Origin of the sequence: Croceicoccus pelagius, from assembly GCF_001661915.1 — a bacterium.
GTDB lineage: Bacteria > Pseudomonadota > Alphaproteobacteria > Sphingomonadales > Sphingomonadaceae > Croceicoccus > Croceicoccus pelagius.
On sequence record NZ_LYWY01000009.1, the window covers coordinates 1 to 54,644 of the forward strand.

64 protein-coding genes, 1 tRNA gene and 1 pseudogene (1 of these 66 running past the window's edge) are annotated in these 54,644 nt (G+C 62.2%); 37 read left to right on the forward strand and 29 right to left on the reverse strand.

Annotated features, from left to right (window positions below; genetic code table 11):
* The 4 genes and pseudogenes from A9D15_RS16085 to A9D15_RS01980 all read right to left on the reverse strand — a co-directional run.
* A protein-coding gene (locus A9D15_RS16085; RefSeq protein WP_425304720.1) for an IS5 family transposase occupies positions 1–766 on the reverse strand; the annotation gives its coding sequence in 2 pieces (ribosomal slippage) (positions 1–445 and positions 445–766; 767 coding nt annotated over the 2 pieces). This gene is flagged as partial in the annotation.
* A 74-nt stretch (positions 767–840) separates the two neighbouring features.
* Positions 841–2,484, reverse strand: coding sequence for a hypothetical protein (locus A9D15_RS16365; protein ID WP_172807439.1), 1,644 nt, complete (start codon positions 2,482–2,484; stop codon positions 841–843).
* Between the two features lie 17 nt (positions 2,485–2,501).
* Entirely contained in the window at positions 2,502–3,908 is a 1,407-nt protein-coding gene (locus tag A9D15_RS01975) for a site-specific integrase (protein WP_066761302.1), read from the reverse strand.
* Between the two features lie 145 nt (positions 3,909–4,053).
* Positions 4,054–4,938, reverse strand: a pseudogene (locus tag A9D15_RS01980) (ATP-binding protein); the annotation flags it as partial.
* A gap of 212 nt (positions 4,939–5,150) precedes the next feature.
* On the opposite strand from A9D15_RS01980, the gene rpmH reads away from it, so the two are divergent.
* The 6 genes from rpmH to A9D15_RS02010 all read left to right on the forward strand — a co-directional run bounded on the left by rpmH (position 5,151) and on the right by A9D15_RS02010 (position 9,916).
* Positions 5,151–5,285 (forward strand): 50S ribosomal protein L34, encoded by a 135-nt coding sequence (gene rpmH, locus A9D15_RS01985; RefSeq protein WP_066557510.1) that lies wholly within the window; start codon positions 5,151–5,153, stop codon positions 5,283–5,285.
* 237 nt (positions 5,286–5,522) lie between these two features.
* Positions 5,523–5,945 carry a ribonuclease P protein component gene (rnpA, locus tag A9D15_RS01990; RefSeq protein WP_066761303.1) on the forward strand — a complete coding sequence of 141 codons (423 nt, stop codon included), beginning with the start codon at positions 5,523–5,525 and terminating at the stop codon, positions 5,943–5,945.
* The gene (gene yidD / locus A9D15_RS01995) at positions 5,942–6,151 is read left to right on the forward strand and encodes a membrane protein insertion efficiency factor YidD (RefSeq protein ID WP_144097828.1); all 210 of its coding nucleotides are present in this window, start codon (positions 5,942–5,944) and stop codon (positions 6,149–6,151) included. Before rnpA ends, yidD begins: the two co-directional genes overlap by 4 nt.
* Before the next feature lie 69 nt (positions 6,152–6,220).
* Positions 6,221–7,999 carry a membrane protein insertase YidC gene (yidC, locus tag A9D15_RS02000; RefSeq protein WP_066761434.1) on the forward strand — a complete coding sequence of 593 codons (1,779 nt, stop codon included), beginning with the start codon at positions 6,221–6,223 and terminating at the stop codon, positions 7,997–7,999.
* A 1-nt stretch (position 8,000) separates the two neighbouring features.
* Positions 8,001–8,681: a ribosome biogenesis GTP-binding protein YihA/YsxC gene (gene yihA / locus A9D15_RS02005; RefSeq protein ID WP_066761305.1), complete on the forward strand. Its 681-nt coding sequence runs from the start codon at positions 8,001–8,003 to the stop codon at positions 8,679–8,681.
* 257 nt (positions 8,682–8,938) lie between these two features.
* Complete coding sequence (locus tag A9D15_RS02010; protein ID WP_172807440.1) at positions 8,939–9,916, forward strand: DUF4349 domain-containing protein; 978 nt, start codon at positions 8,939–8,941, stop codon at positions 9,914–9,916.
* On the opposite strand, the gene A9D15_RS02015 is transcribed toward A9D15_RS02010, so the two are convergent.
* Positions 9,913–10,893: a sulfite exporter TauE/SafE family protein gene (locus A9D15_RS02015; RefSeq protein WP_066761309.1), complete on the reverse strand. Its 981-nt coding sequence runs from the start codon at positions 10,891–10,893 to the stop codon at positions 9,913–9,915. The two genes, A9D15_RS02010 and A9D15_RS02015, sit on opposite strands and share 4 nt — an antisense overlap.
* A 210-nt stretch (positions 10,894–11,103) precedes the next feature.
* Between A9D15_RS02015 and A9D15_RS02020 the strand changes: the two genes are divergently transcribed.
* From A9D15_RS02020 to A9D15_RS02035, 4 genes are all read left to right on the forward strand, one after another.
* Positions 11,104–11,778, forward strand: coding sequence for a glutathione S-transferase family protein (locus A9D15_RS02020; RefSeq protein WP_066761311.1), 675 nt, complete (start codon positions 11,104–11,106; stop codon positions 11,776–11,778).
* A gap of 138 nt (positions 11,779–11,916) precedes the next feature.
* Entirely contained in the window at positions 11,917–12,132 is a 216-nt protein-coding gene (locus A9D15_RS02025; protein ID WP_066761313.1) for a hypothetical protein, read from the forward strand.
* Between the two features lie 185 nt (positions 12,133–12,317).
* The gene (locus tag A9D15_RS02030) at positions 12,318–12,959 is read left to right on the forward strand and encodes a ParA family protein (RefSeq protein ID WP_066761318.1); all 642 of its coding nucleotides are present in this window, start codon (positions 12,318–12,320) and stop codon (positions 12,957–12,959) included.
* Between the two features lie 99 nt (positions 12,960–13,058).
* Positions 13,059–14,927, forward strand: coding sequence for a S8 family serine peptidase (locus A9D15_RS02035; protein ID WP_066761320.1), 1,869 nt, complete (start codon positions 13,059–13,061; stop codon positions 14,925–14,927).
* Between the two features lie 68 nt (positions 14,928–14,995).
* Here the strand turns inward: A9D15_RS02035 and A9D15_RS02040 are convergent, their stop codons facing one another.
* From A9D15_RS02040 to A9D15_RS02060, 5 genes are all read right to left on the reverse strand, one after another.
* Positions 14,996–15,757 (reverse strand): helix-turn-helix domain-containing protein, encoded by a 762-nt coding sequence (locus tag A9D15_RS02040; protein WP_066761323.1) that lies wholly within the window; start codon positions 15,755–15,757, stop codon positions 14,996–14,998.
* Positions 15,758–15,776: 19 nt separating this feature from the next.
* On the reverse strand, positions 15,777–17,774 hold the full coding sequence (gene thrS / locus A9D15_RS02045) for a threonine--tRNA ligase (protein ID WP_066761436.1): 1,998 nt from the start codon (positions 17,772–17,774) through the stop codon (positions 15,777–15,779).
* A gap of 284 nt (positions 17,775–18,058) precedes the next feature.
* Positions 18,059–18,475, reverse strand: a complete 417-nt coding sequence (locus A9D15_RS02050) for a hypothetical protein (protein WP_156521613.1) — start codon at positions 18,473–18,475, stop codon at positions 18,059–18,061.
* A 723-nt stretch (positions 18,476–19,198) separates the two neighbouring features.
* Positions 19,199–20,275, reverse strand: coding sequence for an OmpA family protein (locus tag A9D15_RS02055; protein WP_066761327.1), 1,077 nt, complete (start codon positions 20,273–20,275; stop codon positions 19,199–19,201).
* Between the two features lie 533 nt (positions 20,276–20,808).
* Positions 20,809–20,898 (reverse strand) — tRNA-Ser (locus A9D15_RS02060).
* Positions 20,899–21,068: 170 nt separating this feature from the next.
* On the opposite strand from A9D15_RS02060, the gene hspQ reads away from it, so the two are divergent.
* Positions 21,069–21,503, forward strand: coding sequence for a heat shock protein HspQ (hspQ, locus tag A9D15_RS02065; protein ID WP_066761438.1), 435 nt, complete (start codon positions 21,069–21,071; stop codon positions 21,501–21,503).
* Between the two features lie 152 nt (positions 21,504–21,655).
* Complete coding sequence (locus tag A9D15_RS02070) at positions 21,656–21,886, forward strand: hypothetical protein (protein WP_066761329.1); 231 nt, start codon at positions 21,656–21,658, stop codon at positions 21,884–21,886.
* 106 nt (positions 21,887–21,992) lie between these two features.
* Here the strand turns inward: A9D15_RS02070 and A9D15_RS02075 are convergent, their stop codons facing one another.
* Positions 21,993–22,847 (reverse strand): ABC transporter permease, encoded by an 855-nt coding sequence (locus A9D15_RS02075; protein WP_066761330.1) that lies wholly within the window; start codon positions 22,845–22,847, stop codon positions 21,993–21,995.
* 103 nt (positions 22,848–22,950) lie between these two features.
* Here A9D15_RS02075 and A9D15_RS02080 point away from each other — a divergent pair, with 103 nt between their 5' ends.
* From A9D15_RS02080 to A9D15_RS02090, 3 genes are all read left to right on the forward strand, one after another.
* Positions 22,951–23,619, forward strand: a complete 669-nt coding sequence (locus A9D15_RS02080) for a GcrA family cell cycle regulator (protein WP_066761334.1) — start codon at positions 22,951–22,953, stop codon at positions 23,617–23,619.
* 89 nt (positions 23,620–23,708) lie between these two features.
* Positions 23,709–23,978 carry a hypothetical protein gene (locus A9D15_RS02085; RefSeq protein ID WP_066761335.1) on the forward strand — a complete coding sequence of 90 codons (270 nt, stop codon included), beginning with the start codon at positions 23,709–23,711 and terminating at the stop codon, positions 23,976–23,978.
* Positions 23,975–24,229 (forward strand): hypothetical protein, encoded by a 255-nt coding sequence (locus tag A9D15_RS02090; RefSeq protein ID WP_066761337.1) that lies wholly within the window; start codon positions 23,975–23,977, stop codon positions 24,227–24,229. The genes A9D15_RS02085 and A9D15_RS02090 overlap by 4 nt, the downstream gene beginning before the upstream one ends.
* Here A9D15_RS02090 and A9D15_RS02095 read toward each other — a convergent pair whose 3' ends face one another.
* The 6 genes from A9D15_RS02095 to A9D15_RS02120 all read right to left on the reverse strand — a co-directional run bounded on the left by A9D15_RS02095 (position 24,230) and on the right by A9D15_RS02120 (position 29,679).
* Positions 24,230–24,478, reverse strand: a complete 249-nt coding sequence (locus A9D15_RS02095) for a hypothetical protein (protein ID WP_066761339.1) — start codon at positions 24,476–24,478, stop codon at positions 24,230–24,232.
* Positions 24,479–24,560: 82 nt separating this feature from the next.
* On the reverse strand, positions 24,561–25,232 hold the full coding sequence (locus A9D15_RS02100; RefSeq protein WP_066761341.1) for a spermidine synthase: 672 nt from the start codon (positions 25,230–25,232) through the stop codon (positions 24,561–24,563).
* 71 nt (positions 25,233–25,303) lie between these two features.
* Entirely contained in the window at positions 25,304–27,613 is a 2,310-nt protein-coding gene (gene pnp, locus A9D15_RS02105; protein ID WP_066761343.1) for a polyribonucleotide nucleotidyltransferase, read from the reverse strand.
* Positions 27,614–27,818: 205 nt separating this feature from the next.
* A complete protein-coding gene (gene rpsO / locus A9D15_RS02110; RefSeq protein ID WP_066761345.1) occupies positions 27,819–28,088 on the reverse strand; it encodes a 30S ribosomal protein S15 in 270 nt (89 codons plus the stop codon).
* Between the two features lie 23 nt (positions 28,089–28,111).
* Positions 28,112–28,996 (reverse strand): tRNA pseudouridine(55) synthase TruB, encoded by an 885-nt coding sequence (gene truB, locus A9D15_RS02115; RefSeq protein ID WP_066761351.1) that lies wholly within the window; start codon positions 28,994–28,996, stop codon positions 28,112–28,114.
* Positions 28,996–29,679: a site-2 protease family protein gene (locus tag A9D15_RS02120; RefSeq protein ID WP_066761353.1), complete on the reverse strand. Its 684-nt coding sequence runs from the start codon at positions 29,677–29,679 to the stop codon at positions 28,996–28,998. Before A9D15_RS02120 ends, truB begins: the two co-directional genes overlap by 1 nt.
* Before the next feature lie 100 nt (positions 29,680–29,779).
* Here A9D15_RS02120 and A9D15_RS02125 point away from each other — a divergent pair, with 100 nt between their 5' ends.
* Positions 29,780–31,354: an AbgT family transporter gene (locus tag A9D15_RS02125; RefSeq protein ID WP_229660427.1), complete on the forward strand. Its 1,575-nt coding sequence runs from the start codon at positions 29,780–29,782 to the stop codon at positions 31,352–31,354.
* Here A9D15_RS02125 and A9D15_RS02130 read toward each other — a convergent pair.
* Both A9D15_RS02130 and rbfA read right to left on the reverse strand, forming a co-directional pair.
* Positions 31,332–31,910 carry a thymidine kinase gene (locus A9D15_RS02130; RefSeq protein WP_066761362.1) on the reverse strand — a complete coding sequence of 193 codons (579 nt, stop codon included), beginning with the start codon at positions 31,908–31,910 and terminating at the stop codon, positions 31,332–31,334. The genes A9D15_RS02125 and A9D15_RS02130 overlap by 23 nt on opposite strands.
* Positions 31,911–31,940: 30 nt before the next feature.
* Positions 31,941–32,336: a 30S ribosome-binding factor RbfA gene (rbfA, locus tag A9D15_RS02135; protein ID WP_066761364.1), complete on the reverse strand. Its 396-nt coding sequence runs from the start codon at positions 32,334–32,336 to the stop codon at positions 31,941–31,943.
* A 270-nt stretch (positions 32,337–32,606) separates the two neighbouring features.
* Between rbfA and A9D15_RS02140 the strand changes: the two genes are divergently transcribed.
* A complete protein-coding gene (locus tag A9D15_RS02140) occupies positions 32,607–33,080 on the forward strand; it encodes an RcnB family protein (protein ID WP_066761366.1) in 474 nt (157 codons plus the stop codon).
* Positions 33,081–33,145: 65 nt separating this feature from the next.
* Here the strand turns inward: A9D15_RS02140 and A9D15_RS02145 are convergent, their stop codons facing one another.
* The 6 genes from A9D15_RS02145 to pspF all read right to left on the reverse strand — a co-directional run bounded on the left by A9D15_RS02145 (position 33,146) and on the right by pspF (position 40,615).
* A complete protein-coding gene (locus tag A9D15_RS02145; RefSeq protein WP_066761369.1) occupies positions 33,146–33,682 on the reverse strand; it encodes a DUF1697 domain-containing protein in 537 nt (178 codons plus the stop codon).
* Between the two features lie 98 nt (positions 33,683–33,780).
* Positions 33,781–36,378 (reverse strand): translation initiation factor IF-2, encoded by a 2,598-nt coding sequence (gene infB, locus A9D15_RS02150; protein ID WP_066761370.1) that lies wholly within the window; start codon positions 36,376–36,378, stop codon positions 33,781–33,783.
* An 87-nt stretch (positions 36,379–36,465) separates the two neighbouring features.
* Positions 36,466–37,212, reverse strand: coding sequence for a DUF448 domain-containing protein (locus A9D15_RS02155; RefSeq protein WP_066761374.1), 747 nt, complete (start codon positions 37,210–37,212; stop codon positions 36,466–36,468).
* Entirely contained in the window at positions 37,193–38,845 is a 1,653-nt protein-coding gene (gene nusA / locus A9D15_RS02160; RefSeq protein ID WP_066761376.1) for a transcription termination factor NusA, read from the reverse strand. The genes A9D15_RS02155 and nusA overlap by 20 nt, the downstream gene beginning before the upstream one ends.
* Before the next feature lie 2 nt (positions 38,846–38,847).
* On the reverse strand, positions 38,848–39,423 hold the full coding sequence (gene rimP, locus A9D15_RS02165; RefSeq protein ID WP_066761378.1) for a ribosome maturation protein RimP: 576 nt from the start codon (positions 39,421–39,423) through the stop codon (positions 38,848–38,850).
* A gap of 163 nt (positions 39,424–39,586) precedes the next feature.
* Positions 39,587–40,615, reverse strand: a complete 1,029-nt coding sequence (pspF, locus tag A9D15_RS02170; protein ID WP_066761380.1) for a phage shock protein operon transcriptional activator — start codon at positions 40,613–40,615, stop codon at positions 39,587–39,589.
* 154 nt (positions 40,616–40,769) lie between these two features.
* Here pspF and A9D15_RS16370 point away from each other — a divergent pair, with 154 nt between their 5' ends.
* The 10 genes from A9D15_RS16370 to A9D15_RS02215 all read left to right on the forward strand — a co-directional run bounded on the left by A9D15_RS16370 (position 40,770) and on the right by A9D15_RS02215 (position 44,582).
* The gene (locus A9D15_RS16370; RefSeq protein ID WP_156521614.1) at positions 40,770–40,928 is read left to right on the forward strand and encodes a hypothetical protein; all 159 of its coding nucleotides are present in this window, start codon (positions 40,770–40,772) and stop codon (positions 40,926–40,928) included.
* The gene (gene pspA, locus A9D15_RS02175; protein WP_082924203.1) at positions 40,925–41,824 is read left to right on the forward strand and encodes a phage shock protein PspA; all 900 of its coding nucleotides are present in this window, start codon (positions 40,925–40,927) and stop codon (positions 41,822–41,824) included. The genes A9D15_RS16370 and pspA overlap by 4 nt, the downstream gene beginning before the upstream one ends.
* Positions 41,825–41,827: 3 nt before the next feature.
* Positions 41,828–42,121 (forward strand): envelope stress response membrane protein PspB, encoded by a 294-nt coding sequence (gene pspB / locus A9D15_RS02180; protein ID WP_066761382.1) that lies wholly within the window; start codon positions 41,828–41,830, stop codon positions 42,119–42,121.
* A complete protein-coding gene (gene pspC / locus A9D15_RS02185; protein ID WP_066761385.1) occupies positions 42,118–42,492 on the forward strand; it encodes an envelope stress response membrane protein PspC in 375 nt (124 codons plus the stop codon). Before pspB ends, pspC begins: the two co-directional genes overlap by 4 nt.
* A 31-nt stretch (positions 42,493–42,523) precedes the next feature.
* On the forward strand, positions 42,524–42,817 hold the full coding sequence (locus tag A9D15_RS02190; RefSeq protein WP_066761386.1) for a hypothetical protein: 294 nt from the start codon (positions 42,524–42,526) through the stop codon (positions 42,815–42,817).
* 6 nt (positions 42,818–42,823) lie between these two features.
* A complete protein-coding gene (locus A9D15_RS02195) occupies positions 42,824–43,147 on the forward strand; it encodes a hypothetical protein (protein WP_066761387.1) in 324 nt (107 codons plus the stop codon).
* Complete coding sequence (locus A9D15_RS02200; RefSeq protein ID WP_066761388.1) at positions 43,144–43,404, forward strand: hypothetical protein; 261 nt, start codon at positions 43,144–43,146, stop codon at positions 43,402–43,404. Before A9D15_RS02195 ends, A9D15_RS02200 begins: the two co-directional genes overlap by 4 nt.
* A 28-nt stretch (positions 43,405–43,432) precedes the next feature.
* On the forward strand, positions 43,433–43,660 hold the full coding sequence (locus A9D15_RS02205) for a hypothetical protein (protein WP_066761389.1): 228 nt from the start codon (positions 43,433–43,435) through the stop codon (positions 43,658–43,660).
* A 40-nt stretch (positions 43,661–43,700) separates the two neighbouring features.
* Positions 43,701–44,123 carry a SufE family protein gene (locus tag A9D15_RS02210; protein WP_066761391.1) on the forward strand — a complete coding sequence of 141 codons (423 nt, stop codon included), beginning with the start codon at positions 43,701–43,703 and terminating at the stop codon, positions 44,121–44,123.
* Between the two features lie 243 nt (positions 44,124–44,366).
* Positions 44,367–44,582, forward strand: coding sequence for a hypothetical protein (locus A9D15_RS02215; protein WP_066761393.1), 216 nt, complete (start codon positions 44,367–44,369; stop codon positions 44,580–44,582).
* 70 nt (positions 44,583–44,652) lie between these two features.
* Here A9D15_RS02215 and A9D15_RS02220 read toward each other — a convergent pair whose 3' ends face one another.
* Entirely contained in the window at positions 44,653–45,189 is a 537-nt protein-coding gene (locus A9D15_RS02220) for a sterol desaturase family protein (RefSeq protein WP_066761395.1), read from the reverse strand.
* A gap of 68 nt (positions 45,190–45,257) precedes the next feature.
* Here A9D15_RS02220 and leuC point away from each other — a divergent pair, with 68 nt between their 5' ends.
* The 9 genes from leuC (at position 45,258) to A9D15_RS02265 (ending at position 50,459) form a co-directional block, all read left to right on the forward strand.
* Positions 45,258–46,685 carry a 3-isopropylmalate dehydratase large subunit gene (leuC, locus tag A9D15_RS02225; protein ID WP_066761397.1) on the forward strand — a complete coding sequence of 476 codons (1,428 nt, stop codon included), beginning with the start codon at positions 45,258–45,260 and terminating at the stop codon, positions 46,683–46,685.
* 1 nt (position 46,686) lies between these two features.
* Positions 46,687–47,091: a GFA family protein gene (locus A9D15_RS02230; RefSeq protein ID WP_444542332.1), complete on the forward strand. Its 405-nt coding sequence runs from the start codon at positions 46,687–46,689 to the stop codon at positions 47,089–47,091.
* The gene (locus A9D15_RS02235; protein WP_066761401.1) at positions 47,088–47,615 is read left to right on the forward strand and encodes a DNA-deoxyinosine glycosylase; all 528 of its coding nucleotides are present in this window, start codon (positions 47,088–47,090) and stop codon (positions 47,613–47,615) included. Before A9D15_RS02230 ends, A9D15_RS02235 begins: the two co-directional genes overlap by 4 nt.
* A gap of 41 nt (positions 47,616–47,656) precedes the next feature.
* On the forward strand, positions 47,657–47,815 hold the full coding sequence (locus A9D15_RS16375; RefSeq protein ID WP_229660426.1) for a hypothetical protein: 159 nt from the start codon (positions 47,657–47,659) through the stop codon (positions 47,813–47,815).
* 71 nt (positions 47,816–47,886) lie between these two features.
* Positions 47,887–48,483, forward strand: coding sequence for a 3-isopropylmalate dehydratase small subunit (leuD, locus tag A9D15_RS02245; RefSeq protein ID WP_066761405.1), 597 nt, complete (start codon positions 47,887–47,889; stop codon positions 48,481–48,483).
* Between the two features lie 21 nt (positions 48,484–48,504).
* A complete protein-coding gene (locus A9D15_RS02250) occupies positions 48,505–48,828 on the forward strand; it encodes a DUF1476 domain-containing protein (protein WP_066761406.1) in 324 nt (107 codons plus the stop codon).
* Between the two features lie 72 nt (positions 48,829–48,900).
* Positions 48,901–49,134 carry a BolA family protein gene (locus A9D15_RS02255; protein WP_066761407.1) on the forward strand — a complete coding sequence of 78 codons (234 nt, stop codon included), beginning with the start codon at positions 48,901–48,903 and terminating at the stop codon, positions 49,132–49,134.
* Between the two features lie 34 nt (positions 49,135–49,168).
* Complete coding sequence (gene grxD / locus A9D15_RS02260) at positions 49,169–49,498, forward strand: Grx4 family monothiol glutaredoxin (protein WP_066761408.1); 330 nt, start codon at positions 49,169–49,171, stop codon at positions 49,496–49,498.
* Positions 49,499–49,694: 196 nt separating this feature from the next.
* Complete coding sequence (locus A9D15_RS02265; protein ID WP_066761409.1) at positions 49,695–50,459, forward strand: NUDIX hydrolase; 765 nt, start codon at positions 49,695–49,697, stop codon at positions 50,457–50,459.
* Positions 50,460–50,554: 95 nt separating this feature from the next.
* Here A9D15_RS02265 and A9D15_RS16695 read toward each other — a convergent pair whose 3' ends face one another.
* A complete protein-coding gene (locus tag A9D15_RS16695; protein ID WP_172807441.1) occupies positions 50,555–50,725 on the reverse strand; it encodes a hypothetical protein in 171 nt (56 codons plus the stop codon).
* 80 nt (positions 50,726–50,805) lie between these two features.
* Positions 50,806–52,404 carry an isocitrate lyase gene (locus A9D15_RS02270; protein ID WP_066761410.1) on the reverse strand — a complete coding sequence of 533 codons (1,599 nt, stop codon included), beginning with the start codon at positions 52,402–52,404 and terminating at the stop codon, positions 50,806–50,808.
* Between the two features lie 166 nt (positions 52,405–52,570).
* Here A9D15_RS02270 and A9D15_RS02275 point away from each other — a divergent pair, with 166 nt between their 5' ends.
* Positions 52,571–54,001 carry a helix-turn-helix domain-containing protein gene (locus A9D15_RS02275; protein WP_066761412.1) on the forward strand — a complete coding sequence of 477 codons (1,431 nt, stop codon included), beginning with the start codon at positions 52,571–52,573 and terminating at the stop codon, positions 53,999–54,001.
* On the opposite strand, the gene A9D15_RS02280 is transcribed toward A9D15_RS02275, so the two are convergent.
* Positions 53,998–54,644 carry the 3' portion of a Bcr/CflA family efflux MFS transporter gene (locus A9D15_RS02280; RefSeq protein ID WP_066761416.1) on the reverse strand. 622 nt of this gene lie beyond the right edge of the window, so the window shows 647 of its 1,269 coding nt (coding positions 623–1,269); its start codon lies off the right edge, out of view — the gene reads right to left on this strand; its stop codon occupies positions 53,998–54,000. The two genes, A9D15_RS02275 and A9D15_RS02280, sit on opposite strands and share 4 nt — an antisense overlap.

Consider the following 54,644-nt stretch of genomic DNA (forward strand, 5'->3'; position numbering starts at 1 on the left):
TAGGCCCTGTTGACAAACTGATTGGTCCAGAGGCGGGCGGCGGCGATATGTATGAAGCCGAGATAGCTTGCTGAGGTTTTGTCGTATCGGGTTGCGAGGCGGCGCGAGCATTTGAGCTTGGCGAAGCACCGCTCAATACGGTTCCGCAAGGCGTAGGTGACGGTGTCGTGCGGGATCGGCTCTTTGCGATTGGCCTTGGCCGGGATCACTGGTGTTCCGCCACGCTCGGTGATCGTTGCCCGGATATGATCGCTGTCATAACCCCGGTCAGCCAGGAACACGCGAGCCGTCGGCAGGTCATCGTCGACCAGAGCATCGAAGCCTTTGAAGTCAGATACTTCACCTCCCGTTACTTCCGCCCGGACAGGGAGGCCGTGAGCGTTGGTAATGAGATGGATCTTGGACGTGAAGCCACCTTTTGAACGGCCAAAACCCTGTCTTTGAGTCCCCCTTTTGCGCCCGCTGCCAAGTGGTGCGCGCGGATCACGGTGCTGTCGATCATCTGGACGCTGTCTGGCGCTGCGCCGCTATCGTTGAGGGCATCGAGCACCAGTTCCCAAAGTCCGGCCAGGGTCCAGCGCCGGAACTGGCGATACACGCTCGACCACTTGCCGAACTCTTCAGGCAGATCACGCCAGGCAGCACCGGTTCGAGCAATCCAGAAAATACCATCGAGAACAAGGCGGTGGTTGGAGGCCGGGCGACCGCCTTGCCCCCGGATCGCTATCAAAAAGGGTTCAAAGAATGCCCACTCGGCATCCTCCATCAGCAACCGCGCCAAGATAACCTCCGCAAAAGCTATCTTGAATCACATCTCGCAGCGATTGTGAATCCAGTTTGTCAACAGGGCCTAGTTAACTCGTCTTGCGACGGACCGACGCTGCTCGCAATATCCGTCGCAGATTTGTAGCCTCGCCTAGGCCTAGCGGCTGGCCAACTCACGAGGCCACGGGTCTGGAATTGGACCTTGAGAGCTCGGAGAAGCTGAAAGCCCCACTGCACGTAAGGGCCGTAGCGCGGGTGCGTCCTAACAGCTCTATGCCGGTTAAGCGAAGCAAGACCTAAATCTCCATCAACCCAATCAACTAAGAAACGAAGATCAAATGAGCAGCTTGCGTAAGACGAAGGAGCTCCCGATACAATCCATTCCTCAAGAACCTGTATTTTTGCGATTAGATTAGTAAAATGAGCTGATTTCGGCCTTTTCAGATGTTTAATGGAAAGCGAATCTAATAAACTTTTAATATTATCAATTAGTTCACTGTGACGATTATATATTGAATTTCGTTTCCCGGTCAGAATTGGAATAACAACAATCCCGTAATCAGGATCCTCCCAAGATGAAACCCCCTTCATATCGAAATTGATCCATACTTTTTTATGAATCGGAATGCCGTGTTGCAACCAAGCTTTGAGGACGTAAAAACGTCTCTCTAGCTGAATTTCAATTATATCATAATTTTCTGAATTAATAATATTCTTGCAGGGCGGCGTAGATATCTCTGTCAGCTTTTTGTCATTGTCTCGCCGCGCATGCACTTCTCTTCTTGTTTTCTCGAGAAATATTTTCCCTTCAGCGATCATAATATCGGAAAACTCAGGGGAAAACTTTTTAATCCTATGAAGTTCATGCAGATTAATAGAGTGATTATTTGGTATAATCTCTCCATTTATAACTATATCTCGCGCAACATTTCGGATTATTTCTAGATCATATTCCGACAAATCTATTGGATTGATTGGGGCAGTAAGGTCAAATCCTTCCTCTTTTAGCTGAATAATATATTTAGAATTTACTTCTTCAAACGCCTTTCCGTCAGTGATGTCCAACAGTACAGCCTCGCAAGCATTTGGCGGACGCTCAAAAGCACACAATTTAACTTGCTGTAAATGTGCGATACCAGTGCGAACTCGTGTGATCGCTGCCTGAATCTCTGCTCGTGCCGCTCCTAAAATCTGATTAGCGACATATGGACTATAGGCGTCCTTTGGATTGGATCGCGGCTTCGGTGCGCTACTGACGTAGCTTAGCCGGTCGCCGTGATGAGGATGATCAAGATCCTCGGAGACTGTGTCCACATCGGACTCGCGCGACGCTCTCAGAACCACGATAAGAGCTTGCAACCGTTTGTAGTTCGCCTGGCTCGAGCCTACGTCGATACAATCAAGGAACCGTCGATCTATATCACGTAGACAGAGTATTCGCTTGTCCGGATCAAGCTCGTCGATATTTGAGAGAATACCCCCAATCGCAAGGCGATAACTGATAAACGTATTGAAGTTGCTGAAGTGCTTCTGGACAACTACCATTCTATGGAATACGGAAAGGAAATCGAGTGCCAGTTCTCGCCTCGAATATCGTTCGAAGTTCCATTCTGTGTTCTGACCGGCGATCCAGACAACAAGATGCAAACCATCAATTTTGGCATCACTACTGAGTAAAGGCTTGCGCACTAATGCCGGCGCGGCGCAGTCAAAGTTCACGCTCCTGCGACGATGTGTCATTTCCGCCAACCTAGAGTTGCGTCCCAACCTTCAGTTGCTCGGGCAACGAGTTCTTGATTATCCTCGACATAGGTAAGGTACTTATACGTGGTCTGAATGCTCCGGTGCCCCAGAAGCGTCTGTAATTGGCGAAGAGGGTCGCCCACGACCCGATCGTATACCTCTCCTCGACGGTCGAGCCGCCCACGTTCTGCGCGAACATCAAGAAGGCCCTTCAACATAAAACTAAGGTGATGGACCGCGAAAGTATGGCGCAGCATATGCGGAGTTACTTTAAGCTCTGGATCGTCTTCGGGGCCCACAGTTACGCAGGCGGCGTCAAACGTCGATAACCAAGTGGAATTTGTGACGCATGATCCGACTTCGGACACCCACAAAAATCCAAAATCGATGATTTTGAAGGATTGGCGATTATTATTTGCAGCAACCTCAATAAGCTTCTTGCGCTCGCGCTGAGTCAGTTTAGCCATTGGTACAACGAGCTTTTCAGCATCGCCCGCAATAATGCGGATTTTTTTACCTTCGACACGTTCGAAGAATATAAAATTCGACAGCCTCTCTAGGCCGTCGATTGAATAGGACTTACGAGGAAAAAGCCTAGCGATGGTCTGCGCAACCACATGCGCCCGCTCCTCTTCCACGTAGGGATCAAGGAAGTGGCGAACGAAACGCTTTGAAAATGGAACATCGCGTCGCTTCTCCCACTTTGTGATGGTCGCCGGCAACTCGACCATTATGGTGTTGTGTGCTTCAAATCGCGATCGGTCCGGCACCTCGTGCCGGAGTAGGAGCGCGCCCTCAGTGCACCGTGCACCCGACGTAACCAGCAGGTCGGCGAAAGCGGCATTCCTAAGTCGGTTGCGATTGCCAGCCATCCCGACGTTTCGAAAGCGTAGATAGTCGGGCAAGCTGATCATTCGTACGCGATCATCTACCTCAACACTGGCTCTGAAGTCTCGCCACCTTATACCATCGAATTTGAGCTTCAGATGTCCAAGCAAGCGCAAAAGTGCCGCCGCAACTTTATTCCAGCTAGTCGGCTTTAGCCGAACCTCGAGCGATCCATTGAGGCGCGCGTTTCGGTAGTCCCAGAGGTCGTCTTCGACCACTTCTGTGAGTTGCCGCCCCCGATGTGCGAGGTAACGAGAAAAAACTTCAGCTTCCCGCGTGTAAGTAAGCGCGGTTAATTCGGACCGCTCAGTTCGAGAAACCATGGTCGCGAATTGCGTTAATTGCTCATCAATATCCCATTGGTCGTCGACGACGATCGGCTGACCTTGCCTGATCGCATAATGATCAACGCTCGTTCGTGCCGCCTCCAGAATGCCCATGTCCACGACATCTCCATCTAGAAATGGAATCGGCCGAAACAATTCTTCGGAACTGAAACGGAAAACGGTCATGGCTGCTCCATCTGGAGATTAGACAAACACCTTCAAGTTTTCTCGTCAAGGAGTGAAACTGCACCCGAACTTCGCAAGAGAACATTGATATGGCTGAAACCAAATTTTGAAGCACTCATGAGACTTTGCTAGATCTTCGTGGAGAACCGAGATGCGCGAGACTGACCTCGCCCGGCTTTACCTTCAGCCCCCCGCCCGTCAGCGCCGCCATCGACGCCGAATGGTGCGGCGCGCGGAACGGACGGGCGCGGCTGATCCGCCCGTCCTCGAGCAGGCCCGCAACCGACTGGACCATGCTGGTTTCCAGCGCCTCGCCGCTCGTCAGCGGAGGCAGGATGCCCGGCAGGCAGGAAGCGAGCAGCGACTTGCCAGCACCCGGCGGGCCGATCATGAGGAGGTTATGACCGCCCGCAGCCGCGATCTCCAGCGCGCGCTTGGCAGTCTCCTGCCCCTTCACCTGCTTGAGGTCAGCCTTCGGCACAGCCATCTCGATCGCGCCGGCATCAGGGGCGGGAAGCTGCTGCGTGCCCTTAAGATGGTTCAGCAAGCTGATCAGGTCGGGCGCGGCGATCACCGCCTCGCCATCGGCCCACGCCGCTTCGGCCCTTTGCGAGGCCGGGCAGATCAGTCGCTTGTCGTCCGCGGCCGCGTGCATCGCGGCCAGAAGGACACCGGGGGATGCGACGATTCGCCCATCAAGCGCGAGTTCGCCGACGACGACGTGATCGACCAGCTGTTCGGCATCGGTGACCCCCATCGCGGCAAGCAGCGCCAAGGCGACGGCAAGATCGTAGTGCGAGCCTTCCTTGGGCAGGTCGGCGGGCGAAAGGTTGATCGTGATCCGCTTGGGCGGCAGGGCAAGGCCCATGGCGGCAAGCGCTGCGCGAACACGTTCGCGACTCTCTCCCACCGCCTTGTCGGGCAGGCCGACGATGTTGAACGCAGGCAGTCCCGGTGCCAACTGGCACTGAACTTCCACGCTGCGCGCCTCCAGCCCAAGATAGGCCACGGTGCGGACCAGTGCGACCATGTCTTTGATGCGACCCCGAAATTTCCTTTAATCGTTGTCATGGACCGGGAGATATTCGCCTGTCGAGAGGCAGAGGCCCGCTAACCACATGCTTGACTCTGTTCCGTCATGGCCGTAACGGCGCACCCACACAGGCGGTCGCCTTCACCGGCGGCCCTTTTTGTTCGTGTCGCAGATGCGGCCATCAGTCGAAGATTTTTGAGGAATTCGCCATGAAGCGCACTTTCCAGCCGAGCAACCTCGTGCGCAAGCGTCGCCACGGTTTCCGCGCCCGCCTCGCCACTCCCGGTGGCCGCAAGGTTCTGCGCGCCCGTCGTGCACGCGGCCGCAAGAAGCTGAGCGCCTGAGCCTAAGCGCGTGTCTGCGTCCGGCATGATCCGGACGCACCGCCTTGCTCGACGGCCCGCGCCCATCTGGGTTTGCGGGCCGTTGCTGTTTGGTTTGCTACGCCGCAACCCAGACCACGGGGCGCAAAGCGACACCCGCAAGCGCGAACGCGTGCCCGAGCTTATACGAGGAAGCCATGGGGCGCGGACGCGCCCCGCCCGGCGTCTGAGAGCGAAGGCGCAAGCCTTCCAGCAAACATGACAAAACCCACGGTCATCCGAAAGCGATCCGATTTCCTGGCCGCCAATCGCGGCATCAGGGTCGCTCGCCCCGGTTTCGTCCTGCTGGCGCGCCCCAACGGGCTAGAGCCGCAGGCTATGCGATACGGCATCACGGTGACCAAACGAATCGGCAATGCCGTCGTCCGCAACCGGATGAAACGCAGGTTTCGAGAACTGCTTTGGGCGAACCTTCCCGAACACGGCCTTCCCGGGCATGATCACATCCTGATCGGCCGCGACGGCGGGGTGGAGCGGGACTTCGAAAAACTGGACGAAGAGCTGCGCATGGCCCTGTCCCGCGCCCGCGAAGGCAAGGGCGACCCGCCGCGCAGCCGCAAGCCCGGCCCCCGCCGCAACGGCCCGAAACAGGGCGGTAAGCAGGAGAAGCGCACATCATGAAGTGGATCCTGATCGGCATCGCCCGTCTGTGGCAGATCGGCCCTTCGGCCATCCTGCCGCCATCCTGCCGCTTCAGCCCCTCGTGTTCGCAGTACGCGATCGAGGCGCTTCGCAAGTACGGCGCGATTAAGGGTGGCTGGCTGGCGACCAAGCGGCTATTGCGCTGCCACCCGTGGGGCGGGTGCGGCCATGATCCGGTTCCCTGACCGGCATCGGCCTTATTTATTTAGACGGAAATTACCGAAGGTTTCGAGGTGGAAAACAACCAGCGCAACATGATCACGGCAGTGGTGCTTATCGCACTGCTGATGCTCGGCTGGGAGCTGGGTCTCAACTATTTCTACCCGCAGCCGGAAGAACCGGTCGCGGCGGAATCGACCGAGATCGCGGCAACCGACGATGAAGAGCCCGCGGTCAAGCGGACCCGCGAAGGCGGCCTGACCGACCCTGACCAGATCGCCGAGGAAGAAGCAGATCTCGACCAGTCGCTGGGCAGCGCGGACCGCATCGCCATCGACGCGCCCGAAGTTGCCGGCTCGATCAACCCGGTCGGCGCGAAAATCGACGATATCGTGCTCAAGACCCACCGCCAGACGGTCGAGAAGGATTCGGGCCCGGTCCGTCTCTACAGCCCCGAAGGCACGCCCGCGCAGCAGTTCGCGCAGTTCGGCTTCATCGGCGACAACGTCCGCCTGCCCTCGTCCGACACCGTGTGGCAGGCCGAAGGCGACAAGCTAACGCCCGACAGCCCCGTGACGTTGACGTGGAACAACGGCGAAGGGCTCAATTTCTCGATCCGTTACGAGATCGACGATTACTACATGATCAAGGCGACGCAGACCGTCGCGAACACCAGCGGCAGCGATGTCGCTGTCCGCCCCTTCGGCCTTATCAACCGCACCAGCAATACCGCCAGCGTCGACACCTGGACCGTCCATTCCGGCCCGATCGGCGCGTTCGACGGGTCGGTCGAGTTCGGCAACGACTATGACGATGTCGCCGAGGAAGGCACCATCGCGGGCAAGGGCGCGGCGAACTGGATCGGGTTTACCGACATCTACTGGCTCTCCGCCCTCGTCCCGCAGGACGGCGCGACGACCAGCACCGACTTCCGCTCGCTCGGCGATACGAAGTTCCGTGCCGACGTGATCTACGACGCGATGACCGTGCCGGCGGGCAAGCAGGTCTCACGCACGACGCAGCTTTTTGCAGGCGCCAAGGAAAGCGATGTCCTCGACAGGTACGAGGAAACCGGCATCGCCAACTTCGGCCTCGCGATCGATTGGGGCTGGTTCCGCTGGTTCGAGAAACCGATCTTCTGGCTTCTGAAGTGGTTGTTCGAACTGGTCGGCAACTTCGGCGTCGCGATCATCCTGCTGACCGTGATCGTTCGCGGCCTCATGTTCCCCATCGCCCAGCGCCAGTTCGCCTCGATGGCGGCGATGAAGGCCGTGCAGCCCAAGATGAAGGCCCTGCAGGAACGGTACAAGGACGACAAGCAGGTGCTCCAGTCCAAGATGATGGAGCTCTACCGCGAGGAAAAGGTGAACCCGCTGGCCGGCTGTCTGCCGATGTTCCTGCAGATCCCGGTCTTCTTCGCCCTCTACAAGGTGCTGATGCTGGCGATCGAGATGCGTCACCAGCCCTTCATCCTGTGGATCAGGGACCTTTCGGCGCCCGATCCGCTGCACATCCTGAACCTGTTCGGCCTGCTCGATTTCAACCCGCCGGGCTTCCTTGCCATCGGCGTGCTGGCTTTGCTGCTCGGTTTGACGATGTGGCTGCAGTTCAAGTTGAACCCGGCGCAGATGGATCCGGCCCAGCAGCAGATCTTCATGCTGATGCCGTGGTTCATGATGTTCATCATGGCACCCTTCGCGGCCGGCCTGCTGATCTACTGGATCACCTCGAACCTCCTGACGATCGGCCAGCAAAAGTGGCTCTATTCCCGTCACCCGCAGCTCAAGGCCGCGGCGATGGAAGAGCAGAAGGAAAAGCTGAAGGCCGACCTCGCCAAGGAAAAGGCGGAAAAGACCGGAAAGGCCAAGGGCTAAGGTGGACGAAAGCCTTCCCGAAGATCCCGGTCAGGCCCTCTACGAGGAGCGTGCACGCAAGCTCTTTTCGGGGCCCGTGACGTTCCTGCTGTCGGCCCCTGCGATCAAGTTTCTGCCCGAACCGACGGTGCCGGAAATCGCGTTCGCGGGCCGGTCGAACGTGGGCAAGTCTTCGCTCTTGAACGCGCTGACAGGGCGCAAGGCGATCGCGCGCACCTCGGTCACGCCCGGGCGCACGCAGGAGCTGAACTACTTTAATGTCGGCGGGGCCGAAGACGGGAGCGAAGAGCCCGAATTCCGGCTGGTCGACATGCCCGGCTACGGCTTTGCCAAGGCGCCGCCCGCGATCGTGAAGAAGTGGCGTTTCCTTGTGAACGACTACCTGCGCGGGCGACAGGTGCTGCGGCGCTGCCTGCTGCTGATCGATTCGCGCCACGGCATCAAGCCGGTCGACCTCGAAATCATGGAGATGATGGACATCGCCGGCGTCTCTTATCGTGTCGTCATGACCAAGGCCGACAAGGTGAAGGCGAGCGAACTTGCCAAGACCATAGAAAAGGTCATGGCCGAAGCGCGCAAGCACGCCGGGGCCTATCCCGAGATCTCGGTGACGAGTTCGGAAAAAGGCATGGGCATCGAAGAACTGCGCGGCTTCGTCCTGCAAAGCGCCGAGGGCGGCTGAGCGATAGACTGGCGCGGGTGACAAAGGTTACACCCTGTCACCCACCTCCAACATGCCAGAACCCAAAGATCTGTGCGGCCCCGGCCTTGCGCGGCGCAGGGTGACACATTGCGGGTAAAGCGGATCCGACGATGGCAAAGAACGGGCGCTATAGTGGCGGGACATCGTCCTGTAGGAAAACGGTTTTCCAGACGCCGCGCCTTTCCATGCCTCGCCAGACATGCAATGACTCCCTCGTGAAAGTCATCGGGGGGTGGATGAAAAAGCTGTATTTGCCATTAGTCTGCCTTGGCCTGCTTGCCGGTTGCAGTGACGCCGGGACAGAACTGACGGCCCAGGACCTCATCGCGGACACCGAAGCTTCGAGCTCGGATGCGCCGCGTAACAAGTTCGGCTTTGCGGAAGCGCTCCATCAGGGGCCAAGCCTCTTGCCCGATGCGCCCGTTCCGGCTCGCGATTCGGGCGTCAGGGTCATTCCCAAACAGTCCGGTTCAGCCGAAGCGACGGCCCGGGCCAGCGAGACCGAAGGCGGCCAACAGATCGCCTATTCCTATGGCTTCGGGTTCAGGATCGCCGGTGACCATATTGCCGAACTTCAGGAAGCGCATATCGCCACATGCGAGGCCATGGGCGAAAAGTGCCGGGTCCTACGCACGTCGCAGGCCCGAACTGATCTGGACGCATTCGGCGAGATCAACCTGCAGGTCGCGTCGGATCAGGCGGGGTTATTGGAAAATGCCCTGTCCGATCCTGCCGAAAAGCTCGGCGGGGAACTGATGTCCTCCGTTCGGGACGGCGAGGACTTGTCAGAGAACATCGTCGACACGCAAGCCAGGCTCAACTCGCGCCTCGTCCTTCGGAAAAAGCTGACTGCAGTCCTGCAGAACAGCAAGGGATCGACGGCCGAACTGATCAAGGCCGAAGAGGCGGTCGCCGACGTAAACGAGCAGATCGATGCCACGCGCGCAAAATTGCAGCAGTATCGCAACCGCATCCGGTTCAGCGATGTCCGGATAACGTACGAACCCGAATACGGTCAGTCCCGGATCGGCTTCGCGCAACCGGTCATGGAGGCGGCAGGATCGATCGGCACCACGCTCGGCATCACGATCGGCTTTCTCATCTACGCGATCACCGCACTCGTACCGATCGCGCTGCTGGTCCTTGCGATAAGGTGGGTCCTGCACCGGTTCGGGTATCGCATCCGGTTCTGGATGGAAGGCAGCAAGGGCTAGACCTTCTCGGCTGCCACGACACGCTCTCGTGACAGGCGCGCCAGCGATAGCCAGAACACGCCGAACAGGATCACGCTGAGCCCGATCGACCAAGCGATCTTTTCGACGCTCGGGTTCTTCAGGTTGAAGTAGGCCATCTGGAAGAGATTGAGCGCGACGACCGCGCGCAGCATCCATTCGACGTGCAGCTTGTGCAGAATGTAGCTGCCGAGCGGCGCCATCAGCAGCACGACGGGATAAGCGCAAAGCCAAGTCTGGACCTGGTAATCGGTGATGCCCCCGTCCCAGAACACCCTGTAGCCGAATCCGAGGATGCTGAGGGCGGCCATCAACATGATACTCATGTGCGTGGCGACCTTCTCGTCCATGCGAAAGCGCGTCACCAGCAAGGTATAGAGCACGATGTCCGCACCGGTGCCGAACAGGCTGGCGCACATCCCTCCGGCGATCAGGACCGCGCCCAGTAGAGCGAGATCGGCGGGCGTTTTCGTATCGAGCAGCCGGCGTTCGCCGCGATGCTCGCTCGATACATAGGCGAGCGCGAATGTCAGGATGAGGCTGAGGAACAGGGCCTGAATGACATGGACGGGGATCGCCTGCAGCAGTGTCATGCCCAGTACGAAGCCGGCAAGGCTGACCGGTACGAACAGCAGAACTGGCGCATAGGTCGAAAGCCGGTTTCCCTTGCGCGTCAGTATCCAGATGCTTGCGCTGGTCATGCCGACCGACTGGATCATCAGGCTGAAGTCGCGGGCCATCTCGCGCTTGATCTCGAAAAAGACGCTGAGCACCGGAAAAGCAACCGCGCCGCCGCCCTCTGGCGTCAGGCCCGCGATGAACGCGCCCAGTATCATCGTTGCCGGATAATGCCAGTGATCGAGCAGGAAAGGGACCGAGCACAGGAACGCGAACAATGCCGCCCAGAGCAGCATCATGACGATGTACCAGCCCCTGAAAATGCGGCTCTCGAAGAACATCCGTCGCTCCCGAATTTGCAAGCCGGAAGCTTGAAAGCCCGCTGGCATTGTTCGCGATGCCACATGTCCGCAGCCGGGTCGACTGGTTCGGATCAGCGTGGGCTGCAAGGTAACGCCGCGAAGCTCCGCGACACTGGCAAAGCATCACCTCCCACTCGACACCCCAGCCCGCCCCCGCTAACCCATCTGTTCAGCTAACAGGGCGTTTTCATGAAACTCATCATCGGCAACCGTAATTATTCCAGTTGGTCGCTGCGCGGCTGGCTCGCCTGCAAGCAGTCGGGACTCTCGTTCGAGGAAATCACCGTCAACATCAGCGGTGAGGACTGGGAGAATGCCAAGCGCGACTGGGACGACGTGCAGCCCTCGTCCGGCAAGGTGCCGATCCTGTGGGACGATGACGTCGTTATCTGGGACAGCCTCGCCATACTGGAACACCTTGCCGACAAGATCGGCGGAGAGAATGGGCGCAACCGCTTCTGGCCGAAGGACCCGGTGGCGCGCGGACTGTGCCGCTCGATGGTCGCGGAAATGCATTCGAGCTACCTGCCGCTGCGCCGTGCGACGCCGATGAACGTTCGCCGCCGGGTCGAGGGGCACGAGATCTCCGACGAAGCGAAGGGCAACATAATCCGCATCCTATCGCTCTGGGCAGAGGCGCGCAGCCGCTTCGGTCATGGCGGGCCGTTCCTGTTCGGCACCTACAGCGCCGCCGACATCTTCTATGCTCCCGTCGTCAGCCGCTTCATCACTTACAGCATCGGCGTCCCCGGTTTTGCGCAGGCCTATATGGAGGCGATGTGGGATCACGACTGGATGCAGCAGTGGGTCGAAGGTGCGGACCAGGAAGACTGGCGCATCGAGGCTTTCGAGGTTGCAGACTGAGGGAGAAATCTACTTAAAATCAGTGGCTAAATGAAATTCGTCCAAAATGTGGCAAGAATATGGACATTGCGCCGCAGCATGCAGTATATTGCACCCGCGCGCTCGCTTTCGAGTCTGGCGCAAAGGGAATGTATCACCATGAAGAAGACTACACTCACCATTCTCGCAACTGCAACCGCTTTCGCCCTCGTCGGCTGCAGCCAGGAAGCTGCTGAACCCGAAGTCGAAGCGACCGAAGAAGCAGTGGTTGAAGCACCTGTCGTCGAAGAACCGATGGTCGAAGCCACCGAGACCCCGGCCGTCGAAGCGACCGAAGCCGTCGTCGTCGAAGAAACCGAAGCCGCCGCTGAGTAATCTCGCGAAGCTTCGTGAAGGGCCTCGCTCCGAAGGGAGCGGGGCCTTTTTCTTTACCTTATTTGCGCGAAATCCATCCTCTTTTCGCAAGTGCAGCATTTTTCTTCCCATTGGAGGGTTTGAGACGTATCATGCGCCGTGAACACGGGGCCTTGGATCGGCCCGCATGAGGGGAAATCGAGCCAATGCCCACCGTTGCCATCGTCAGCCAGAAGGGCGGATCGGGCAAGACGACGCTCGCCCTGCACCTTGCCACCGCAGGCGCCTATTCGGGCAAGAAGACGATCGTCGTCGACACCGACCCGCAGGCGACCGCCGCCGCATGGGCGGACTGGCGCGGTGATTTTCTTCCCGAAGTCGTGACCAGCCCCCCTGCCCGCCTCGCCCGAACGGTCGAGAAGCAATTGGCCAGCGGAGTCGAGCTTGTCGTCATCGACACACCGCCCCACGCCGATGCCTCTGCGCGCGAGGCGATCAAGACCGCCGATCTCGTCCTTGTGCCCAGCCGCCCGCGGGCATTCGATCTCCATGCGCTGGAAGCGACAGCCGAAATGCTGCAGTTCGTCGGCAAGGACGGCAATGTCCTGATGAATGGTGTTCCGGCGCGCGCAACCAGGATGCTCGCCGATGCCAAGGCCAAGGTCGAGGCACTGGGCCTGTCGGTCTGCCCCGTCATGTTCGGCGAGCGCGCCGCATTCCACCGCGCATCGGGCGATGGCGAGTCCGCGACCGAGTTCGACCCTGAAAGCAAGGCAGCGGACGAAGTACGCGAGCTGTGGAAGTGGGTCTGCAAGGCCACCGGCATGAAAGTTGGCAAGAAGTTCTGACGTCGAGCGACAACGTTTCACTTGCGATCAGGCAGAGATTGAAGCAGCCTTGACCCATCCAAGGCCGAAGTCACCGGTCAATTTGGATGGGGGAGATCCATGTTAAAGAGCCGTATTCTGGCGGCAACTCTGCTTGCTTGCCTGTCGCTTGTCGCCTTGCCTGCGGTCGCGCAGGACAAGGCCGCCGACGGGCGCATCATCGTCAAGACGCAGGACGATCTGCCACGTTTCACGTACCAGATCGACATGAAGCCGAGCGAGCTTCTTGCCACCGACGACGCGACTTTCAACGCCTTCGCATCACGCGTAGAGGCCGACATTGACGATATGCTGGCCAAGTACCTGATCGAGGACAAGGCGACGATGCGCAGCGTGCTTGACCTCAAGGGCAAGATCGCGCTGCTGAAAGGCAACGATTCCACCGCGATGAAGACGATCGGGCAGGAGCGCGCGCTGGAGGAAAAGCCCGACGCGAAGCTAACCAACGGCCTTCGCGACGAAGCGATGATCCATGCGACCGAGCAGGCCCATGCGTCCAGCGGCGAGGTCTATGAACTGGCCTATGCCAGTTACCTCGAAAGCGCGGTGTCGCAGCTTCCCTGGGATGTCGTCGGCACCAATCTGAAGTCGCTGAAACGCAGCGCACTGATTGCGGGCACCGGCAGGCTGATCGGTACGGCACAGGCCGATTTCGACCCGACCTACGAGGCCAACGAGGGCAGCATTTCGCAGAATATCGGCGCTTCGCTGATCTACATGCGCTATTCGATCGACCGCTGGGTGCCGGTCGCGGACGAAACCGCGCAAGTGCTGTCCAAGCATATCGCCGCCAACGATGTGCGCAAACCCGACATCTGGGAAGCGCGTGAAGTCACCTTGGCCGAGAGCGACGACCTGCCCCCTGTAGTCGTCGCCATCTGGGATTCGGGCGTCGATCTCGATCTCTTCCCGGGGCGGGTCCATACCGGCGCGACACCGACCGATACGACGGGCGAGAGCGGCATCGCCTTCGACCTGCAGTCCATGCCCGAACTGGGCGACCTGCAGCCGCTGACCGATGCGCAGCAAGCGCGATATCCCGCAATGCAGGACGACATGAAGGGGTTGAGCGACCTTCAGAACTCCATCGACAGTCCCGAGGCCGATGCCGTCGCTGCGCGTATCGCGAACCTGAAGCCCGAAGAAACCGAGGACTATCTCGAAACGCTTCGCCTGTTCGGCAACTATTCTCACGGAACCCACGTGGCCGGCATTGCGGCGCGCGGTAATCCTGCGATCCGGCTGGTCTATGGCCGCATGACGTTCAGCTGGGAAACGATGCCACCCAAGCCGACCGTCGAACTGGCAGAGCGTTCGGCCGCGGCGATGCAGGCCTATGTCGACTGGTTCAAGAAGAACAATGTGCGTGTCGTGAACATGAGTTGGGGCGGATCGCCCGCAGGCTATGAACCGGCGCTGGAAAAGCACGGCATGGGCAAGGACGCGCAGGAGCGCAAGGCCATGGCCCGCCGCCTGTTCGAGATCGGGCGTGACGCACTGTTCGCCGCGATCAAGGGCGCGCCCGATATCCTGTTCGTGACCGCAGCGGGCAATTCGGACAGTTCGAACAGCTTCGACGAATCCATGCCGTCTAGCTTCGTTCTGCCCAACATGCTGACCGTCGGCGCGGTCGACCAGGCGGGCGATGAAACCGGCTTCACCAGCTATGGCGAAAATGTTGTCGTCCACGCCAACGGGTTCGAAGTGCCCAGCTATGTGCCGGGCGGTCGCACGCTCGCGAAATCGGGCACGTCGATGGCATCGCCGAATGTCGCGAACCTCGCGGCCAAGCTGATCGCTCTCGACCCGTCGCTGACGCCGGTGGAAGTGAAGAAGATCATCGTCGAAACCGCAACGCCGACTGATGACGGACGCCGTAACAATATCAACCCGAAGGCCGCGGTCGCCATGCTGGAAAGCGAAAGCTGACCGCCAGCATTACGAGTGCCAACAAAAATGGCGCGGGCTGCATCACGCGGCCTGCGCCCTTTTTTGTATCAGCGGATGAAGTAGCCCACGACTTTCCAGTCCGCGCCTTCCTTGCGCATGACGACCGTTTCGATCGCGGACGGCGCATTGGCGAAGGCAGAGGCAAATTCCAGCATTTCGTATTCGCCGTCCGGCGCATTGGGCAGCTTTTCGCGCGCAGTCGCCTTTACCAGCGTGCGAGACTGGATGTCGCCCAGCGGCGCGCGGACAGGCTTTGCCATTTCGGCCCAGCGTTCGGCCGTGACGCCTGCGTGAAACAGCTCTCCGGCTTCGTACCAGCTTTGCTCGTACTCGGCCGCGTCGGTGAGTTTCAGCCAGCTTCGCGCGGCGGCCTCGCCTTGCGATGCGACCTGCGGGACCGCCTCGGTCTTTTCGGGTTGCGCGCTACCTCCGGCGCCAACGCCGCCCAGAACGGCAAGTGCGATGATGAGCGACATGATGAGCATTCCTCCAGCTAGCCACACGAGGGGCAAGCCCCGGCGGCGGCGTTCGACATGCCCTTGTTCTAGAATGCCGGCAGTAAGCGTCGCGCCCCTGATTTCTTCGGGTGCAAGATTTTTGAGTTCCTGCGCCTCCGCCTCACCCAAGATTCTTGCGGCCTCGCGGCTGCTCGTCACCCCGAGTTTCTGACGGGCATTGCGCAGCCTGTCGTTCACCGTGTGAACAGACAGGCCAAGTTCGGACGCAATGGACTTCGCCTCGTGACCGGCGAGAAGCATTCGCAGGGTTTCCTTTTCCCGCGAAGTCAGGCTCTCGGTCGGATCGGTCATCGCGCCCCCCTTTCGCGCGTTACCGAAGATCGGGCGCGCTGGCCTCGGTTTTCAGCATGGAGATCGCTTCATCGAGGGTCATCACCCTCTGGTGCTGCTGGCCCAGCGTGCGGACGGCAACGGTGCCTTCCTCGGCTTCGCGCATGCCGACGACCAGCAGGTGCGGGACCTTGGCGTGGGAATGTTCGCGCACCTTGTAGTTGATCTTCTCGTTGCGAAGATCGCTTGTCACGCGGATTCCCACGGCCTTCAGCTTCGCGACCACTTCGTTCGCATAGCCGTCGGCGTCTGACACGATGGTCGCGACCACAGCCTGAACCGGAGCCAGCCAAACCGGCAGGCGGCCTGCGAAGTGTTCGATCAGGATGCCGATGAAACGCTCGTAAGATCCGAAGATCGCGCGGTGCAGCATGACCGGACGGTGCTTGCTGCCATCCTCTCCCACGTAAGTCGCGTCGAGGCGATCGGGCAGCACGCGGTCCGACTGGATCGTGCCGACCTGCCAGGTGCGGCCAATGGCATCGGTAAGGTGCCATTCGAGCTTGGGCGCATAGAACGCGCCTTCGCCGGGCAGTTCTTCCCAGCCGTATTCCTCGGTGGCCAAACCCGCCTCGCGAACCGCGTTGCGCAGTTCTTCCTCGGCCTTGTCCCAGTCGGCATCGCTGCCGAAACGCTTTTCGGGGCGCAACGCAAGCTTGATCGAGTAGGTGAAGCCGAAGTCCTTATAGACCCGGTCCGCCAGTTCGCAGAAGGCGCGGACTTCGGCGACGATCTGGTCCTCGCGGCAGAAGATGTGCGCGTCGTCCTGCGTAAACTGGCGTACGCGCATCAATCCGTGCAACGCGCCGTGCGGTTCGTTGCGGTGGCAGCAGCCGTTCTCATAGATGCGCAAAGGGAGGTCGCGGTACGACTTGATACCCTGGCGGAAGATCAGGACGTGCGCAGGGCAGTTCATCGGCTTCAGCGCCATCCAGTCGGCGTCATCCGACACGATGGGACCTTCGTCTTCCACGTTCGGCACTTCGTCGGGGATGACGAACATGTTCTCACGGTATTTGCCCCAGTGACCCGACTGCTCCCACTGGCGCGCGTCCATGACTTGCGGGGTCTTCACTTCGTGATAGCCGGCATTGTCGATGGCGCGGCGCATGTACGCTTCCAGCTCGCGCCAGATGACATAGCCGTGCGGGTGCCAAAATACGCTGCCGTGCGCCTCTTCCTGAAGGTGGAACAGGTCCATCTCGCGGCCCAGCTTGCGGTGGTCGCGCTTGGCGGCCTCTTCCAGCCGCGTCAGGTAGGCGTTGAGCTGTTTCTTGTTGAGCCATCCGGTGCCGTAAATGCGCGTCAACTGCGCGTTCTTCTGGTCGCCGCGCCAATAGGCCCCTGCAACGCGCATCAGTTTGAAGGCCTGCGGGTCCAGCTTGCCGGTCGATGGCAGGTGCGGACCGCGGCACATGTCGAGCCAGTCGTCGCCCGACCAATACACGGTCAGTTCCTCGCCCTCCGGCAGTTCGGCGGCCCACTCGGCCTTGAACGTTTCGCCTTCGGACAACCATTTGTCGATCAGCTGCTGGCGGGTCCAGACCTCGCGGCGCAGAGGCTTGTCGGCCTGAATGATCTCGCGCATCTTTTCCTCGATGGCGGGAAGATCGTCCATCGAGAACGGCTCGCGCGAAGACGGCGCCATCACGTCGTAATAGAAACCGTCGTCGGTCGCCGGGCCGAAGGTGATCTGCGTGCCGGGCCACAGGGCCTGCACCGCCTCTGCCAGGACGTGGGCATAGTCGTGGCGGGCGAGTTCAAGCGCCTCTTCCTCGTCGCGCGAAGTGACAAGAGCGAGCTGGGCATCACCCTTCAAGGGGCGCGAGAGGTCCACCAGTTCGCCGTCCACCCTGGCGGCGATGGCGGCCTTGGCAAGGCCGGGGCCGATCGCGGCGGCAACGTCCGCCGGGGTGGAGCCTGGCTCCATTTCGCGCACCGAACCGTCGGGCAGGCTGATCTTCAAGAGCTGGGTCATCGTCTCTTCGTCTCGAATTCGCATTACGCGCGGCCATGGCACAAGGAGGCGCGCACGCAAAGAGGCGTCTGGGATAGGTTCGCCCGTCCGGGAAAAGGAGACGCCGCCCTTGCCCGAACCATGCGGGCGGCGGTGGCTTGCTGGCTAGCGCGCGACCGTCCGCCCGGAGGTAGTCCGGGTGGTGGTAGTCGTCGTGGTTGTCAGCTTCGTGGCCATGGCTGCGCGCCTAGCACGCGCGGACGCGCCTGTCATGCCTTTCGGATTACCCGGCGTGCCTTTTTGGCCTATTCCGGTGGGGCGGGCGGAGCCTTGCAGTTCGCGACGCAGCGCGAGCCCTGCCCGGGGCGAAAACCGCCGCTGACACGGATCGCACTGCCATTGGCGAGATCATAGGTTTCCGCGTCCGTCCCTTCGAGCGCATCGACACCCGCGGGCACGGCATAGCCGCCGCTACTGCCACCACGGCGCGAAGGTGCGCGCGGGCGGACGGCGCGGGCCTGCCGTGTCGTGCTGATCGCACTGCTGGCGCGGTTGATGGAGCCGGTGATCGAGCGTCCGAGATTGCGCTGCGCAGAACCGGTCGCCTGCCCCGTGCCGCCAAGGATGAGCGCGCTTTCCGCCGCGTCCTGCGCCACCGCAGCACCGGGCACAAGCGCCAGAGCGCCGACAGCACCTGCCAAAAGAACCGTTTTCCTGATCATCCGACCCCCCTTTTCGCGCCGGAAGCGCGTTACCACGCAAGTATGATACGCCTCTTTTTCCAATCCGCAAAAATGGCGTCGGAAGAGTTTATCGATCGCACTATCTCAGGGGCTTTCCTGTTCGGCATGCCCCAAGGCGATCGTGCTGCCCGGTGCGGCAACGGCGGTCACCGCTCGCGGCCATCCGCATCGTCGACAGCTGCCTACACTGCGACCGGTGTGGCTACTGTGCCAAGCACCTCTTCTCTGATGAGGAATTCTTCCTGAAGATGCCCGCCTGAAGAGGCCCGAAGGTCTCTACATCATAGAGGCCGCGCCGCTGCTTTGCGCCGGCATCGCGACGTTCTCGCCGCTGCGCAAGTTCGGCGTCACCGAGGGGAGTCGCATCGCGATGGTCGGCCATTGCGGGCTCTTGGCCACATGGCGGCCAATATCGCCTCGGCCATGGGCCGCACGTTTCGACAATCATCCTTACGCCCGACAAAGCGAAGGACCCGGACGAGCTGTCCGGAGATGTTTTCCTGCTCTCTTCCGACGAGGACGCGACGGACAAGGCCTCGAACGGTTTAGACGTCATCATCGAGACCTTGCCGGTCGATTACGACATTAACTCTTACTTGGCGCTGCAAATCCTGACTCGCGAAAAAAGAGGCAGGCAACGAAAAAGGGGCCGGAGTGATCCGGCCCCTTTCTCTTGTTTCGTTTCCGAGTGATCGGAAAGAATTACATGCCCGAACCCGGACCGTACGTGATCTCCACGCGGCGGTTCTGGAGTTCGCGAACACCGTCGGCAGTCGGCACGCGCGGGTTGCTTTCACCGAAAGCTTCGCTCGTGATGGCCGATGCCGGGATGCTGCGGGCCGTGAGGTAGGACTGAACCGAGTCGTTACGACGCTCGGACAGGCCCATGTTGTACTGCACCGAACCCGAACGGTCGGTATAGCCTGCGAGCATGATCGGAACGCTGTCGCAATCGGCGTAAGCCGCAACGGCGCTGTCGAGGATGCTTGCCGCCTCAGGGGTGATTTCAGCCGAATCCCAGTCGAAGAACACGATGTACGGACCCGTGTTGCAGACCGCTGCCGGCGGCGGCGGCGGGGGCGGCGGGGGAGGCGGCGGCGGCGGCGGCGGGGGCGGCGGCGGGGGCGGCGGCGGCGGAGCCATGCCGAAGTTGTACGCCAGCGTCGCCATCAGCGAGTGCGAAGCGAAGTCGTAGTCAACGTCCTGGCCGCCAGCATCGATGACCGAGTTGTTGTCGGCGCGGAAGTAGCGATACTTCAGGCCGAGATCCCAGTTGTCCGAAAGCGGGGTGCGGACGCCGGCGATTGCCTGCCATGCGAAGCCCGTGTCGGTATCGTCGATGTTGTAGCCGGTGGGTGCAGCAACCTGCAGCTTGGTACGGGCAACGCCGACACCGCCGCCGACGAAGCCCTGGAGGCCGTCGTCGTCACCGAAGTCGAGCATGCCGTTGAGCATGAAGCTCAGCGCGCTGGTGCCGCCGTCGATGTCGTCTTCATACTGCATGCCGGCGCGAGTGATCTTGTCCTCGTTCGCACGACGATAGCTGCTTTCGGCTTCGAGACGGAACATGCCGAAGTCGTAACCGACCGCGCCACCGACGTCGTAACCGTAATCCGTGTTCAGTTCACCCGAGTTCTCGACGCCAGCGACATCAAGATCGATGTTCTCGACCTTGGTGACACCGCCATCAAGTTCGATGTACCAGGCATCATCGCGAGCCATCGCAGGTGCCGAGAGCACCGTCGAGGCAAGAGCGATGCCAACAATGGCTTTCCTCATACTTTCCTCCTGAAAAATTCGAACATTCGAGCTCAGTTCAGCCCTTAACTCACTTCAAGCTAATTCGATCCCCCTTTTCGAACCTCCGCCTAAAAAAAGTCATGATTATCTGTGCATGATGGACGCTCGATGCCCATTCGGCAAGACAATGTCATGACAATGGTTATTGCATAGGGACATGCAAAGCGGAAGCAGGGTAACCTTTACCTGTGCATGGTTGGCCGAAGCCGTGGCCGACTGACCGGGAACCCGGCAGGATTGCCCTGCATCGAATTACCTGCATCTCGCCATGGCGACGGACTGCTTATCAACTGGAAAACTCTCCCTCCTCGATCATTTCCATCGAGCGGACCAGCGCAAGCGGAAAGCCCGCTGCCTACGACCGATTTCCTACCAATGCCTTAAAACTCAGCAGGTTCCCGGGCGCATCAGAATTTTCGCGCAGGCAAGAACGACAGTCGCGAGCATGGGCGTGGCACGGCGAACGGAAAATGTCGTTATGGCAAGATGGGTGGCCGCACAAAAGGGCCGGATGGCGGAGAGGGTGGGATTCGAACCCACGGTACGGTTGCCCGTACACTGCATTTCGAGTGCAGCGCATTCGACCTCTCTGCCACCTCTCCGCTCATCGAGGTTCGCGCGGGGCCAGAGCCCCTCGGGTCGAACGAAGCCGGGCGGTTAGCCGATGGATCGCGGCTTGCCAAGGGGCAAAACGCGCCTTTTTACGCGTAGCTGTTCACAGGATAACTCGGGGCGGTTGTTTGAAGCGGCCATCAACCATATATTTGAGCTTATGACCGCATTTTTCCGTAGCCAGCCCCATACTGGCAAGGACGCCCGGGGCGATCGATCGACCTACTTCTCGCCTCAGGCGGGACGCGCGGTATCTGCCCCATCGGTTGCCGAAGCCCGCTTTGCCATCGGCGATATCGTCCGCCACCGGCAACACGACTTTCGCGGCGTCATCTTCGATATCGACCCCGTCTTCGCCAACAGCGAGGAATGGTACGAATCCATCCCCCAGGCCAATCGTCCCGCGCGCGAACAGCCTTTCTACCATCTCTTCGCCGAGAACGACGAATCGACCTACATCGCCTACGTCAGCCAGCAGAACCTCGTCATCGACGGGGATGCAGGGCCGGTCGACCATCCCTCGATCGACTTGGTGTTCGGCGACTTCGAGGAGATCGAGGGCCGCTATGCCCTCCATCGCAGCCTGAAGCACTGAGGCCATGCGCATAGGGGCAGGTTTGCCAAGACTTTCGCCCTAGGCCCCGCACAGATGGCAAGCGAGACCTTTCGCCAGATCAAGGGATAAACGGGGCCGACAACCTCGATTCCGGCCTGCAGGTCGCGGCGAAGCTGTTCCCGCTGTTCGGCGTGCCGTTCGTGATCATCGGCCTTGCCATGATGGTCTCACCCTTCTTTGCCATATCAGTACCGGGCCGCACCCTCAATGCCGTGACCGATCGCCGCATCCTGCGCGTGATCGGCGGGTGGAAGGCTTCGCTACGCGCAATTCCCGGTGAGTGGGTCACGGGAATCGATCACAAGGCAAAGTTCGACGGGACCGGGACGCACATCGTCAGTTGCGAGCACAAAGGAACGTAAGAGAAGCGCCGCGCGCATCGTGCCGAACGCGAAGGCATGCAGATGATGGCGATCCGCCACTCGCCCTCGATCCGCTCAGTCGTCAGAGCGGCCGAGAAAATGCGGCTCAACTGCGCAGCTTCCAGCCTGAGCGCAGGACGAAATAGGTAAAGAGCCCGAGCACGACGTTCAGCACGCCAAGGCCGAGCGCCCCGTGCAGGACGGCCATGTTGGTATCGCCAATGTCGCTCTGCCCCAGAAAGCCGAACCGGAAACCCGAGATCACGTAGAAGAACGGGTTGAGGCGGCTCACCGACTGGAAGAAAGGCGCAAGATTGTCGATCACGTAGAACGTCCCCGACAGCAGTGCGAGCGGGGCGACAACGAAGTTCGTAACCGCCGCGTTATGGTCGAACTTTTCCGCCCAAATCGACGTCAGCACGCCCAGGAACGACAGCATCATCGCACCCATCAGCCCGAACCAGACCACCGCCCACGGGTGCGCCATCGACAAGTCGACACCGGGATAGAGCATCATCGCCAGCCCCACGGCCAGTCCGACGAGTATCGCGCGCGTCATCGCCGCGCCGACAAGTCCGACCAGCATTTCGAAATTCGACAGCGGCGGCATCAGGTAATCGATGATCGTGCCCTGGATCTTGCCACCCAGCAGAGAGAAGCTGGCATTGGCGAAAGCATTCTGCATCATGCCCATCACGATCAGGCCCGGCGCGACGAACGTGGCGAAGTTCACGCCGAGGATTTCACGGTCCCCGCGGCCCATCGCGATCGTGAAGATCACCAGAAACAGCAAAGTCGTGATCGCAGGGGCCCAAATCGTCTGAAGCTGCACCTTGAAGAAACGGCGCACCTCTTTCATATAGAGGGTCCACAGCCCCAGCCGGTTGAGCCGGCCCATGACAGGCTGTCCCGGCGGGCTGAAGGCGATCTTCGGGTTTTCGTGGGGGCTTGTCTGGGTCATGTGACGCCAGCGGTTACCGGCAGGACTTCCTGAAGGCAAGCGAGCTGCGCATCGACGCGTGCGGCACTGATGCCGAGGGACTGGTATTTTTTACGGAGTAAGCATGAGCTGGACCGAAGAACGGATCGAGAAGCTGACCAAGATGTGGGAAAGCGGCTCGACTGCCAGCCAGATCGCGGAAGAACTAGGCGGCGTCAGTCGCAATGCCGTGATCGGCAAGGCGCACCGCCTTGGCCTCAAGGCGCGCCCTTCGCCGGTGAAGGAAAAGCCCGCCAAGGCAAAGGCCGCCCCCAAGGCTAAGCCCAAGACAGAGGTTAAACCGAAGGTAGAGGCCGCGGCGCCCAAACCTGTCTCGTCGCCTGCGCCCTCCCCGCGTCCGGCTGCACCGGCACAGGCCGCAGCGCCCGCTCCGCAGGCCCAGCCGAGCAGCAACCAGCCGCGCATCGTGTCGGTCGGGCCCGGCGGCTTTCTGCGCCAGGGCCCCGGCGATCAGCAGCCGCCGATCCCGCCCGCACCGCCGCGCCGCCTCGTGCCCGCAAAGCCAAGCCCCGAGATCGCGGACAAGACATCGCTGCTCGACCTCAACGACCGCATCTGCCGCTGGCCGATGGGCCACCCGGGCGAGCCGGACTTCCACTTCTGCGGTGAGGCGGTGAACCCCGGCTTCCCTTATTGCGTCGAACATTGCGGCCGCGCGTACCAGGCACAGCTGCCCCGCGGTGCGCGCCGTCCGCCTCCGCCGCTGCCGTTCGGCGGCCCGCGCGTTCGCTAAGGCGCCCGGCACACCAGACAAGCGAAAGCCGTCGGAGCGATCCGGCGGCTTTTTCTTTTGGTCAGCTGTTTCGTGCTAAGCCGCGATGCATGGACGAAGAGGGGCAGGAGAACTGGTATCGCCGCAAGGTGGGTCGCCGGATCGAGCGGGGGATGAACCGCCTGATCGCGGGGGTTCTGGGCGCAGCGGGTTTCCTTGCGGCCTATTTCTCGCTGCCGCCCGGCAATGACGAGGGCGAATTCCTCTGGTTCGGCCTGATCGTCGCGCTGGTCCTGTTCGGATTGGCGCGCGCCTGTTTCGTGGCGAAAGGCTCGGTCATCGAGGAATTCGGCGATGAAGGTTCGGGACGGCGGAGGTGATCCGCAAGCGCATCCCCCATGCCGATCGCAGACTTGGCCCAATGTTGGCGCGGGTCTGCGAGACAGTGTTTCTGGCGATCGGTGTGCTTTCGGCGGTGTCGGTGGCGGAAAGCGAGGGCTTCGCGCTTGCCACGCATTGGCCGGGGCTGACGATTTCAACGCTTTTTATTCTTGCCGCTATCGGCTGTTTCCGCTCGCGCCGCGGTCTTGTCGACACGGTGACTGGCAGTCACCCCGATGGGCGTGGCTGACTACCCTTTGGGAAAGGCCATGCGGCGCATCTGTTCGAGGCTTTCCATCGCTTGCCGAGCATATTCGGGCGAGGCGCGGTCTCCCATTGCCATGATCGCGATCTCCATCGCCTGATCCGCTTTCTCGAAAGCGCCCCGCGCGATCCCGCCCTGACCTGCGCCCGACAATTCGTGCATCAGCCCGATCACAAGCGTCTGCAGCGCGATGTTCTGCGCGCCGAGGCGGCGGATCTCGTCGGCTTGGTCCATGCGGGCTCCCTTTGTCGCTGCTGCGAGGAGAAGAGTGCCTCACTGGCCGGATAAGTCGAGCGCGGCGAAGTTGGTTATCCCCCTAAAGGCGGCGGTGCGCGAACCAGATCGTGTGGCGCGGGCCCTTGTTGTTGGGGCGGGCGCGGACTTCGACCGGGTCGACTTCGAAACCTGCCTTGGTCAGCTGGCGCGTGAAACGCGGATCGGGCGCGGCGGACCATATGGCAAGGACCCCGCCCGGCTTCAGCGCGCGCTTGGCAGCGGCAAGGCCGGCGTTGGCGTAGATCGCGTCGTTCTCGGGCCGGACGAGGCCGTCCGGGCCATTGTCGACGTCGAGGAGGATGGCATCGTAAGTGCCGTTTCCTTCGGCGATCACCTGCCGCACGTCGCCCATGCACAAGGTGACGCGCGGATCGTCGAGGCAACCTTTCGCGACTTCAGCCATCGGCCCCCGCGCCCATTCGATGATCTCAGGCACGAGTTCGCCCACGGTCACGCGGCCCTTGTCGCCCAGCCGCGCCAGTGCAGCGCGCAGGGTGAAGCCCATGCCGTATCCCCCGATCAGGATATGCGGGTCGGGTCGCTCAAGCCGGTCGAGCGTGAGTTCGGCGAGCTGTTCCTCGGAGAACCACATTCGTGTGCTCATCAGCTCGTTCCGGTCGAGCGCGATGATGTAGTCGGTTCCATGAGAAAAGAGCTGCAGCAGGGCGCCGCCCGGTACTTGCGCTTCGCCCAGCAATTCGCGTTTGAGCATATTCGGTATCCGAAATGAAAAGGGCCGCCGGAGTTGCTCCGACGGCCCGTTTTCAGTCAATCCTCAAAGGATCAGTCGTCCTTAAGAAACGCGGGCATGTGGTCGGGGTTGCCCCCGGCCTTGCCTTCGCCGCCATCACGGTCCCGGCCGCCACTGCGGGGGCCACGATCGCCGCCACGACCACGGCCACCGCCGCCGTCACGACGCGGGCCGCGACGGTCGCCGCGATCACCGCGATCACCACGGGGCTCGCGCGGTTCGCGCGGCGGACGGGTGTCTTCCAGCTCTTCGCCGGTTTCCTGGTCGACGACGCGCATCGACAGGCGGACCTTGCCGCGATTGTCGATCTCGAGGACCTTGACCTTAACTTCCTGGCCTTCGGAAACGACGTCGGTCGGCTTTTCGACGCGCTCGTTCTTCATTTCCGACACGTGGACGAGACCGTCCTTGCCACCCATGAAGTTCACGAATGCGCCGAAGTCGACGATGTTGACGACCTTGCCGGTGTAGATCTTGCCGACTTCCGCCTCTTCGACGATGCCTTCGATCCACTTGCGGGCGGCTTCGATCTGCGAAAGATCGCTGGACGAGATCTTGATCACGCCCTCGTCGTCGATGTCCACCTTGGCGCCGGTTTCCGCGACGATTTCGCGGATGACCTTGCCGCCGGTGCCGATGACGTCGCGGATCTTCGACTTGTCGATCTGCATCGTCTCGATACGCGGAGCGTGGGCCGACAGTTCGGTGCGGGCCGTGCTCAGTGCCTTGGTCATTTCACCAAGGATGTGCGCGCGGCCGTCCTTCGCCTGCTTGAGAGCAGCTGCGAAGATTTCCTGCGTGATACCGGCGACCTTAATGTCCATCTGCATCGTGGTGATGCCGGCTTCGGTACCTGCAACCTTGAAGTCCATGTCGCCAAGGTGATCCTCGTCGCCCAGGATGTCCGAGAGGACGGCGAATTCATCGCCTTCGAGGATGAGGCCCATGGCGATGCCCGACACCGGACGTTCAATCGGAACGCCTGCGTCCATCATCGACAGACAGCCGCCGCAAATCGTCGCCATCGAGGACGAACCGTTCGACTCGGTGATGTCCGACAGGATGCGGATGGTGTAGGGGAAGTCTTCCTTCGACGGCAGCACCGGGTGCAGCGCGCGCCATGCCAGCTTGCCGTGGCCGATTTCGCGGCGGCCCGGGGCGCCGAAGCGGCCCACTTCACCGACCGAGTAGGGCGGGAAGTTATAGTGCAGCATGAAGTTGGAGTAGGTCAGGCCTTCGAGGCCGTCGATCATCTGCTCCGATTCCTTGGTGCCCAGCGTGGTGGTGCAGATCGCCTGCGTTTCACCGCGCGTGAACAGCGCCGAACCGTGCGTGCGGGGCAGGAAGCCTGCCGTCGCCTCGATCGGGCGGACCTGGTCGAGCTTGCGGCCGTCGATGCGCTGGCCGTCCTTGAGGATGGCGGTACGCACGATTTCCGCTTCCAGCTTCTTGACCGCCTTGTTGGCGACCATCTGCGTCTGCGGCTCTTCCCCGGCAAAAGCTTCCTTGGCCTTGGCGCGGGCGGCGTTGAGCGCGTCCGAGCGGGCCGACTTGTCGGTCAGCTTGTAGGCAGCGGCGATGTCGTCGCCCACGATGCCGCGCAGCTTTTCCTTGATCGCGGAGGTATCGTCCGACTGGTCGATTTCCCACGGATCCTTGGCGGCCTTTTCGGCCAGCTCGATGATCGCGCCGATGACCTTCTTCGATTCCTCGTGCGCGAACATGACGGCGCCGAGCATTTCGTCTTCGGTCAGTTCCTTGGCTTCGGATTCGACCATCATCACCGCGTCGTTGGTTGCGGCGACGACGAGGTCGAGGCGGCCGTCTTCAAGAGCGGCGTCCTGCTTGGGGTTCAGCGTGTATTCGCCATCGACGTAACCGACGCGCGCAGCGCCGATCGGGCCCATGAACGGCACGCCCGAAATGGTGAGCGCGGCAGAAGCGGCGATCATCGCAAGGATGTCGGCCTCGGTCTCGCCGTCATAGCTCATCACCTGGCAGATGACGTTGATTTCGTTGTAGAAACCTTCGGGGAACAGCGGGCGGATCGGACGGTCGATCAGGCGGCTGGTCAGCGTTTCCTTTTCGGTCGCGCCGCGTTCGCGCTTGAAGAAGCCACCGGGGATACGGCCGGCGGACGAAAACTTTTCCTGGTAGTGAACGGTGAGCGGGAAGAAGTCCTGCCCTTCCTTCACCTTCTTCGCGGCCGTGACGGCGCAAAGAACCACGGTTTCGCCGTAAGTGGCGAGGACCGCGCCGTCAGCCTGACGGGCAATGCGGCCGGTTTCGAGGGTGAGGGTCTTTCCGCCCCACTCCAGCGATACAGTCTTGGTGTCGAACATTGATTTTCCTTCTGACCCGCGTGCCATATTGCATCGCGGGGCCTGCAGTTCCGGGTGAACCGTCCCGGTCCGGTGTGGGGCTTTATTCCGCCCCTTTCGGCATCCTCACCGGATTGTGAGTTACGCCGCTTGCATATGCGTGCCCGATTTTACGGTACGCAGATAGACGAAGGGGCAGCCCCTCGGCCGCCCCCTCGAGAAACTCTTACTTGCGAAGACCCAGCTTCTGGATCAGGGCGTTGTAACGCTCGACGTCCTTCTTCTTGAGGTACGCCAGCAGCGAACGCCGCTTGTTGACCATCACCAGCAGTCCGCGACGCGAGTGATTGTCCTTGTGATTTTCCTTGAAGTGGTCGGTCAGGTTGCGGATACGCTCGGTGAGGATCGCGACCTGGACTTCCGGACTGCCCGTGTCGCCATCGACGCGTGCGTTGTCCTTGATGATTTCCTGCTTACGTTCGGCGGTAACCGTCATACTTCATACTCCGCGACATCTTGTCATAGGTTGAAGCCCCGAAGGACCCTTGCCTCGCCATCGGTCACTTCCATCAGGGCCACGGGCGTATCGCCCTCTCGCCCCCAGTAGGTGCCGTCTGGTTCTGGCAACCCGGAAAGTTTCCGGCCCTGTCGGACCGCCCCTGCCGCATCCGGGGTAAGTGCAAGGGCCGGGATGTCGTCCAGCCCCGCCTCGAACGGCAGGATCATTTCTTCAAGGGGCGCGCCCTTACCCAGTTCGTTCAGTTTGTCCAGCGAAATCGCGTTTTCGAGGGAGAACGGGCCGGCTTTCACGCGCCTGAGCATCGTGACATGGCCAACCGAACCGAGCGCGCGGGCAATGTCCCTTGCTAGGGACCGTATATAGGTGCCCTTGCTCACTTTTGCCACCAGCGTGACCGAATCGGCGGTGATTTCCGTGATATCCAGTGCGTGGATCGTGACGGACCGTGTCTTCAGAGTGACCTCCTCACCCGCACGGGCAAGGTCGTAGGCGCGCTTGCCGTCTACTTTCAGGGCCGAATAGGCGGGCGGAACCTGTTCGATCGGCCCGGTAAAACGGGGGAGAATCGCCTCGATCTCAGCGCAGGTCGGTCGCACGTCGCTGGTTTCGGTCACTTCGCCCTCCGCATCCAGCGTCGTCGTTTCCGCACCGAATGCCAGCGTGAAGGCATAGGCCTTGGTGGCCTCGAGCATCCTTCCGGCAAGCTTTGTCGCTTCGCCCACCGCGATGGGCAGGACGCCGGTGGCCAGCGGGTCCAGTGTGCCGCCGTGGCCGACTTTCACCTTGCCGAAGCCCGCCTGCCGCAAGTTGCGCTTTACCGCGGCAACAGCCTGGGTCGAGCCGAGTTCGAGCGGCTTGTCGAGAATGATCCAGCCGTGTGGCATCAGCTTTGCGCGATGGCGAGCGCGAGGTCCATGAAGTGCATCCGGATCCATTCGACCGGCGGCAGGATCACTTTCTCGATCAGGCCGAACTGCGGGAACGCCCAGGTCGCCGCGATCAGGAGGACGAGCAGGATCATCCCGATCGGGCGCAGCTTTTCATAGGCAGTGGCCCACTTTCGCGGCAGCAGGCCTTCGACGATGTGCGACCCGTCGAACGGCGGGATCGGCAGGAGGTTGAACAGCGCGAGGAACAGGTTGATGATGACCATGTAGTTGAGCGCGAGCAACGTCCATTCCAGCGCCCCTGTCGGCTCTGCCACGAGATTCCGGCCCAGCAGCCCCAGCCCGATCGTGGCGATCAGCGCCAGCGCGAAATTGGTGCCCGGTCCTGCGGCGGCGACCGCCATCATGCCGTAGCGCGGATTGTTCAGCCGCCACTTGTTCACCGGCACCGGTTTCGCCCAGCCAAAAATCGGCCCGCCGAACAGTGCCAGCGCACCGGGCACCAGAACCGTGCCCACCGGATCGGCATGGCGGATGGGGTTGAGCGTCAGGCGATGACGCTCTTTTGCTGTCGTATCGCCCAACGCCAGCGCGGCCCAGCCGTGCGCCACTTCGTGGAACACGATGGAGACGACAAGGATCGGGATCAGGATCGCCGCGAGAATCAGGGTATCGGACATCGCCTGACAGATGGGGGTTTAGGCCGCCCGGGTAAAGAGATGCCGACCAATCGACCTAATGCCTTGCAAAGCGGGACCGGACTGCGCCAGAAATCGCCTTGTGAGCAGCACCAGGCAGGAAACTTCGGGCGTCCTCGGATGGATCGAACGCGTCGGCAACCGTCTGCCCGACCCGGTGTTCCTGTTCCTCTGGCTGATCGCGATTCTGGTCGCGATCTCGGTCATAGGGGCCCTGGCCGGATGGTCGGTAGCGCACCCCACCGCGCTCGACGATGCGGGCCGCCCGCTTGTTGTCGCGGTGACGAGCCTGATTTCGGCTACCAACATCCAGCTTCTGCTGACCGAGATGCCGCATACCTTCACCGGCTTTGCGCCGCTGGGCTATGTGCTGACCGTGATGCTGGGCGCGGGCGTGGCGGAGCGGTCGGGCCTGTTCGCGGCAGCCATGCGCGCCTCTGTCGCCAAGGCGCCCCATGCCCTGCTGACCCCTGCGGTCGCGCTGGTGTCGATGATGGGCAACCATGCCGCCGATGCGGCCTTTGTCGTCATGATTCCGCTGGCAGGGGTGATCTACCACGCCGCGGGCCGTCATCCGCTGGTTGGCATCGCGGCCAGTTTCGCAGGCGTTTCGGGCGGGTTTTCGGCCAATCTCCTTCCCGGACAACTCGATGCGCTCCTGCTCGGCATTACGGAAGAGGCGGTGCATACCGTGCAGGCGGGTTGGACCGCGAATATCGCTGGCAACTGGTACGTCATCGCGGCCATGGCGATAATCTACACGCCGGTCATCTGGTTCGTGACCGACCGCATCGTCGAACCGCGCATGGGTCCGTGGAGAGGCGGCGCGGGTGCCGACCACGCCGAGGCGGAGGAGGAAACCCCGCCCGCCGTGGTGCGCAAGGGCCTGGTGCACGCAGGTCTGGCCGCGCTGGCCGTCATCGGGGCGTGGACGCTGTTCACCTTCGGTCCCGGCACGCCCCTGATCGACGAAAGCGCCGCGCCCGAAGCGCGGCTGACGCCGTTCTTCCGCAGCCTGGTGCCCTTTTTCCTGTTCGTCTTCCTCCTCCCCGGCTGGGCCTATGGGCGCGCGGTCGGCACGATCCGCGATCACCGCGACCTGGTGAAGATGATGGCCGGCGCGATGGAGGACATGGCCTATTACCTCGTCCTCGCCTTCGTCGCGGCGCATTTCGTGGCGATGTTCGGGTGGTCGAACCTTGGCCTCGTCATGGCGGTGGAAGGCGCGGACCTGCTGCGGTCCAGCGGGCTGCCTGCATGGGCGATGCTGGCGGCAATCGTCGTGTTCGCAGGTTTGCTCAACCTTTTCATCGGTTCGGCCAGCGCGAAATGGGCGGTCGTTGCCCCCGTTCTGGTGCCGATGCTGATGCTGCTCGGAATCAGCCCCGAAATGACCACGGCGGCCTATCGCGTGGGCGACAGCGCAACAAACATCATCACGCCGCTGATGGTCTATTTCCCGCTGGTCCTGATCTTCTGCCGCCGCTGGGTCGCGGACTACGGCATCGGCAGCCTGACTGCGACGATGGTGCCCTATGGCGTGGGCATAATGCTGGCGGGTCTGTTGCTGATCGTGGGATGGGTCGTGCTGGAAGTGCCGCCCGGGCCGGGGGCGTCGATCTTCATCGAACCGCTCAGTTCGCCAGCGCCTCGCTGAAATGCTTGCGGCATAGCGCGACATAACGGTCGTTGCCGCCGATCTCGGTCTGCGCGCCTGCCTTGACTGCTGCGCCGCTGGTATCGACGCGCAGGTTCATCGTCGCCTTCCGACCGCAGTAGCACACCGCCTTCAGTTCGATCAGAGCGTCGGCCATGCCGAGCAGCGCGCCCGAACCGGGGAACAGTTCCCCCTGGAAATCGGTGCGCAGGCCATAGCAGAGCACGGGAATGTTCGCCTCGTCCGCAAGCCGCGCGCATTGCCACGCCTGATCGACGGTCATGAATTGCGCCTCGTCAATGAGGACGCAGGCCAGCGGCTCGACATGGTGCGCGGCCGTGACGCGGGCGTAAAGATCGGTCTCGGGCGTAAAGCGATGCGCCTCGGCCTCAAGCCCGATGCGGCTGGCGATGGGCTTGCCCGTACTGCGATCGTCGAGCGCGGCGGTCCAGAGCATCGTGTTCATGCCCCGCTCACGGTAATTGAAGTCGGCCTGCAGCAACGTGGTCGATTTGCCCGCGTTCATGCTCGCATAGTAGAAATAGAGCTTCGCCACGCGGGCCCCCGTTATGGCTGGATCAGCAGATCACTCTTCGCCCAGATCGCGGCGCACGCGCGGATCGTCGAGCAATTGGTCGATGCGGCTCGCCTCGTCGAACGTTTCGTCGGCGCGGAACTGGATCTTGGCCGCGTTCTTCAGGCCCAGCCGCTTTGCAACCTCCCGCTGAAAGAAGGCGGTGTTGGTCTGCAGCGCCTTCAGCACCTTCGCCTCGTCCGCGCCGAGGAGCGGTTTCACATAGACCTTGGCCTGCCGCAGATCGGGGGACATGCGCACTTCGGTCACGCTGACCGTGGTGGCGGAAAGGGTGTCGTCATGCACTTGCTGCCTGGTCAGGATTTCCGACAGGACGTGGCGCACGCGCTCACCCACCTTGAGCAGGCGGACGGAGCGGTCTTCGGGCGTGGATTGTTGGCGTGCCATGGTTGGGGCCCGATTTGGGGCGAACCGCGGCAATTTGCAACAAATCGTCGCAAGACGATCCCCCGGCCGATCGCCGGAATGCGCGAAACCATGCGCCTGAGGTGAGCGGCAGATTAACGAATCGTACAGACGGCTCGGGTCGTCCCGGCAGGGGCGCGGTGCAGCGCTATCGCCATGAAATATTGCCTCCTTTGCTGCACGATACGTCCTGCGACCTCCCGAGATGCCATCCGGGCATCACGATAGACAGAGACATCAGGGAGACCCTGTATGAAGAAACTGATAGCCGCCGCGATTGCCGCGGCGATGATCGTGCCCGCCGTATCAACGCCCGCCGAAGCACGTGGCAAGGACCGTTATGAGCGCAGCGAACATCACAAGCGCTATGATCGCCGCGACCGCCATGATCGGCACGACCGGTACGAGCGCCGCTATTCAAAGCGCGACCGTTATGACCGCCGCCACCGCTATGATCGTGACCACCGCTACGATCGTCGCGATCGTTACGCCCGCCGCGATTACCGGGATTATCGCCGCTATTCGAACCACCATCGCTGGCGGCGCGGCGACAGGTTCGACCGGCGCTATGTCCGCTACTACCGTCCGGTCTATTATCGCGACTATCGTCGGCTCTACGCGCCGCCGCGCGGTTATCGCTGGGTGCGGGCGAACGACGATGCGCTGCTGATCGGCATTACCAGCGGGATCGTATCGGCCATCGTGTCGAACGCGTTCTACCGCTGACACGCTCAAATAGTATGGCCAAACGGACAAGGGCGGGCCTCGCGGCTCGCCCTTTTTCTTTCGTGTCAGGTCATCTTTTCGTGAATGCGCCTTAGCGAGCTCATGTTGCGGCCAGTCACCTGCCGCTCAAGCCGCCGTTCGATGAAGGCACCGGTCAGCTTCGAATTGCCCACGCTCTCGATATAATCGACGTAGATGCAGCCCTCGCCCATCGCCATCCGCTCCGGCCCGCGGCCCTCATAGGCCTCGACCATCGCCTTGAACTTTGCAGGGTCCGCCGGTTCGTCGAGGAAGAGCGTGTGGACCATCTTGTCCTCGCCCTCTCCGTGGAAGGGATTGTCCTCGAACGCGGCCCGCACTTCGTCCGCATTGCGCACGGCAGCGAAGGTGGCAAAGCCGAAGCGGTCCTTCACGATGAAGGCCAGCATTTCCGACAGGCCGTCCGACGGGCGGTCGTCGAAGGAAAACAGTACGTTGCCGCTGGCGACTACGGTCTCGACGTCCTCCAGGTCCTCCCGCTCCAACGCGTCGCGCAGGTCGGTCATCTTCAGGCGGTTTCCGCCGACGTTCATGCTGGCGAAGAAGGCGCAATAGCGGGGCATTCTTGCTCTCCGATAAATCAAATTTGGCCGTCGGAATGAAAACGGGGCGCCGGACCTCAAGCCCGGCGCCCCGCTTCGTATCAGATTGATCGGCGCGATCAGAGAACGCGTTCGCGTTCCTCGACCTCGAAGACTTCCAGCTGGTCACCAGCCTTGATGTCGTTCGTGTCGGTCAGCACGACACCGCATTCCAGGCCTGCGCGGACTTCTTCCACGTCGTCCTTGAAGCGCCGCAGCGAAGCGATCGTCGTTGCCGAGACGATGACGTCGTCGCGGGTAAGACGCGCGAAAAGACCCTTGCGGATGACGCCTTCCTCGACGAGCAGACCGGCGGCCTTGTCCTTCTTGCCGGCCGGGAAGACCTGCTTGACCTGCGCACGGCCCACGACGTGCTCGATCCGCTCGGGACCAAGCTCGCCCGCCAGCTCCTTCGTGATCTCTTCCGTGAGGTGGTAGATCACGTCGTGGTACATCAGCCGGACCTTGTCCTTATCCATCTGCTGACGCGCCTTGGCGTTGGGACGCACGTTAAAGCCGATGATCGGCGCGCCGGTCGATGCGGCAAGCGTCACGTCGCTTTCCGTGATCGCGCCCACGCCCGAGTGCAGCACGCGGACCTTGATCTCGTCGTTCGAGATCTTGGCCAGCGCATTGGTGATCGCCTCGACCGAGCCTTGGACGTCGGCCTTGATGACGACGGGGTATTCGATGACGTTGCTCTTCAGCGCCGAGAACATGTTCTCGAAGCTGGCCGGAGCCATCGTCGTGCGTTTCTCGTTCGCCTTCTCGGTACGATAGGCCGAAACCTCGCGGGCGCGCTGCTCGTTCTCGACGACCGAAAGCTGGTCACCGGCATTCGGCACGCCGCCGAGGCCGAGGACCTCGACCGGCATCGAGGGGCCGGCTTCCTTGATCTGCTTGCCCTTGTCGTCGTGCAGCGCACGGACACGGCCGCTTTCGGTGCCGACGACGAAGATGTCGCCGCGGCGCAGCGTGCCGCGCGTGACGAGCACGGTGGCCAGCGGCCCCTTGCCCTTGTCGAGCTTGGCCTCGATCACGGTCGCCTCGGCGTCGCGGTCGGGGTTGGCCTTCAGTTCGAGCAGTTCGGCCTGCAGGTTGATCGCTTCGAGAAGCTTGTCGAGACCCTGCTTCGTCTTCGCCGAAACCTCGACGTCCTGCACGTCACCGCTCATCGCCTCGACCACGATCTCGTGTTCAAGCAGACGCTCGCGGATCTTCTGCGGCTTGGCTTCGGGCTTGTCGCACTTGTTGATCGCGACGATCATCGGAACGCCAGCGGCCTTCGTGTGATTGATGGCCTCGATCGTCTGCGGCATCAGGCCGTCGTCGGCTGCTACGACAAGGATGACGATGTCGGTGACGTTGGCACCGCGCGCACGCATCTCGGTAAACGCCTCGTGTCCGGGCGTATCGAGGAAGGTGATCTTCTGCTTGTCTTTGGTGGTGATCTGGTAGGCGCCGATGTGCTGCGTGATGCCGCCAGCCTCGCCGCGGGTCACGTCGGTGCCGCGCAGCGCGTCCAGCAGGCTGGTCTTGCCGTGGTCGACGTGGCCCATGATCGTGACGACGGGCGGACGCGCCTTCAGCGACTCTTCCGGATCGACGTCCTCGGTCGTGTCGATGTCGACGTCGGCCTCGGACACGCGCTGGATGTTGTGGCCGAACTGTTCGACCAGCAGTTCCGCGGTGTCCTGGTCGATCGTCTGGTTGACGGTGACCATCATGCCCAGGTTGAAAAGCTCCTTCACGAGGTCGGCGCCCTTCTCGGCCATGCGCTGTGCCAGTTCCTGCACCGTGATCGCCTCGGGGACGATAACGTCGCGGACCTGCTTCTCGCGGGGCTGACGCGAACCGCCGCCACCGCCGTGGATGCGGCGTTCCTTTTCACGCGCACGCTTCAATGCGGCGAGGCTGCGGGCACGGCGGCCTTCGTCCTCGTTCAGCGCCTTGGAAACAGACAGCTTGCCGCTGCGGCGACGGTCGGGCTTGGCTTCGGCCGAACGGTCGTCGCGCTTTTCGGCGCCGCGAGCAGGCTTCTTGGCTTCCTTCTCGGCTGGCGGGCGCTTGGGCTCGGGGCGCTTGACGGGCGTGAAGCGGCGCGGCGCGGGCGAAGCCTCGTCGCCGGTGTCGTCGCTTCCTTCCGTGGCGGGAGCTTCCTCAGCCGTGGGTTCTTCAGCCTTGGGTTCCTCAGCCTTGGGCTCTTCCTTGGGCTTCGCGGCCGCGGCCTTCGCCTCGGCGGCGGCAGCCTTCTCGGCTTCTTCCTCGGCCTTGCGGTTGTCCTCGGCGCGCTGCTTCTCTTCTTCGAGAGCGCGCTGCTTCGCTTCCTGCTCGCGACGGTTGGCCTCTTCCAGCGCGGCAAGGCGTGCCTCTTCGGCCTCGCGCAGCAGGCGGGCCTGCATTTCCTGGCGGCTCTCGCGCGATGCGGCGGGCTTGGGCGCGGGCGTCGGGGCCGGTGCCGGCGCAGGCGCAGGGGCCTTCGCCTCCGGCTCGGGCGCAGGGGTCGGCGTGGGCGCGGCGGTTTCGCCGGGCTTCAGGATCTTGCGGCGACGCTTGACCTCGACCGCAACCTTGTTGGTACGGCCGTGGCTGAAGGTCTGCTTGACCTCGCCCGCGTCCACCGAGCGCTTGAGGCCAAGCGGCTTGCGGGTCCGGGGGGTGTCGTTGGTATCGCTCATACGGTCAAAACGTCCTTCAAAAATTCTTCATATCGTCCACCGTTCCAACGCAACTGGATCGGCGTCATGCATCGGTGTTCCCGGCCGCTATGCGGCGTGGCCCTCTCTGGGGCCCTCCACGGGCGGGTCGGCACCGATGGGCGGGCTGTCTTGTCCCGTGTCACGGGGCCTGAGGAAACGCGCCAATCGTGCCAGCTGGGCATCAACACGCCGGGCGGCGGCACGATCGGTCAATGCCAGGTGGACGACATTCTCGCGGCCCAATGCCACAGACAGAGCCGCCCGGTCCAGTGGCAAGCGCACGCCCGTTTTTCCGGTCCCTTCCGCATTGCTTCCCACGCGCCAGGCCTGGTCCAGCCGCTTCGACCCGTCTTCGCCCGCATCGGATGCATGGCCAAGCCAATTCACGCGGCCCGAACGGGCCTGTTCGGCAATGCGATCGGACCCTGCAAGCACATTGCCCGAACGCCACTCGATCCCGAGCCTGTCGGCAAATGCGCGGCGCAGGGCCGCTTCGGCAAGATCGGGAAGATCCGCAGGTATCGACAGGGGGGCACCCTTGAACCCGCGGGCCAGCGCACCCTTCAGATGGCCCTTTGCGATCGATTCTTCAAGTTCTTCGCGGCTGACGCCGATCCACGCGCCGCGGCCCGGCGCCTTGGCATGGGCGTCGGGCAGGACCTGACCTTCGGGACCGATAGCGAGACGCAGCAGGCGTTCGCGCGGCTCGGTGCGCCCGGTCAGGACACAGCGGCGTTCCGGCGCGCTCTTGGCAGAGCGCACCGTTCCGTCATCGAAGCTGTCGGTTAGCGGTTCATTGTGAGGATTCCGCATCGGCGGCCTCCTCTGCTGCGGGAACGGCAGCTTCTGCCGGCTCCTCGTCTTCGAACCAGTGGGCGCGGGCCGCCATGATGATCTCGTTGCCCTGCTCTTCGGAAAGGCCGAATTCGCCCAGCACGCCGCCCTTGTCGCCTTCGCGCACGTTGCGCTTCAGCGGCGGGCCGTCCGTGTTGCCCCGGCGACGCGGCGCCTCGCGCTTCTTGGCGATGAGTTCGTCGGTGGCGAGATCGGCCAGATCGTCGAGCGTCTTGATGCCGCCCTTGCCCAGCACGACCAGCATCTCCTCGGTGAGGTGCGGGATCTCGGCCAGCGCGTCCTCGACGCCAAGCTCGCGGCGCGCTTCGCGGTAGGTCGCCTCGCGGCGTTCCAGCGCTTCGATGGCACGCGACTGAAGTTCCTCGGCGAGTTCCTCGTCGAAGCCTTCGATGCCGGCCAGCTCGTCGCGTTCAACGTAGGCGACTTCGTCCAGTTCGGTGAAGCCTTCGGCGACGAGCAGCTGCGACAGCGTTTCGTCGACGTCGAGTTCTTCCTCGAACATCTTGGAGCGTTCGGCGAATTCCTTCTGGCGCTTCTCGCTCGATTCCGCCTCGGTCATGATGTCGATCTGGCTGTCGGTCAGCTGCGAGGCGAGACGCACGTTCTGGCCGCGGCGACCGATGGCGAGCGAAAGCTGGTCATCGGGAACGACGACTTCGATGCGGCCTTCTTCCTCGTCAAGGACGACGCGGCTGACGGTGGCCGGCTGCAGCGCGTTGACGATGAAGGTCGCGGTATCCTCGCTCCACGGGATGATGTCGATCTTCTCGCCCTGCAGTTCCTGCACGACGGCCTGGACGCGGCTGCCCTTCATGCCGACGCAGGCGCCGACGGGGTCGATCGAGCTGTCGTGGCTGATCACGCCGATCTTGGCGCGGCTGCCCGGATCGCGGGCGGCGGCCTTGATCTCGATGATGCCGTCGTAGATTTCGGGCACTTCCTGCGCGAAAAGCTTCTTCATGAACTCGGGGTGGGCGCGCGACAGGAAGATCTGCGGGCCACGGTTCGAACGCTCGACCTTGGAAATCCATGCGCGGATGCGTTCGCCGACACGGGCAACCTCGCGCGGGATCTGCTGGTCGCGGCGGATGATGCCTTCGGCGCGGCCGAGGTTCACGATCACGTGGCCGAATTCGACCGACTTGATGACGCCGGTGATGATTTCACCCGCGCGGTCCTTGAATTCCTCGTACTGACGCTCACGCTCGGCATCGCGGACCTTCTGGAAGATCACCTGCTTTGCCGACTGGGCATCGATACGCCCAAGATCGACCGGGGGCAGCGGATCGACGATGTAGTCGCCGACGACTGCCCCTGCCTGCAGCTTCTGGGCCTGCTCGACCGAGACCTGCTTGAAGTAGTCCTCGACCTCTTCGACGACTTCGACGACGCGCCACAGGCGAAGGTCGCCGGTGTTCGGGTCAAGCTTGGCGCGGATGTCGTTTTCCGCGCCATAACGGTTGCGGGCGGACTTCTGGATCGCCTCTTCCATCGCCTCGATGACGATCGACTTGTCGATCATCTTCTCGTTCGCCACCGAGTTGGCGATGGCGAGCAGTTCGGCACGATTTGCGGAAATCGGGCTGGCCATTATCAGTCTTCCTGTTCCTGAAGATCGTCTTCGGTTTCGATGATTTCATCCGCGCCAGTCGTGTCCAGCGGCACGGTGGCCTTGATCAGCTTGTCGGTAAGGACGAGCTTGGCCGAATGAATGGTGGCAAGCGGGATTTCGACCCGCCCGTTCTTGCGGTCGTCGACGACGACGTTATCGCCTTCCAGACCGATGAGGTCGCCGTGAAACGTGCGGCGGTTGCCCGTCGGCGCTTCGGCGTCCTTGGAAATGTTGATGCGCGCCTCGTGGCCTGCCCAGTTGGCGTAGTCCTTGGCGCGGGTGAGCGGACGGTCGATGCCCGGGCTGCTCACTTCGAGGCGGTAGGCCCCCTCGATCAGGTCGTCGCCGGCTTCTTCCCTCGCGTCCAGCGCGCTGGAGATGCGGCGGGAAAGCGCCATGCACTGGTCGATCACCAGCTGGCCCGTTGCCGGGTCTTCTGCCATGATCTGCAGGGTGCGTTCGTCGTCCTGGCCGAACAGTTTCACGCGCACGAGGTCGAAGCCGGAAGCCTTTACTTCCTGCTCGATCAGGTCGGTAGCACGTGCGATGTCGGTCATTCTGTCTCCGGTTGTCAGGCCCTGTATGCATGCGAGAAATCGTGCCGGGGCGCATCCGCTCCGGCCCGGCCTTGCTTGCGACAATGTCGGGATGAGTCGCCAACTAGGCGCTTTGCGCGCGATTTACAAGTGTGTGTTGGGGGGCGGTCCGGCCCGCTCGCGATCAGGTTGCGGATATCTCGTGCTTCTTCATGCAGTGGCGCAGCTGGTCGTATGTCACGCCCAGCGCCTCTGCCGTCTTGCGCTGGTTCCAGCGGTTGCGGTCCAGCGCGGCCTCAACGATCGCCTTTTCGTGGCCGTCGACGGCGAGGCGCAAGTCGGTCACTGCGGAATAGTCGAAAGCGGGCTTCCTGACTGCGGGTGCCGAAGCGGCAGCGGTCGCTGCGGTCGGTTGCGCAACGGGCGAGGATTTTGGTGCCCAGGGGCTGTCGAAGGGGTCGAACACCACCTCACCGATCGGCAGGTCCCACATGTCCCAGCGATAGACCGCGCGTTCGATCACGTTGCGCAATTCGCGCACGTTGCCGGGCCAGTCGTGATCTTCCAGATCGTCCATCACGCTGTCGGAAAAGCCCGGCCACTCCTCCCAGCGGAGTTCTGCGGCCATGCGGCGGCCGAAGAAATCGGCAAGGACCAGCACATCCCCCTCACGCGCGCGCAGGGGCGGGAGAGTGATGACCTCGAAACTCAGCCGATCGAGAAGGTCGGCGCGGAATTTGCCCTGTTCGGCAAGGGCGGGAAGATCCTCGTTCGTGGCGGCGACGATGCGCACGTCGACCCGCTTGGGCCGCGAAGAACCGATGCGCGTAACCTCGCCATATTCGACCGCGCGCAGCAGGCGTTCCTGCGCCGCCATCGACAACGTGCCCAGTTCGTCGAGGAACAGCGTACCGCCGTCGGCTTCCTCGAACCGGCCTTCGCGCACTTTCGTGGCGCCGGTGAAGGCGCCTGCCTCGTGCCCGAACAGTTCGGCCTCGATCAATGTCTCGGGTAGGGCAGCGCAGTTCATGACGACCAGCGGTTCGCCCCAGCGATCAGACAGGCGGTGGAGGCGTTCCGCGATCAGTTCCTTGCCCGTACCGCGCTCACCGATGACGAGCACCGGGCGCGAGAGCGCGGCGGCTCGGCTGGCGCGTTCAACCGCGTCGAGGATCGACTGCGACTGTCCGACGAACTGGTTGTCCCGCTCCATACCCAAACATTAGCGAAAATTCCCAAGTGCTGGCAATATCCCCAAATGTTGATATGGCGGAAAAACTACTCAATACATTGATATCGTTTTATAAATTTGAATTGGCACGCCTCTTGCTGAATGCTTGGTGAACCCGTTTGGAGGAAGGGACACCATGTTCAACCGTCTTGCAAAGCAAAGCCCCGTAGCCTGGTCCTCGATGGCCAGCCTCGTGGCCATGCTGTCGCTCAACGTCTTCGCGCTGAGCCAGCAGCTGCACGAGGCCCCGCAGTTCGCTGCGCCGGCCACGATCGTCGAGGGGTCGCTGGCATGAGCGAGCCGTTCGACCTCGAACCCGAACGCGAGGAAAAGCGCCGTCGCGCCGCTCGCGTGACGACCCGTGACGAGCGTGCCTCATCGCGGATCGACAGCGAGGTCGCACGGCTTCGGAATGGTAACAAGAGCGGCAACAGGGCCGAGGGCGAATACGCCGTCCGCCCCGAAGGCCGCAGGAACATGGACATTAGCCAGTATGGAGCGCCGTTGATGGGCATCTTTTCCCGCACCCGTGACATTATCGCCGCGAACTTCGCCGACCTGATCGAAAAAGCCGACGATCCCCACAAGATGATCCGCATGATCATTGTCGAGATGGAAGAAACGCTTGTCGAGGTTCGCGCCAGCGCGGCCCGTACAATCGCCGACCAGAAGGAAATGCAGCGCCACCAGCTTCGCCTGGAAAAGCTGCAGTCCGACTGGGGCGAAAAGGCGGAACTCGCGCTTTCCAAACAGCGCGAGGATCTTGCCCGCGCCGCTCTCGTCGAAAAGCGCAAGGCCGGCGACCTGTCGACCCAGCTTCGCGCCGAGATCGACCTGCTCGACGAAAGCCTGCGCTCTTACGAGGAGGATATCTCCAAGCTGCAGGGCCGCCTTCGCGAAGCCCGCAGCCGGCAGAGCCAGATCGCAGCCCGCCTTGAAAGCGCGGAAAACCGCTTCAAGCTGCGCTCGCTGCTTTCGACCGAGCGGGTGGACGAGGCGATGGCCCGGTTCGACCAGCTCGAACGCCGCGTCGATTACGCCGAGGGCCGCGCCGAGGCGGTCAGCCTGTCGCAGGCCAAGGGCGAGATGAGCCTCGCTGAACAGATCGACGCCCTCAACATCGACGACACCGTCGATGCCGAACTCGAAGACATGAAGCGCGCCCTGAAGGGCAACGCCAAGGAGGACTGAGCCGTGGACATCGAATTTCTTGCCGTACCCATCCTGTTCATCGCTCTGCCGTGGCTCGTGCTTCACTACGTAACCAAGTGGAAGACCGCGCCGAAGCTGACCGACGGTGACGAACAGATGCTGGAAGAGCTCTACCAGCTCGCCCGCCGCCTCGATGCCCGCATGGACACTGTCGAACGCCTCGTCGCTGCCGACAGCCCGGAATTCGAAGCCCCGCGCCTGATCGCGGACAATGCTGACGACAACGCGACGCTCGCCGAAATCGAGCGCAAGCTGAAGGAAAGGACTTCACGATGAACACGCCCCGCACCCGCTTTTATCGCAACAAGGCGGAAGGCAAGTTCCTGGGCGTATGTTCGGGTATTGCCGACTATACCGGCGTCGACGCCATCTGGATCCGCCTCGGCTTCCTGGTCGCCATGTTCACGCTGGGCTGGCCGATCCTGGTCTACTTCGCGATCGGCATGTTCGCCGAGACGAAGCCAACCGCGCTCTATGCCGACAAGCAGGAAGAGAAGTTCTGGCAGGGCGTGCGCCAGTCGCCTGCCCGCTCGGCCCGCGAGGTCCGCAGCCGCTTCCGCGAAATCGACCGCCGCCTTGCCCGCGTGGAAGAGCACTACGTCGACAACAACCGCGCGCTCTCGGCCGAGATTGAGAGCCTGCGTTGATCACACGAATTTTCGAAGGGGAAACTCGAAAATGGACGCTCAAATATTCGCACTCCTGATCCCGCTGGCCCCGTTCATGCTGGGCGGCCTGTGGATCTGGACCAAGCACAAGCAGAAAGAGCTGCAGATGACGAGCGAGCTTTCCGCAGAGAAAGCAGCCCAGTACGCGCAGCACACTTCGCAGCTCGAAGAACGGGTCCGCGTCCTCGAACGCATCGTCACCGACAAGGGCTATGACCTTGCCCACCAGATCGAGGCTCTGCGCGGCGAGGACAGCGACCGCCGCCTGAACGCCCCCATCGAACGTCCGCGCCACGAGGTCTGATAAACCATGAACGAACTGATTACACCCGCCGTGCTCGGCATCGGCATCGTCGCGATGAGCGCGGCCTGGATCATCAACACCGCCATCCGCGTGCGCCACGGCTATCCACTGGAAAACAGCTGGGGCCGGTCGGTTTATCCCAAGAAGGACGCCGAAACCGCCGAACGCCTGAAGCTGATGACGCAGGAAAACGCCCAGCTTCGCGCAGAGATCGGTTCGGTGAAGGACCGGCTGGCCAATGTCGAACGGATCGTCACCGACAGCGGCTATCACCTGACGCAGGAAATCGAACAACTTCGCCTGTCGGGCGAAAAGGAGAAGATGCAGTGAGTTTGTGGACTGCCATCGTCGTCATCGTGGCCATTGTCGTCATCGGCCAGGCGATCCGCTCACGCCACAACTCGGCGGCGGGCTTCGGCACCGACGACGGCGGCAACCCCGTGCCGCGCGCCGACACCGGACGCGAGCGCGAACTGGAAGACGAGGTCTCGGAACTGAAGGAGCGGATCAAGGTGCTGGAGCGGATCGCATATGACGATCGCAAGCGGCTGGGCCTTGCCGACGAGATCGAAAGCCTGCGCGACTGAGCGCCAACGCAAGGAAGGGGAACAGCACATGGCTTATGAAATCTTGACCGTCGCGATCGCCGCCCTTGCCGCTGTCGCCATCGTCACCATGGCCGCACTACGCGGCTGGCAGGGATATCTCGCGCTGCGGATGCAGGAGATCGGCCACACTGACAGCAGGCCCGGTGAAGGGATGCCCGCCGCCCGCATCGAGCTGGCGGATCTGAAGGAACGCGTCCGGCAGTTGGAAGCTATCGCAGCCGGCGTCGAACTATGAAGCGTTGATCGATCGCGCGCGGCTCGCTAGCGGGTGGGCCATGCGATCGATCGACGACATTGCCGAAGAGTACGAGTTCCTTGAAGGGGACGAACGCTACCGCCTCCTCATCGAACTTGGCCGCGAGCTCGAGCCCATGCCCGACGCGCTCAAGACAGAGGCGACGCAGGTCAAAGGATGCTCAGCCGCGGTATGGGTCTATCCCACCCGTGTCGGCGAAGGCAGCGAGGAGAAGCTGCACTTCCTCGCCGATAGCAATGCCGCCATCACCAAGGGCATCGTCGCTCTCGTCATTTCGGCGGTGCAGGACCGTCCGGCCAGCGAAGTGGCAAAGACCGACATCGCAACCTGTCTCGACCCGTTCGATCTGAAGAACCAGCTTTCGTCGAACCGGACGCAGGGTGTGCCCAACATGATCGCGCTGATTCGCGAAACGGCAGCCCGGATCGCGTCCGAAAGCTAGGTTTTCCGCGCTTTTCACGCTGCACCCGCGAACTGGATCGGTCATTTTCACGCCTTACCCCGCCAAACGGGCGCCTGACCTCGCACGCGCAACATAAGTGCGCGAAAGGCGGGACTCCACGCATCAATCGTGCTACAAGCGGACTCGGCGCGCGAGTACATCCAATTACAAGCAAGCCTTCACCAGACCCGTTCACCCAAGGACGGGCCGATGCCAACATGTCTGCCGAGGGAGAGCGGCACCATGGAAGACTTCAACAGCCTCCTGCTCAATGAGCAGGTCGAGCTGATCCGGGCCCAATGCGCCAAGACGCAAGCGGAACGGATGCAGCACTGCAGGGAAGCGGAAAGCTTCGGAAGGCAGATTGAAAATCATGCCTTTCCGTATCGTTCAGTCGCCCAGAACGGCCGTCGGCTGTTCGACGCGCACAGCTACGACTACCTGCTGACGACGCATTGAGCAGGCCAATCTGAAGGGGCGCGCACGGGCCGGAGCCAAGCCGGTCTTGCGCGTCCCTTTTCCTTTGCAGTCAGAGCGATGAAGTCTGGTCGCTGACCTGCGACTTGCGCAGTTGTGCCTTGCCCAGTCGTTTCTGGCGCATCAGGTCCTGCTTCAGCCTGTCGGGATGGCGCGCGATCACGAAGCCGAAGCTGACGCCGCCCTCCTTGCCGTGGGTCGCATGATGCAGGTGATGCGCCTGAACCAGTCGTTTCAGATAGCCCTTGCGCGGAACGTACCGGAACCACCGCTGGTGGACGAGCCCGTCGTGGATCAGAGTGTAGATCACGCCATAGACGAGAATGCCCATCCCGATCCACGTCGCAGGCTCCCACGCGCTGTCACCCATGACGAGCGGACTGCCGAGCGCGAACATCGAAATGCTCATCGCCGCGCCGACCAAAGCGTAGAGGTCGTTCTTCTCGAAGAAGTTGTCGTGCCGCTGGTGATGATCGCGGTGCCAGCCCCAGCCGAAGCCGTGCATGATGTACTTGTGCGAAACCCAGGCGACGAATTCCATCGCCGCGGCGCTGGCAAGCACGATCAGTATCTTTTCGGTCAGACCCATGCTGCCCTGATACTCGCCTGCGCAATGGCTTGCAATCGGCGGCGCGGACGCGCAAATGCGCGCTCATTATGACCGAAAAAGCGCGCACTCTTTACGAGAAGATCTGGGACGCCCACGTCGTCGAACGTCGGGACGATGGCACCTGCCTCATCTATATCGACCGTCACCTCGTCCACGAAGTGACCAGCCCGCAGGCCTTTGAGGCGCTTCGCGTTTCGGGCCGCAAGGTGCGCCGCCCCGATCTCACGCTTGCTGTGCCCGATCACAACCTGCCCACGACCGCGCGCCGCGATGCCGCAGGCAACCGCGTGCCGATCGCCGATCCGCAAAGCGCGCAGCAGTTGGCCGCACTGGAACGCAATGCGCCCGAATTCGGTATCCACCTCATCGGCGATGCCGATCTTGAACAGGGCATTGTCCACGTCGTCGGCCCCGAACAGGGCTTTTCGCTGCCCGGCACCACGATCGTCTGCGGCGATTCGCACACCGCTGCCCACGGCGGTCTGGGCGCTTTGGCCTTCGGCATCGGCACGAGCGAGGTCGAGCACGTGCTCGCCACGCAGACACTTTTGCTGAAACAGTCCAGAACGATGGAAGTTCGCGTCGAAGGCAAGCTGGGTGCGGGCGTCACGCCCAAGGACGTCGTCCTGCACGTCATCGGCGTCATCGGCACCGCCGGCGGCACCGGCCACGTTATCGAGTTCTGCGGCTCCACGTTCGAGGACATGAGCGTCGAGGGCCGTATTACCGTGTGCAACATGGCGATCGAAGGCGGCGCGCGTGCCGGCCTGATTGCGCCCGACGAAAAGACTTTCGCTTATGTAAAGGGCCGCCCGATGGCCCCCACCGGCGAGGACTGGGACAAGGCGCTGGCGTGGTGGAAGTCGCTTCCCACCGATGCGGGCGCGACCTTCGACAAGTCGGTCCACATCGACGCTGCCGACATCCAGCCGACCGTGACCTGGGGCACCAGCCCCGAAGACACTGTAGCCATCGGCGGCGTGGTCCCCGATCCGTCCAGCTTTGCCGACCCGTCGAAGCAGAAGGCCGCACAGGCCAGCCTTGATTACATGGGCCTGACGCCGGGCACGAAGATGGCCGACATCCCGGTCGAAAACGTCTTCATCGGGTCCTGCACCAACAGCCGTATCGAGGATCTTCGCGCCGCTGCCGACGTGGTGCGCGGGCGCAAGAAGGCTGCTGGCGTGAAATGGGCGATCGTCGTCCCCGGCTCGGGTCTCGTGAAACAGCAGGCCGAGGAAGAAGGTCTCGACAAGGTCTTCATCGATGCGGGGCTCGAATGGCGCGAACCCGGCTGTTCGGCTTGTCTTGCCATGAACCCGGACAAGGTGCCCGCAGGCGAACGCTGCGCATCGACCAGCAATCGCAACTTCGTCGGCCGTCAGGGCCCGGGTGCCCGCACCCACCTGCTCAGCCCCGCGATGGCGGCGGCGGCGGCGGTAACCGGCCACCTTACCGACGTCCGCGAGCTTTGAAGTGAAAGGGCACTGCGCCTGCGGATCGGTTACCGTGACGCTGGCGCGCAAGCCCGACTACGTGAACTTCTGCAACTGCTCCGCCTGCCGCCCGATGGGCGCGGGCTGGGGCTATCTCGCGTCGGGCGAAGTCGAGATCGCGGGCAATATGGCCGAATTCGGCCGCACCGATGTCGAGCGCTGCCTGACCTTCCACTTCTGCCCTGCCTGCGGTTCGACCGTCGCGTGGACGCCTTACGGCGACCATGAAGAGGAAAGGATGGGCGTGAACATGCGCCTTTTCCCGCTGGACGAAGTGACCGGCATTCCCGCGGTCTGGTCCGATGGCCTTGCCATGACCGACGACAGCGACACGCCGACGACGCGCACCGGCCACGGCACGATGGGCGACGGCAAGGCGTTCTGACCCGCAAGTCCTCTTTTCCGCCCGTAGTCAGGGCCGATACCCGCCTGCTCCTGCTCGGCAGCCTGCCGGGTGAGGCCTCGCTTCGGGCCGAGCGGTATTACGCGCACCCGCAGAACCGGTTCTGGCATCTGGTCGGCGCGGTAATCGGCGCGGACCTCCCCGCCATGGAATACGATGCGCGGCTGGCGATCCTGCTCGATCACGGCATCGGGCTCTGGGACGTGGTGAAAAGCGGACGGCGCGAGGGAAGCCTTGATACCGCGTTGCGCGAGGTGGAGGGCAATCCGCTTGCCGATCTGATCGCGGACCTGCCTGACCTTGCCGCGATCGGCTTCAACGGCGGCACTGCCGCGCGGATCGGCAGGCGGCTGATCGGGACCGATACGCCCCTTGCCTTGATCGATCTTCCGTCAAGCAGCCCTGCCTTTGCCGCGATGAGCCTTGCGGAAAAGACGGCAAGGTGGCTTGCACTTCGCCCGTTTCTGACCGAGCGCAAGGACAGCAGTCGCGAAACCGGCGCATGATCGGTTCGTGGCACAGGAAGAGACAGACAAGGATTATCGACGTGAGCGACGACAAGAACTGGACCGGAAAGGCCGCCATGGCCGGTGCCGCGATCGGATCCGCCGCGCTGACCGCCGCGCTTCTGTATGCCTCGCGCCGCAAGGAACGGGCCGAGAAGAAGAAGGCAAAACCCACGGCAGAGATGCCCGAGACCGACTGAGCGCCGATTCCCGCCCGGAATCGGGCAGATTCGTGTTGAGGCGGCCCGCCGCTTCATCTAGGCGAAAGTCCATGGAACCGATCCGCGAAATCGAAGGCCGCGCCATCCCTTATGGTGCGAAGAACGTCGACACCGACGTCATCATTCCGGCTCACTGGCTGAAGACCATCACGCGCGAAGGCCTGGGCCAGGGCGCATTCGAGACGGTTCGTCAGGATCCGGACAACATCTTCGACAGCGAACGATACAAGGGCGCGCCGATCCTGATCGCGGGCGACAACTTCGGTTGCGGATCCAGCCGCGAACACGCAGCCTGGGCCCTTCTCGACATGGGCGTAAAGGCCGTGATCGCACCCAGTTTTTCGGATATCTTCTCCGGCAACGCTTTCAAGAACGGCATTCTCACTGTCGTGCTGCCGCAGGACAAGGTGGACCGCCTTCTCGAAGTAGCCGCAGAGGAGGACATCGCGATCGACCTTGAGCACCAGACGGTGACCACGCCGTTTCAGGACCGGTTCGAGTTCGAGATCGACCCGTTCCGCAAACACTGCCTCCTCGAAGGGCTCGACGAAGTCGGCCTGACGATGACCCGCGGCGACGCGATCTCGGCCTACGAGGCCAAGACCGCGTCCGTCCTTCCGTTTCTTTCCGGGCCGCGTGCAGCCTGATCAATCCCAAGGGGAACTGCCATGACCGATTTTCGTGACCGCGAACGCGCCGAGGAAGCCAAGTTTGCTTTCGACGAGGAAACCCTGTTCCGCATCACCGCGCGCCGTAACCGGCTGGTGGGCGAATGGGCCGCAGCCCGCATGGGCCTGAACGAGGCAGAGACCGAGGCCTATCGCAAGGCCGTAGTCCAGGCCGACTTCGAAGAAGCCGGTGACGAGGACGTGATCCGCAAGCTGCTCGGCGACATGACCGCAGCGGGGCTCGACATCGACGATGCGACGGTCCGCGCCGCGCTTGAAGAAAAGATGGTCGAAGCGCGCCGCCAGTTCCTCGGCGAAGTCTGATCGCATCCCCACCTCGGGGCTGTAAGAAATACCGACAGGGCGCCCGTCAGGGGCGCGAAAGGCAAGTTCATCATGGCAATGCAGGCCAGCGAGATCGAATCGATGATCCGCGCCGCCCTTCCCGATGCCGAGGTCACGATCACCGACCTTGCAGGCGATGGGGACCATTATGCCGCGCACGTCGTGTCGCCCAGTTTTGCAGGGATGACCCGCGTCGCGCAGCACAAGGCTGTGTACGAGGCGCTGGGCGGCCGCATGGGCGGTGAACTCCACGCCTTGCAACTGACGACTTCGGTTCCCAAGTGAACTGCACGAAATTCTTCACGGGAAACTGAATTACATGTCCGACGTAAACGACCGCATCCAGGATATCGTCCAGGCCGACGACGTCGTGCTCTTCATGAAGGGCACCCCCCTCTTCCCGCAGTGTGGTTTTTCAAGCCGCGCTGTTGCCATCCTCGATCACTGCGGCGTCGCCTTCGGTTCCGTCGACGTGCTGCAGGACATGGAAATCCGTCAGGGAATCAAGTCGTTCTCCGACTGGCCGACCATTCCGCAGCTCTACGTGAAGGGCGAATTCATCGGCGGCAGCGACATCATGATGGAGATGTTCGAAGCCGGTGAACTGCAGCAGCTGATGGATGAAAAGCAGGTTGCAAAGGCCGACTGATGGCGGCGTTCCGACCTGTCCCGTTTGCTCGCGGGGCTGTCGGAGACCAGTACGACAACCCCGCGTCTTCTGAGTTTCGTTCGGGTGTAACGGAAATAAAGCACGAAGCGTGCCAAATAATGCGAAACCGCGGAATTACGCGGTTTGCGCGTTTCTGGCAGACCGGCGCGTCGCGTGAATTGTCAAGAATCCCGACATGACCAGTCCCGAAAACCCCTCTCCCGGCATTCCAGCATCGACCCTGATCGCGTTCCGTAACGGCGTGGATGGCACGGAAATCCTCATGGTCCGCCGCTCGAAAAAGCTGGCCTTCGGGGCAGGAGCGGCGGTTTTCCCAGGCGGGCGGATAGACGCCGCTGATCACGATCTTGCCGCCGACATGTCCGGCGATCCGGAATGGAATGTCGCCCGCGTTGCCGCGGTGCGCGAAACGCTCGAGGAAACGGGCCTGCTTGTCGGTGTCGACGGACAGGTCACGGCCACGCAGGCGAGCGAGGCCCGCGCCGCGCTTTGTTCAGGCACCCCGCTGACCAACCTGCTTTCGGACTTAGGGCTCGCCATTGTGCCCGACGCACTGGTTCCTTTTGCCCGCTGGTTCCCGCCTCTCAGCATTCCGCGCCGGTTCGACACGCGCTTTCTGATCGCAGACCTCGGTACAGGCGCTGTCGATCTGTCCGCCGACGGGTCCGAGACGACCGAACATTTCTGGATCACGCCCGAGGCGATGCTGGCGCGCGCGGAGACGAGCGACGAAGAGCTCATGTTTCCCACTCGCATGAACCTGCTGCGTATCGCACAACTCGGCAATTTTGAACGGGCGAGGGAACAGGCTCGGGCGATCCCGCCGCGTATGGTGATGCCGGTCATCGCCGAAGAAAACGGCGAACGCTGCCTCATCATGCCCGAGGGCCACGGCTATCCACACTTTGCCGAACCACTCGGCACCATCCGTCGCCACTGATATAAAAAGGGCGCGGGAGCATTATGCCCCCGCGCCTTTCGGAGTTTCGCGACCCTCTCCCTCAAGCGGGCCGCGTTGTGTTCTATTCTGACCGTTCAGCCGGCGCGGCCGAGACGGTGTAGAAGGTTGGCATACCGGTTCGCCTCTGCCGGATCCTCGCAGGTCCGGGCGTAGTGGGCGACGGCGGTCTTCAGCATCGGGAAGTCCGCGTTGCTGAAGATCGCACGGGGACGCTGTTCGGGACGGCTCGTTTCTTCGGTGCTCATGTCATTTGCTCCTTGGATCTGCCGCCCTTTAAGCGGCCTTTCAGTTCTGCACTCTCATCTGGTTTCCGATTTGCCGTCCGTTACGCGGCGGCAAACTGGTTCATCGTGTTGTCCTTGCCGCCGGCCTTGAGGGCCGCTTCACCGGCAAAGTATTCCTTGTGGTCGTCGCCGATGTCGGAGCCGGCCATGTTCTGGTGCTTGACGCAAGCGATACCCTGGCGGATTTCCTCGCGCTGGACGTTGAGGACGTAGCCGAGCATGCCCTCTGCGCCGAAGTAGCGCTTGGCGAGGTTGTCCGTGCTCAGCGCAGCCGTGTGGTACGTCGGCAGCGTGATGAGGTGGTGGAAAATGCCGGCCTGTGCCGCCGCGTCCTTCTGGAAGGTGCGGATGCGTTCGTCGGCTTCGGCGGCGAGATCGCTGCCATCGTAATCCACGCTCATCAGCTTGGCACGGTCGTAACCCGACACGTCCTTGCCTTCCGCTTCCCAGGCATCGAAGACCTGCTGGCGGAAATTCAGCGTCCAGTTGAAGCTGGGCGAGTTGTTGTAGACCAGCTTGGCATTCGGAATGACTTCGCGGATGCGGTTCACCATTCCGCCGATCTGGCCGATGTGCGGCTTCTCGGTCTCGATCCAGAGCAGGTCTGCACCGGCCTGAAGCGAAGTGATGCCATCGAGCACGCAGCGATCTTCGCCCGTTCCCGAACGGAACTGGTAAAGGTTCGAAGGCAGGCGCTTGGGACGAAGCAGCTTGCCGTCGCGGCTGATCAGCACGTCGCCGTTGCCCAGGTTCGAGGCATCGACCTCGTCGCAATCGAGGAACGAGTTGTACTGGTCGCCCAGGTCGCCCGGTTCCTTGGTGAAAGCGATCTGCTTGGTCAGGCCAGCGCCCAGTGAGTCGGTGCGGGCGACGATGATGCCGTCATCCACGCCGAGTTCGAGGAAGGCGTAACGGATCGCGCGGATCTTCTGGTGGAAGTCCTCGTGCGGGACCGTGACCTTGCCGTCCTGGTGGCCGCACTGCTTTTCGTCAGAGACCTGGTTCTCGATCTGCAGGGCGCAGGCACCGGCTTCGATCATCTGCTTGGCCAGCAGGTAGGTCGCTTCCGGGTTGCCAAAACCTGCGTCGATGTCCGCAATGATCGGAACGACGTGAGTTTCGTAGTTGTCGATCGCGGTCTCGATACGCTTCGCCTCGATCTCGTCACCACGCTCACGCGCTGCGTCGAGGTCGCGGAACATCATGCCGAGTTCGCGGGCGTCGGCCTGCTTGAGGAAGGTGTAGAGCTCCTCGATCAGGGCCGGAACGCTGGTCTTCTCATGCATCGACTGGTCGGGCAGCGGGCCGAATTCGGAACGCAGGGCAGCAACCATCCAGCCCGAGAGGTAGAGGTACTTCTGCTTGGTCGTGCCGAAGTGCTTCTTGATGGAGATCATCTTCTGCTGACCGATGAACCCGTGCCAGCAGCCGAGCGACTGGGTGTAGTTTGCAGGGTCCGCGTCATAGGCCGCCATGTCCTGGCGCATGATCTTCGCGGTGTACTTCGCGATGTCGAGGCCGGTGTTAAAGCGGTTCTGCAACTTCATGCGAGCAGCGCTTTCGGCGTCGATCGCATTCCACGGTGCGCCGTTGGCGTCGATCGTGTCCTTCAGGGACGCGATGGTCTGCTGGTAGGTCATTGTTCAAGCCCTCACGATTCGAAAATGAGTAAATCCGATGGCATGCTTATGATGCGGATTTGTGCGTTGCGGAACGCGGCTCGGTGTCATCATGTCAAACTTTACAAAAATCGGATGTAATGTTGTAATGACGCTGACTCGAACGATGTGAAGGGTGTGCGATTCGATGGCCCGTAAGGCGCTTTTCATGGGACCGCGGCTGAAACGCGTACGGCGCGACCTCGGCTTGACGCAGGCCAACATGGCCGCCGACCTGGACATTTCGCCAAGCTATGTCGCCTTGATGGAGCGGAACCAGCGGCCCGTTACGGCAGACCTGCTGCTGAAACTGGCGACGACATACAAGATCGACATTGCCAGCCTTGCCGACGACGGGGGCGAGGAACTGTCGAAGCGGCTTCAGGCAACATTGAAGCAACCGATCTTCGAAGACATCGACCTACCCGCGCTGGACAGCGCCGACATCGCCACCAGCTATCCCGGTTTCGCAGAGGCGCTGCTGCGCCTGCACACCGCCTTTACCGAAGAACAGATGGCCCACGCTCAGCGGCGCGAAATGGCGAGCGGCGAAGGCGCGCCAGCCGCAGCGAGCGACCCTGTTGGCGAAGCGCGCGCGTTCCTTGCCGCGCGGCGCAACTGCTTTCCCGCGCTCGACGACCACGCAGCCGAAGTCGCGCAGGAGATGGCCGCGGCCCAGTCGCGTGAGGAATCGGTTTCGACAGACGCCCTCATCGCGCGACTGGCCCGCAAGCACGGGCAGAAAGTGCGATTTTCCGATCCCGAACTGATCCTCGGCTCGCTGCGCTGGCACGACCGCCACCGCGAACAGGTGCTGATCTCGAACCTGCTCGACAATCCGGGCCGCCGCTTTCAACTGGCATTGCAGATCGCGCTCTTGGAAGCGCGGCAGGTCATCCAGACGCAAGTGCTTGAGGGGCGCTTTTCGGGCGAGAACGCCCGCCGCCTCGCGCAACGCGCGCTCAGCGGGTACTGGGCTGCGGCGCTGCTGATGCCCTATCGCCCTTTCCTGCGCGCCGCGCGCCAGACGCGGCATGATATAGAGGCCTTGTCACGCCGCTTTGCCGCCAGCTTCGAACAAATCGCCCACCGCCTCACCACGATGGGCCGCCCGGGAGAGGAAGGCGTGCCGTTCTTCTTCCTGCGCGTCGACCGCGCAGGCAACGTGTCCAAGCGGCTGGACGGCGCGGGCTTTCCTTTCGCGCGCACGGGCGGATCATGCCCCTTGTGGAACGTCCACGCCGTATTCGAGACGCCGGGCCGCATCCGCCCGCAATGGCTGGAACTGCCCGAGGGCGAAAAGTTCTTCTCGATCGCCCGCTCGGTCGAGGCGGGTGGCGGATCGTGGGATGCGCCCCGCGCAACCCGTGCGGTGGCGCTGGCCTGCGCGCCCGAACATGCAGGGCACGTGATCTATTCCGACGGCCTCGATCCGGACGCCACGACGCCCATCGGCGTGGCTTGTCGCCTGTGCCACCGCCCGCGCTGCATCGCACGCTCGGCTCCGCCGATCGGCCGCGAACTGCGCCCCGATGACAATCGCGATACCGGCGTGCCCTTTGCCTTTGCAGGCGATTAGACCAGTTCCTCGCCTTCGACCTGTGCGATGCTTTCCTTGCGGCGACGGAACAGCTTGCCCCGTTCCGAGAAAAGAATGAGCATTAGCCCCGCAAGCGACAGCCCGAACAACGCCGCACCCAGCGGCCTTGCCGTGCCGTCGTAGGCGTTGCCCACGATCGCGCCCAACACCGCCCCGCCACCAACGCGGATCGTGGTCTGAAGCGAGGAGGCCGACCCTGCGAAGTGCTTGAACGGCTGCAACGCGATCGAGCTGAAATTACCACCGAGGAAGCCGATAAGCCCAAGGTTCACGGTCATCAGCGGCGCAAACAGCCAGAAGCTGTTGGGGGCAGCCCATGCAGCGATCAGTTGCAGGAAGCCGGTGACGACGAACATCAGCAGCGCGGTATGACTGACCCGGCGCGCACCGAACTTTTCCACGATGCGTGAATTGACGAAGTTCGCCAGCGCCATGAACACGGCCATCCCGCCAAAGACATAGGCGAACCGCTGACCAAGGCCGAAGTGTTCGCCCACCAGCTGTTCCGCGCAGTTGATGTAGCCGTAGAGCCCCGCAAAGACGAGCGTCGCACCAAAGATGTAGCCGAAGGCATCGCGGTTGGTGATGACCAGCCGGAAATTGTGCGCCACCCGTTTCAGGT

Coding starts and splice junctions, on each gene's coding strand:
- A9D15_RS01975 (WP_066761302.1), bottom strand. CDS start 3,908: ATGACCGTTTTCCGTTTCAGTTCCGAAGAATTGTTTCGGCCGATTCCA.
- rpmH (WP_066557510.1), top strand. CDS start 5,151: ATGAAGCGCACTTTCCAGCCGAGCAACCTCGTGCGCAAGCGTCGCCAC.
- rnpA (WP_066761303.1), top strand. CDS start 5,523: ATGACAAAACCCACGGTCATCCGAAAGCGATCCGATTTCCTGGCCGCC.
- yidD (WP_144097828.1), top strand. CDS start 5,942: ATGAAGTGGATCCTGATCGGCATCGCCCGTCTGTGGCAGATCGGCCCT.
- yidC (WP_066761434.1), top strand. CDS start 6,221: ATGATCACGGCAGTGGTGCTTATCGCACTGCTGATGCTCGGCTGGGAG.
- A9D15_RS02010 (WP_172807440.1), top strand. CDS start 8,939: ATGAAAAAGCTGTATTTGCCATTAGTCTGCCTTGGCCTGCTTGCCGGT.
- A9D15_RS02015 (WP_066761309.1), bottom strand. CDS start 10,893: ATGTTCTTCGAGAGCCGCATTTTCAGGGGCTGGTACATCGTCATGATG.
- A9D15_RS02020 (WP_066761311.1), top strand. CDS start 11,104: ATGAAACTCATCATCGGCAACCGTAATTATTCCAGTTGGTCGCTGCGC.
- A9D15_RS02025 (WP_066761313.1), top strand. CDS start 11,917: ATGAAGAAGACTACACTCACCATTCTCGCAACTGCAACCGCTTTCGCC.
- A9D15_RS02030 (WP_066761318.1), top strand. CDS start 12,318: ATGCCCACCGTTGCCATCGTCAGCCAGAAGGGCGGATCGGGCAAGACG.
- A9D15_RS02035 (WP_066761320.1), top strand. CDS start 13,059: ATGTTAAAGAGCCGTATTCTGGCGGCAACTCTGCTTGCTTGCCTGTCG.
- A9D15_RS02040 (WP_066761323.1), bottom strand. CDS start 15,757: ATGACCGATCCGACCGAGAGCCTGACTTCGCGGGAAAAGGAAACCCTG.
- thrS (WP_066761436.1), bottom strand. CDS start 17,774: ATGACCCAGCTCTTGAAGATCAGCCTGCCCGACGGTTCGGTGCGCGAA.
- A9D15_RS02050 (WP_156521613.1), bottom strand. CDS start 18,475: ATGATCAGGAAAACGGTTCTTTTGGCAGGTGCTGTCGGCGCTCTGGCG.
- A9D15_RS02055 (WP_066761327.1), bottom strand. CDS start 20,275: ATGAGGAAAGCCATTGTTGGCATCGCTCTTGCCTCGACGGTGCTCTCG.
- hspQ (WP_066761438.1), top strand. CDS start 21,069: ATGACCGCATTTTTCCGTAGCCAGCCCCATACTGGCAAGGACGCCCGG.
- A9D15_RS02075 (WP_066761330.1), bottom strand. CDS start 22,847: ATGACCCAGACAAGCCCCCACGAAAACCCGAAGATCGCCTTCAGCCCG.
- A9D15_RS02080 (WP_066761334.1), top strand. CDS start 22,951: ATGAGCTGGACCGAAGAACGGATCGAGAAGCTGACCAAGATGTGGGAA.
- A9D15_RS02085 (WP_066761335.1), top strand. CDS start 23,709: ATGGACGAAGAGGGGCAGGAGAACTGGTATCGCCGCAAGGTGGGTCGC.
- A9D15_RS02095 (WP_066761339.1), bottom strand. CDS start 24,478: ATGGACCAAGCCGACGAGATCCGCCGCCTCGGCGCGCAGAACATCGCG.
- A9D15_RS02100 (WP_066761341.1), bottom strand. CDS start 25,232: ATGCTCAAACGCGAATTGCTGGGCGAAGCGCAAGTACCGGGCGGCGCC.
- pnp (WP_066761343.1), bottom strand. CDS start 27,613: ATGTTCGACACCAAGACTGTATCGCTGGAGTGGGGCGGAAAGACCCTC.
- rpsO (WP_066761345.1), bottom strand. CDS start 28,088: ATGACGGTTACCGCCGAACGTAAGCAGGAAATCATCAAGGACAACGCA.
- truB (WP_066761351.1), bottom strand. CDS start 28,996: ATGCCACACGGCTGGATCATTCTCGACAAGCCGCTCGAACTCGGCTCG.
- A9D15_RS02120 (WP_066761353.1), bottom strand. CDS start 29,679: ATGTCCGATACCCTGATTCTCGCGGCGATCCTGATCCCGATCCTTGTC.
- rbfA (WP_066761364.1), bottom strand. CDS start 32,336: ATGGCACGCCAACAATCCACGCCCGAAGACCGCTCCGTCCGCCTGCTC.
- A9D15_RS02140 (WP_066761366.1), top strand. CDS start 32,607: ATGAAGAAACTGATAGCCGCCGCGATTGCCGCGGCGATGATCGTGCCC.
- A9D15_RS02145 (WP_066761369.1), bottom strand. CDS start 33,682: ATGCCCCGCTATTGCGCCTTCTTCGCCAGCATGAACGTCGGCGGAAAC.
- infB (WP_066761370.1), bottom strand. CDS start 36,378: ATGAGCGATACCAACGACACCCCCCGGACCCGCAAGCCGCTTGGCCTC.
- A9D15_RS02155 (WP_066761374.1), bottom strand. CDS start 37,212: ATGCGGAATCCTCACAATGAACCGCTAACCGACAGCTTCGATGACGGA.
- nusA (WP_066761376.1), bottom strand. CDS start 38,845: ATGGCCAGCCCGATTTCCGCAAATCGTGCCGAACTGCTCGCCATCGCC.
- rimP (WP_066761378.1), bottom strand. CDS start 39,423: ATGACCGACATCGCACGTGCTACCGACCTGATCGAGCAGGAAGTAAAG.
- pspF (WP_066761380.1), bottom strand. CDS start 40,615: ATGGAGCGGGACAACCAGTTCGTCGGACAGTCGCAGTCGATCCTCGAC.
- A9D15_RS16370 (WP_156521614.1), top strand. CDS start 40,770: ATGTTCAACCGTCTTGCAAAGCAAAGCCCCGTAGCCTGGTCCTCGATG.
- pspA (WP_082924203.1), top strand. CDS start 40,925: ATGAGCGAGCCGTTCGACCTCGAACCCGAACGCGAGGAAAAGCGCCGT.
- pspC (WP_066761385.1), top strand. CDS start 42,118: ATGAACACGCCCCGCACCCGCTTTTATCGCAACAAGGCGGAAGGCAAG.
- A9D15_RS02190 (WP_066761386.1), top strand. CDS start 42,524: ATGGACGCTCAAATATTCGCACTCCTGATCCCGCTGGCCCCGTTCATG.
- A9D15_RS02195 (WP_066761387.1), top strand. CDS start 42,824: ATGAACGAACTGATTACACCCGCCGTGCTCGGCATCGGCATCGTCGCG.
- A9D15_RS02205 (WP_066761389.1), top strand. CDS start 43,433: ATGGCTTATGAAATCTTGACCGTCGCGATCGCCGCCCTTGCCGCTGTC.
- A9D15_RS02210 (WP_066761391.1), top strand. CDS start 43,701: ATGCGATCGATCGACGACATTGCCGAAGAGTACGAGTTCCTTGAAGGG.
- A9D15_RS02215 (WP_066761393.1), top strand. CDS start 44,367: ATGGAAGACTTCAACAGCCTCCTGCTCAATGAGCAGGTCGAGCTGATC.
- A9D15_RS02220 (WP_066761395.1), bottom strand. CDS start 45,189: ATGGGTCTGACCGAAAAGATACTGATCGTGCTTGCCAGCGCCGCGGCG.
- leuC (WP_066761397.1), top strand. CDS start 45,258: ATGACCGAAAAAGCGCGCACTCTTTACGAGAAGATCTGGGACGCCCAC.
- leuD (WP_066761405.1), top strand. CDS start 47,887: ATGGAACCGATCCGCGAAATCGAAGGCCGCGCCATCCCTTATGGTGCG.
- A9D15_RS02250 (WP_066761406.1), top strand. CDS start 48,505: ATGACCGATTTTCGTGACCGCGAACGCGCCGAGGAAGCCAAGTTTGCT.
- A9D15_RS02255 (WP_066761407.1), top strand. CDS start 48,901: ATGGCAATGCAGGCCAGCGAGATCGAATCGATGATCCGCGCCGCCCTT.
- grxD (WP_066761408.1), top strand. CDS start 49,169: ATGTCCGACGTAAACGACCGCATCCAGGATATCGTCCAGGCCGACGAC.
- A9D15_RS02265 (WP_066761409.1), top strand. CDS start 49,695: ATGACCAGTCCCGAAAACCCCTCTCCCGGCATTCCAGCATCGACCCTG.
- A9D15_RS16695 (WP_172807441.1), bottom strand. CDS start 50,725: ATGAGCACCGAAGAAACGAGCCGTCCCGAACAGCGTCCCCGTGCGATC.
- A9D15_RS02270 (WP_066761410.1), bottom strand. CDS start 52,404: ATGACCTACCAGCAGACCATCGCGTCCCTGAAGGACACGATCGACGCC.
- A9D15_RS02275 (WP_066761412.1), top strand. CDS start 52,571: ATGGCCCGTAAGGCGCTTTTCATGGGACCGCGGCTGAAACGCGTACGG.